The 54,395-nt window shown below is 63.4% G+C and carries 59 protein-coding genes (2 of these 59 cut by a window edge); 31 read left to right on the top strand and 28 right to left on the bottom strand.

Going from position 1 to position 54,395, the window contains the following annotated elements:
* From ACUY1T_RS06185 to ACUY1T_RS06170, 4 genes are all read right to left on the bottom strand, one after another.
* Positions 1-261, bottom strand: the start of a protein-coding gene (locus ACUY1T_RS06185; RefSeq protein ID WP_446021042.1) for an RES family NAD+ phosphorylase. 660 nt of this gene lie to the left of the window's left edge; 261 of the gene's 921 nt are visible here — the first part of the coding sequence; its start codon is at positions 259-261; its stop codon lies off the left edge, out of view.
* Between the two features lie 212 nt (positions 262-473).
* The gene (locus ACUY1T_RS06180; RefSeq protein ID WP_446021041.1) at positions 474-1,490 is read right to left on the bottom strand and encodes a DUF2235 domain-containing protein; all 1,017 of its coding nucleotides are present in this window, start codon (positions 1,488-1,490) and stop codon (positions 474-476) included.
* Positions 1,491-1,758: 268 nt separating this feature from the next.
* On the bottom strand, positions 1,759-2,028 hold the full coding sequence (locus ACUY1T_RS06175) for a hypothetical protein (protein WP_446021039.1): 270 nt from the start codon (positions 2,026-2,028) through the stop codon (positions 1,759-1,761).
* A gap of 203 nt (positions 2,029-2,231) precedes the next feature.
* Positions 2,232-2,633, bottom strand: coding sequence for a RidA family protein (locus tag ACUY1T_RS06170; RefSeq protein ID WP_446021037.1), 402 nt, complete (start codon positions 2,631-2,633; stop codon positions 2,232-2,234).
* Between the two features lie 126 nt (positions 2,634-2,759).
* Here ACUY1T_RS06170 and ACUY1T_RS06165 point away from each other — a divergent pair, with 126 nt between their 5' ends.
* Positions 2,760-3,353: a TetR/AcrR family transcriptional regulator gene (locus tag ACUY1T_RS06165; protein WP_446021035.1), complete on the top strand. Its 594-nt coding sequence runs from the start codon at positions 2,760-2,762 to the stop codon at positions 3,351-3,353.
* A 98-nt stretch (positions 3,354-3,451) separates the two neighbouring features.
* Here the strand turns inward: ACUY1T_RS06165 and ACUY1T_RS06160 are convergent, their stop codons facing one another.
* Positions 3,452-3,802, bottom strand: coding sequence for a VOC family protein (locus tag ACUY1T_RS06160; RefSeq protein WP_446021033.1), 351 nt, complete (start codon positions 3,800-3,802; stop codon positions 3,452-3,454).
* 136 nt (positions 3,803-3,938) lie between these two features.
* Here ACUY1T_RS06160 and ACUY1T_RS06155 point away from each other — a divergent pair, with 136 nt between their 5' ends.
* From ACUY1T_RS06155 to ACUY1T_RS06145, 3 genes are all read left to right on the top strand, one after another.
* Positions 3,939-4,622: a response regulator transcription factor gene (locus ACUY1T_RS06155; protein WP_446021031.1), complete on the top strand. Its 684-nt coding sequence runs from the start codon at positions 3,939-3,941 to the stop codon at positions 4,620-4,622.
* Complete coding sequence (locus ACUY1T_RS06150) at positions 4,612-5,862, top strand: sensor histidine kinase (RefSeq protein WP_446021029.1); 1,251 nt, start codon at positions 4,612-4,614, stop codon at positions 5,860-5,862. The genes ACUY1T_RS06155 and ACUY1T_RS06150 overlap by 11 nt, the downstream gene beginning before the upstream one ends.
* 72 nt (positions 5,863-5,934) lie before the next feature.
* Positions 5,935-6,666: a carbonic anhydrase gene (locus ACUY1T_RS06145; RefSeq protein WP_446021027.1), complete on the top strand. Its 732-nt coding sequence runs from the start codon at positions 5,935-5,937 to the stop codon at positions 6,664-6,666.
* 86 nt (positions 6,667-6,752) lie between these two features.
* Here the strand turns inward: ACUY1T_RS06145 and ACUY1T_RS06140 are convergent, their stop codons facing one another.
* On the bottom strand, positions 6,753-8,243 hold the full coding sequence (locus tag ACUY1T_RS06140; RefSeq protein WP_446021025.1) for an SLC13 family permease: 1,491 nt from the start codon (positions 8,241-8,243) through the stop codon (positions 6,753-6,755).
* A 263-nt stretch (positions 8,244-8,506) separates the two neighbouring features.
* On the opposite strand from ACUY1T_RS06140, the gene ACUY1T_RS06135 reads away from it, so the two are divergent.
* The gene (locus ACUY1T_RS06135) at positions 8,507-9,346 is read left to right on the top strand and encodes a PhzF family phenazine biosynthesis protein (RefSeq protein WP_446021023.1); all 840 of its coding nucleotides are present in this window, start codon (positions 8,507-8,509) and stop codon (positions 9,344-9,346) included.
* A gap of 26 nt (positions 9,347-9,372) precedes the next feature.
* On the opposite strand, the gene ACUY1T_RS06130 is transcribed toward ACUY1T_RS06135, so the two are convergent.
* Positions 9,373-10,470 carry a class I SAM-dependent methyltransferase gene (locus ACUY1T_RS06130; protein ID WP_446021021.1) on the bottom strand — a complete coding sequence of 366 codons (1,098 nt, stop codon included), beginning with the start codon at positions 10,468-10,470 and terminating at the stop codon, positions 9,373-9,375.
* A 115-nt stretch (positions 10,471-10,585) separates the two neighbouring features.
* Here ACUY1T_RS06130 and ACUY1T_RS06125 point away from each other — a divergent pair, with 115 nt between their 5' ends.
* A complete protein-coding gene (locus tag ACUY1T_RS06125) occupies positions 10,586-11,641 on the top strand; it encodes a GlxA family transcriptional regulator (RefSeq protein WP_446021020.1) in 1,056 nt (351 codons plus the stop codon).
* Here the strand turns inward: ACUY1T_RS06125 and ACUY1T_RS06120 are convergent.
* Positions 11,629-12,081: a carboxymuconolactone decarboxylase family protein gene (locus ACUY1T_RS06120; protein WP_446021018.1), complete on the bottom strand. Its 453-nt coding sequence runs from the start codon at positions 12,079-12,081 to the stop codon at positions 11,629-11,631. The genes ACUY1T_RS06125 and ACUY1T_RS06120 overlap by 13 nt on opposite strands.
* A gap of 79 nt (positions 12,082-12,160) precedes the next feature.
* Entirely contained in the window at positions 12,161-13,459 is a 1,299-nt protein-coding gene (locus ACUY1T_RS06115; protein ID WP_446021016.1) for an NAD(P)/FAD-dependent oxidoreductase, read from the bottom strand.
* A 237-nt stretch (positions 13,460-13,696) separates the two neighbouring features.
* On the opposite strand from ACUY1T_RS06115, the gene ACUY1T_RS06110 reads away from it, so the two are divergent.
* Positions 13,697-14,491: an AraC family transcriptional regulator gene (locus ACUY1T_RS06110; protein ID WP_446021014.1), complete on the top strand. Its 795-nt coding sequence runs from the start codon at positions 13,697-13,699 to the stop codon at positions 14,489-14,491.
* 7 nt (positions 14,492-14,498) lie between these two features.
* Here ACUY1T_RS06110 and ACUY1T_RS06105 read toward each other — a convergent pair whose 3' ends face one another.
* Positions 14,499-15,377, bottom strand: coding sequence for an EamA family transporter (locus ACUY1T_RS06105; RefSeq protein WP_446021012.1), 879 nt, complete (start codon positions 15,375-15,377; stop codon positions 14,499-14,501).
* 101 nt (positions 15,378-15,478) lie between these two features.
* Here ACUY1T_RS06105 and ACUY1T_RS06100 point away from each other — a divergent pair, with 101 nt between their 5' ends.
* Entirely contained in the window at positions 15,479-15,967 is a 489-nt protein-coding gene (locus ACUY1T_RS06100) for an Lrp/AsnC family transcriptional regulator (RefSeq protein ID WP_446021010.1), read from the top strand.
* On the opposite strand, the gene ACUY1T_RS06095 is transcribed toward ACUY1T_RS06100, so the two are convergent.
* Positions 15,964-16,695, bottom strand: a complete 732-nt coding sequence (locus tag ACUY1T_RS06095; protein WP_446021008.1) for a DUF899 domain-containing protein — start codon at positions 16,693-16,695, stop codon at positions 15,964-15,966. The genes ACUY1T_RS06100 and ACUY1T_RS06095 overlap by 4 nt on opposite strands.
* Positions 16,696-16,843: 148 nt before the next feature.
* Between ACUY1T_RS06095 and ACUY1T_RS06090 the strand changes: the two genes are divergently transcribed.
* The 4 genes from ACUY1T_RS06090 to arsH all read left to right on the top strand — a co-directional run bounded on the left by ACUY1T_RS06090 (position 16,844) and on the right by arsH (position 20,243).
* Positions 16,844-17,767, top strand: a complete 924-nt coding sequence (locus tag ACUY1T_RS06090; RefSeq protein WP_446021006.1) for a bifunctional helix-turn-helix transcriptional regulator/GNAT family N-acetyltransferase — start codon at positions 16,844-16,846, stop codon at positions 17,765-17,767.
* 100 nt (positions 17,768-17,867) lie between these two features.
* Positions 17,868-18,287, top strand: coding sequence for a PadR family transcriptional regulator (locus tag ACUY1T_RS06085; protein ID WP_446021004.1), 420 nt, complete (start codon positions 17,868-17,870; stop codon positions 18,285-18,287).
* 49 nt (positions 18,288-18,336) lie between these two features.
* Positions 18,337-19,500: an MFS transporter gene (locus tag ACUY1T_RS06080; RefSeq protein ID WP_446021002.1), complete on the top strand. Its 1,164-nt coding sequence runs from the start codon at positions 18,337-18,339 to the stop codon at positions 19,498-19,500.
* Positions 19,497-20,243 (top strand): arsenical resistance protein ArsH, encoded by a 747-nt coding sequence (gene arsH, locus ACUY1T_RS06075; protein ID WP_446021000.1) that lies wholly within the window; start codon positions 19,497-19,499, stop codon positions 20,241-20,243. The genes ACUY1T_RS06080 and arsH overlap by 4 nt, the downstream gene beginning before the upstream one ends.
* A 59-nt stretch (positions 20,244-20,302) precedes the next feature.
* On the opposite strand, the gene ACUY1T_RS06070 is transcribed toward arsH, so the two are convergent.
* Positions 20,303-21,022, bottom strand: a complete 720-nt coding sequence (locus tag ACUY1T_RS06070; protein WP_446020998.1) for an FMN-dependent NADH-azoreductase — start codon at positions 21,020-21,022, stop codon at positions 20,303-20,305.
* 140 nt (positions 21,023-21,162) lie between these two features.
* On the opposite strand from ACUY1T_RS06070, the gene gcvA reads away from it, so the two are divergent.
* Positions 21,163-22,083 (top strand): transcriptional regulator GcvA, encoded by a 921-nt coding sequence (gene gcvA, locus ACUY1T_RS06065; RefSeq protein WP_446020996.1) that lies wholly within the window; start codon positions 21,163-21,165, stop codon positions 22,081-22,083.
* On the opposite strand, the gene sigJ is transcribed toward gcvA, so the two are convergent.
* From sigJ to ACUY1T_RS06045, 4 genes are all read right to left on the bottom strand, one after another.
* Entirely contained in the window at positions 22,078-22,950 is an 873-nt protein-coding gene (gene sigJ / locus ACUY1T_RS06060) for an RNA polymerase sigma factor SigJ (RefSeq protein ID WP_446020994.1), read from the bottom strand. The two genes, gcvA and sigJ, sit on opposite strands and share 6 nt — an antisense overlap.
* Positions 22,950-23,282, bottom strand: a complete 333-nt coding sequence (locus tag ACUY1T_RS06055) for a putative quinol monooxygenase (protein ID WP_446020993.1) — start codon at positions 23,280-23,282, stop codon at positions 22,950-22,952. The genes sigJ and ACUY1T_RS06055 overlap by 1 nt, the downstream gene beginning before the upstream one ends.
* A gap of 492 nt (positions 23,283-23,774) precedes the next feature.
* On the bottom strand, positions 23,775-24,212 hold the full coding sequence (locus ACUY1T_RS06050) for a VOC family protein (protein ID WP_446020991.1): 438 nt from the start codon (positions 24,210-24,212) through the stop codon (positions 23,775-23,777).
* A 78-nt stretch (positions 24,213-24,290) separates the two neighbouring features.
* Complete coding sequence (locus ACUY1T_RS06045) at positions 24,291-25,244, bottom strand: helix-turn-helix transcriptional regulator (RefSeq protein WP_446020989.1); 954 nt, start codon at positions 25,242-25,244, stop codon at positions 24,291-24,293.
* 113 nt (positions 25,245-25,357) lie between these two features.
* On the opposite strand from ACUY1T_RS06045, the gene ACUY1T_RS06040 reads away from it, so the two are divergent.
* Positions 25,358-26,080 (top strand): glutathione S-transferase family protein, encoded by a 723-nt coding sequence (locus ACUY1T_RS06040; RefSeq protein ID WP_446020987.1) that lies wholly within the window; start codon positions 25,358-25,360, stop codon positions 26,078-26,080.
* Between the two features lie 101 nt (positions 26,081-26,181).
* Positions 26,182-26,640, top strand: a complete 459-nt coding sequence (locus ACUY1T_RS06035; RefSeq protein ID WP_446020985.1) for a cupin domain-containing protein — start codon at positions 26,182-26,184, stop codon at positions 26,638-26,640.
* A gap of 149 nt (positions 26,641-26,789) precedes the next feature.
* On the opposite strand, the gene ACUY1T_RS06030 is transcribed toward ACUY1T_RS06035, so the two are convergent.
* Positions 26,790-27,116, bottom strand: a complete 327-nt coding sequence (locus ACUY1T_RS06030; RefSeq protein ID WP_446020984.1) for a rhodanese-like domain-containing protein — start codon at positions 27,114-27,116, stop codon at positions 26,790-26,792.
* A gap of 124 nt (positions 27,117-27,240) precedes the next feature.
* On the opposite strand from ACUY1T_RS06030, the gene ACUY1T_RS06025 reads away from it, so the two are divergent.
* The 3 genes from ACUY1T_RS06025 (at position 27,241) to ACUY1T_RS06015 (ending at position 29,597) form a co-directional block, all read left to right on the top strand.
* Complete coding sequence (locus ACUY1T_RS06025; RefSeq protein WP_446020982.1) at positions 27,241-28,137, top strand: LysR family transcriptional regulator; 897 nt, start codon at positions 27,241-27,243, stop codon at positions 28,135-28,137.
* Positions 28,138-28,309: 172 nt separating this feature from the next.
* Entirely contained in the window at positions 28,310-28,486 is a 177-nt protein-coding gene (locus ACUY1T_RS06020; RefSeq protein ID WP_446020981.1) for a hypothetical protein, read from the top strand.
* Between the two features lie 238 nt (positions 28,487-28,724).
* Positions 28,725-29,597 (top strand): DMT family transporter, encoded by an 873-nt coding sequence (locus tag ACUY1T_RS06015; protein ID WP_446020979.1) that lies wholly within the window; start codon positions 28,725-28,727, stop codon positions 29,595-29,597.
* A 71-nt stretch (positions 29,598-29,668) separates the two neighbouring features.
* Here the strand turns inward: ACUY1T_RS06015 and ACUY1T_RS06010 are convergent, their stop codons facing one another.
* The gene (locus ACUY1T_RS06010) at positions 29,669-30,085 is read right to left on the bottom strand and encodes a VOC family protein (RefSeq protein WP_446020977.1); all 417 of its coding nucleotides are present in this window, start codon (positions 30,083-30,085) and stop codon (positions 29,669-29,671) included.
* A 165-nt stretch (positions 30,086-30,250) separates the two neighbouring features.
* Positions 30,251-31,021, bottom strand: a complete 771-nt coding sequence (locus ACUY1T_RS06005; protein ID WP_446020975.1) for an SDR family oxidoreductase — start codon at positions 31,019-31,021, stop codon at positions 30,251-30,253.
* A 242-nt stretch (positions 31,022-31,263) separates the two neighbouring features.
* Between ACUY1T_RS06005 and ada the strand changes: the two genes are divergently transcribed.
* Complete coding sequence (gene ada, locus ACUY1T_RS06000) at positions 31,264-32,373, top strand: bifunctional DNA-binding transcriptional regulator/O6-methylguanine-DNA methyltransferase Ada (protein WP_446020973.1); 1,110 nt, start codon at positions 31,264-31,266, stop codon at positions 32,371-32,373.
* A gap of 18 nt (positions 32,374-32,391) precedes the next feature.
* On the opposite strand, the gene ACUY1T_RS05995 is transcribed toward ada, so the two are convergent.
* Complete coding sequence (locus ACUY1T_RS05995) at positions 32,392-32,940, bottom strand: Lrp/AsnC family transcriptional regulator (protein ID WP_446020971.1); 549 nt, start codon at positions 32,938-32,940, stop codon at positions 32,392-32,394.
* Here ACUY1T_RS05995 and ACUY1T_RS05990 point away from each other — a divergent pair.
* Positions 32,912-34,162 (top strand): MFS transporter, encoded by a 1,251-nt coding sequence (locus ACUY1T_RS05990; RefSeq protein ID WP_446020970.1) that lies wholly within the window; start codon positions 32,912-32,914, stop codon positions 34,160-34,162. The genes ACUY1T_RS05995 and ACUY1T_RS05990 overlap by 29 nt on opposite strands.
* A 95-nt stretch (positions 34,163-34,257) precedes the next feature.
* Here ACUY1T_RS05990 and ACUY1T_RS05985 read toward each other — a convergent pair whose 3' ends face one another.
* From ACUY1T_RS05985 to ACUY1T_RS05975, 3 genes are all read right to left on the bottom strand, one after another.
* A complete protein-coding gene (locus ACUY1T_RS05985) occupies positions 34,258-36,228 on the bottom strand; it encodes a tripartite tricarboxylate transporter permease (RefSeq protein WP_446020968.1) in 1,971 nt (656 codons plus the stop codon).
* An 87-nt stretch (positions 36,229-36,315) separates the two neighbouring features.
* A complete protein-coding gene (locus ACUY1T_RS05980) occupies positions 36,316-37,440 on the bottom strand; it encodes a Bug family tripartite tricarboxylate transporter substrate binding protein (protein WP_446020966.1) in 1,125 nt (374 codons plus the stop codon).
* A gap of 56 nt (positions 37,441-37,496) precedes the next feature.
* Entirely contained in the window at positions 37,497-38,630 is a 1,134-nt protein-coding gene (locus ACUY1T_RS05975) for a 4-oxalomesaconate tautomerase (RefSeq protein ID WP_446020964.1), read from the bottom strand.
* Between the two features lie 143 nt (positions 38,631-38,773).
* Between ACUY1T_RS05975 and ACUY1T_RS05970 the strand changes: the two genes are divergently transcribed.
* Positions 38,774-39,682, top strand: a complete 909-nt coding sequence (locus ACUY1T_RS05970; RefSeq protein WP_102628396.1) for a LysR family transcriptional regulator — start codon at positions 38,774-38,776, stop codon at positions 39,680-39,682.
* On the opposite strand, the gene ACUY1T_RS05965 is transcribed toward ACUY1T_RS05970, so the two are convergent.
* On the bottom strand, positions 39,636-40,442 hold the full coding sequence (locus ACUY1T_RS05965; protein WP_446020962.1) for a helix-turn-helix transcriptional regulator: 807 nt from the start codon (positions 40,440-40,442) through the stop codon (positions 39,636-39,638). The two genes, ACUY1T_RS05970 and ACUY1T_RS05965, sit on opposite strands and share 47 nt — an antisense overlap.
* Positions 40,443-40,551: 109 nt before the next feature.
* Here ACUY1T_RS05965 and ACUY1T_RS05960 point away from each other — a divergent pair, with 109 nt between their 5' ends.
* On the top strand, positions 40,552-42,138 hold the full coding sequence (locus tag ACUY1T_RS05960) for an MFS transporter (RefSeq protein WP_446020961.1): 1,587 nt from the start codon (positions 40,552-40,554) through the stop codon (positions 42,136-42,138).
* A gap of 25 nt (positions 42,139-42,163) precedes the next feature.
* Here ACUY1T_RS05960 and ACUY1T_RS05955 read toward each other — a convergent pair whose 3' ends face one another.
* A complete protein-coding gene (locus ACUY1T_RS05955; RefSeq protein ID WP_446020959.1) occupies positions 42,164-43,117 on the bottom strand; it encodes an OmpA family protein in 954 nt (317 codons plus the stop codon).
* An 83-nt stretch (positions 43,118-43,200) separates the two neighbouring features.
* On the bottom strand, positions 43,201-43,896 hold the full coding sequence (locus tag ACUY1T_RS05950; RefSeq protein WP_446020957.1) for an FMN-dependent NADH-azoreductase: 696 nt from the start codon (positions 43,894-43,896) through the stop codon (positions 43,201-43,203).
* 154 nt (positions 43,897-44,050) lie between these two features.
* Here ACUY1T_RS05950 and ACUY1T_RS05945 point away from each other — a divergent pair, with 154 nt between their 5' ends.
* A complete protein-coding gene (locus ACUY1T_RS05945) occupies positions 44,051-44,980 on the top strand; it encodes a LysR substrate-binding domain-containing protein (RefSeq protein ID WP_446020955.1) in 930 nt (309 codons plus the stop codon).
* A 338-nt stretch (positions 44,981-45,318) separates the two neighbouring features.
* Here the strand turns inward: ACUY1T_RS05945 and trpA are convergent, their stop codons facing one another.
* Together trpA and trpB are read right to left on the bottom strand one after the other, a co-directional pair.
* On the bottom strand, positions 45,319-46,140 hold the full coding sequence (gene trpA, locus ACUY1T_RS05940) for a tryptophan synthase subunit alpha (RefSeq protein WP_446020953.1): 822 nt from the start codon (positions 46,138-46,140) through the stop codon (positions 45,319-45,321).
* Positions 46,141-46,160: 20 nt separating this feature from the next.
* Positions 46,161-47,366: a tryptophan synthase subunit beta gene (gene trpB, locus ACUY1T_RS05935; protein ID WP_446020951.1), complete on the bottom strand. Its 1,206-nt coding sequence runs from the start codon at positions 47,364-47,366 to the stop codon at positions 46,161-46,163.
* Positions 47,367-47,472: 106 nt separating this feature from the next.
* On the opposite strand from trpB, the gene ACUY1T_RS05930 reads away from it, so the two are divergent.
* The 8 genes from ACUY1T_RS05930 to ACUY1T_RS05895 form a co-directional block, all read left to right on the top strand.
* Positions 47,473-48,375, top strand: a complete 903-nt coding sequence (locus ACUY1T_RS05930) for a LysR family transcriptional regulator (protein WP_446020949.1) — start codon at positions 47,473-47,475, stop codon at positions 48,373-48,375.
* A 280-nt stretch (positions 48,376-48,655) separates the two neighbouring features.
* Positions 48,656-48,730, top strand: a complete 75-nt coding sequence (gene pqqA / locus ACUY1T_RS05925; protein ID WP_446021597.1) for a pyrroloquinoline quinone precursor peptide PqqA — start codon at positions 48,656-48,658, stop codon at positions 48,728-48,730.
* Positions 48,731-48,796: 66 nt separating this feature from the next.
* Positions 48,797-49,090: a pyrroloquinoline quinone biosynthesis peptide chaperone PqqD gene (gene pqqD / locus ACUY1T_RS05920; protein WP_446020947.1), complete on the top strand. Its 294-nt coding sequence runs from the start codon at positions 48,797-48,799 to the stop codon at positions 49,088-49,090.
* Positions 49,059-50,201: a pyrroloquinoline quinone biosynthesis protein PqqE gene (gene pqqE / locus ACUY1T_RS05915; protein ID WP_446020945.1), complete on the top strand. Its 1,143-nt coding sequence runs from the start codon at positions 49,059-49,061 to the stop codon at positions 50,199-50,201. Before pqqD ends, pqqE begins: the two co-directional genes overlap by 32 nt.
* A 100-nt stretch (positions 50,202-50,301) precedes the next feature.
* Positions 50,302-50,802, top strand: a complete 501-nt coding sequence (locus ACUY1T_RS05910) for a urate hydroxylase PuuD (RefSeq protein WP_446020943.1) — start codon at positions 50,302-50,304, stop codon at positions 50,800-50,802.
* Between the two features lie 47 nt (positions 50,803-50,849).
* Positions 50,850-51,974: a 3-phosphoserine/phosphohydroxythreonine transaminase gene (serC, locus tag ACUY1T_RS05905; protein ID WP_446020941.1), complete on the top strand. Its 1,125-nt coding sequence runs from the start codon at positions 50,850-50,852 to the stop codon at positions 51,972-51,974.
* 4 nt (positions 51,975-51,978) lie between these two features.
* Complete coding sequence (locus ACUY1T_RS05900; protein WP_446020939.1) at positions 51,979-52,971, top strand: hypothetical protein; 993 nt, start codon at positions 51,979-51,981, stop codon at positions 52,969-52,971.
* 72 nt (positions 52,972-53,043) lie between these two features.
* Positions 53,044-54,395 carry the 5' end (the start) of a DEAD/DEAH box helicase gene (locus ACUY1T_RS05895; protein ID WP_446020937.1) on the top strand. It continues 3,007 nt past the right edge of the window, so the window shows 1,352 of its 4,359 coding nt (coding positions 1-1,352); it begins with the start codon at positions 53,044-53,046; its stop codon lies off the right edge, out of view.

Genomic DNA, 54,395 nt, shown 5'->3' with positions numbered 1-54,395 from the left:
GGCGATGTAGAAACAAGGCGTACCGAAGTCATTGAGCCGTCCCTGCTTGGCAAGCTGCGGCGGTGGATAGTCAAGGTCAGAGATATTTGAATAGATTTCGTTCTCTATAGGCCTTGCACGCCAGAATATGCTGCCACGGCCGAACTCGAGTGACAGAATCTCATACTCTTTGAACAGTAGATCTATGGCATGACAGAACGCTGATTCACTCTCGGTAGAGAGCGCCTGATCAAAGATTTTTTCACAGTCGTCGAGAAGCATGGGTTCGTGCCTAACTGTTTAGCATTTGTTCAACAATGTTATACAGCATGCCTTTTCCCCTAACCCACTGAAAAAAACTTAATATTAAGTATGGCTTGGCCACATAACGCCAATCATCGCGCCTGCTTCATAACACGGGGAGAAATGGTGGCGACCATTGCCGACATGTCGCCTTTGGGTCGAAAGCCGCCACCTGTTTATCCAGCCACCCCTCACCCGACCAACTCCACCCGGCCCCAATCCCCACCCACTGAATCGAGCATTTGTTTCAACGCCGGGCTCTGGTAGGTCACGTGCGGGTCTTCCCAGCGCAGACGTACGCTCTGGTGTAGGCAGGGTTCCGGCGTGCGGTGCTGCGAGCGGCGCATGATCTTGTAGAAGCCCTTGTACTCGTCGTGTTGCCGGCCGCTATGGCGCGGGTTCATCGAGGCAACGAAGTGCGGCTCGAGGGCGAGGCCGCACCGTTCGGCTTCGGTGACCATCCATTGGCCAGCGTAGTCGCCGAGTTCGCGCTGTGGGTAGCCGCCGCCGATATCGGTGTGCACGCCGGCGAACCACACCTGCTTCAGGTCGATGCCGGGCTTGGCCGACCACAGCGTGGGCTCGAAGTCCTGGCGGTTTTCGTCGATGGAGACGGCATGCCGGGCATGGCAGATGATGCTGCTGGGCTCGGTGTCGTGGAACAGGTAGCGCTCGGTACCCAGGGTGCCAAGGAAGGGGGCGGGAATGCCGAGGGCGCCGACGGTATCCCACACGCCAAGGAACTCAATTGGGGTGATATCTGCGACGGCGTAGGCGCGGCGAAAATCGGTGGATCGTTCGGCACTGGGCGCCGAGCTTCTGGAGCGCTGCCGGTAGAGCTGATAGGCTTCGGGGATACGGTCGGCGTAGAGCCGGAGCAGCACACCGCAGTTGCGGATGAGCCCGGCCAGGGAGCGCACGGTGTAGGCGCCGCGGCTGAAGCCGAACAGGAAGAGCTGATCGCCAGGCTCGTAGTTGTGCACGATGAAGCGATAGCAATCCATGATGTTCTTGTCGATGCCAGCGCCGGTCGCACCGCCGCGAATTCGGTCGCCCTCGGTGCCCACGCCCCAGTCGTAGTAGACGACCTGCTTGATGCCGGTATCGCAGCATGGTGCGATACCGCGAGCCAGGCGCAGCACGTGCGTCGGGGCGTCACTTTCGGGGCATTGCCAGGTGCCATCGGCGCAGATGATGATGCGTTTCATCCCGCCATCTCTCCCTACGTTTTTTACTAAACGTAAACCCAATGTTTCGAATAAGCTACGTCATCTAACCCAAAAACGGCCCTCGCCGCCTTGATTGAGGTCATGGCTTACGCTCTGTAATACATGGCTTACAACGATGGGCTAAGGCGAGACATTTCGATGTTGGATGCGGCACTCTGCTGCTGGCCCGTAGCCTTTCGTGCAGGCATGAAGTTGGGATTTTCAACCGTTTCCATGGAGAGATTGCCGAGCAGGATGGAGCGAGGCTTCACTCCTCATAGGGCTCATCGGTACGCGGGGCGTTTGGCATCTGCTCATCTAGCGACTGGCGGTACTTGATGCAGCCTTTCATGAACTCCGGCCATTCCGGTACCACGGGAACCGGATCGGTCTTGTCGGGCAATAGCCCCCAAAGGGCCGGGTGATGCCAGCAGAGGTCATGTCGGCTGCAGTCTCGGTGCTCGCGAATCCCCTGGCGTAGGCGCTTGGCTTCTTCGATCAGTTCTTCGCGGGTCATCCTCTCGAGGTCTTCATCCATCGCTACCTCCTCGATATTGGCTTGGGTGTCTGGAGCAGGGGGCAGCCCAGTTCGGCTAGCTTGATCACACCGGGTCTCTCCAGTGCGAATACCCGTCGTGGGTGATGCCGCTCGCTGCAGTATTGGCTAGCGTGCCGAGGCCTGCAATTCGTAAAAGCACACCGCCGTTGCGCCAGCGGCGGTGTGCTCCGGGACGGGCGTCTTTACGGGACAGGGTGGGGAAGGCGGGCAATGACCTTGATTTCAAAGTCGAAGCCCGCCAGCCAGTTGACGCCGACAGCGGTCCAGTTGGGGTAGGGTGGCTCGCCAATCGCCTTCGTTCGAACCCTGTCGATCGCTTCCCACTGGGCGGCGGGGTCGGTGTGGAAGGTGGTCACGTCGACGATGTCGTCGAAGGTGCAGCCGGCGGCCTCGAGAACGGCTGCAAGGTTGTCGAAGGCAAGCTGCACCTGGTTTTCGAAATCCGGCTCGGGGGAGCCGTCCTCACGGCTGCCGACCTGGCCCGAGACGAACAGGAAGTCGCCCGAGCGGATCGCCGCTGAATAGCGGTTGATCTCATAGAGTGCCTGCCGACCGGCAGGGAAGACTGCATCGCGTTTAGCCATCGTGCTGCTCCGGTGGGATAAAATTGATATACGGTCCGTATGTGACTATGCTGGCACATACGCTTCGTATGTCAATGCGCATACGAGCCGTATGCGAAATTTTTTGAAGCGATGTCAGGAGAGGGTGTGGCGACGAAACGTGCGCAGATGATGGAGGAAACCCGGGCCAAGCTCATTCGAGCCGCTCGGGAGGCCTTCGCGGCCAAGGGCTATGCGGCGGCCTCGATGGACGATATCACCGCCGATGCCGGGCTGACGCGGGGGGCGCTCTACCATAACTTCGGCGGCAAGCAGGGATTGCTGCAGGCCGTAGTCGACCAGATCGACCGGGAGATGGTGGCGCGGATGCTGGCTGCTCAGGATCAGGCGGCAAGCCGATGGGACGGGCTGCTCGAGGAGGGAGTGGCCTATATCGAAATGGCGCTGGAGCCGGAAGTCCAGCGCATCATGCTGCTGGATGGCCCTGCCGTACTCGGCGACCCTTCGCAGTGGCCCAACCAGAATGCGTGCCTGCTGCGCACGACGCAGACCCTCCAGGCGCTCATCGATGAAGGCACGGTCAAGCCGGTGGACGCGGAGGCCGCTGCCCGGTTGATCAATGGCGCGGCGCTCAACGCTGCCCTGTGGATTGCCGCCGCCGACGATCCCCGCGCCGTTCTTCCGAAGGCCGTCGAGGCGTTCCGGCAGCTCGCGGCTGGCTTGCTGAAAACCGAGGGGTGACGCGTGAGACGTACGGGCTCATAGCCAAGCCCATGCTTTAGAAGAAGGGAGGCTTGGGCCTCCCTTGACTCATTGTGCGTTCCAAGAGACTCGTTCGTTCACTCATGCTGCAGGATATTGACGAGCTTGCCGAACGGGTCGCGGACATAGAATCGCCGCACGCCCCAGGGCTCGCTGGCAGGGCCGTACTCGATGGGTACGTTCGCCTTCTCGAAGCGTGCCAGCGCCGCTTCGATATCGTCGACTTCGATGGAAAGATCGGGCACGGGCGTGCCGGAACCGCCCTCTGTGCCGAAGCTCACCTGAACCGTCATGTTCTCGTCCGAGCCGTAGGTTCGGAACCAGCCGTGGTCCATGAGCAGCTCGAGGCCCAGGATTTCTCCATAGAAGGCTGCCGCCTTGTCGAGATCCGATGTCGCCGTGTTGGACATGATGCGTTTGACTTTCATCTGCCACCCCGATTCTCGTTTCGTGAACTCCTTAACGTAGTGGTATCGATGTAGATGCGCCATCTGGCATCCAGGTTGCTTTGCATCAACGCTGTTTCTTCGTAATCTTGATGCATTGAGGTCAGGCGGGTAGCTCATGCAGGTTCTTATTATCGAGGATAATTCGGATATCATCGCGAATCTGTACGGATATCTGGAACCGCTTGGCTATATGCTGGACGTGGCGCGTAATGGCACTGCAGGAATCTCCTGTGCTACGAGTTCCTTCCATGATGCGATCATCCTCGATCTATCGCTGCCGGGTATGGATGGCGTGGAGGTCTGCCGGAAGCTCCGGCAAGAGTATCGGCTGGCAACGCCGATCCTGATGCTGACGGCGCGCGACTCGGTGCATGACAAGCTGACCGGATTCGAGGTCGGCGCTGACGATTATCTGGTCAAGCCCTATTCCCTTCCCGAGCTGGATGCACGCTTGAAGGCGCTGGTACGTAGAGCGCGCAACGAACATGTGCAGTCGGTCCTGGTCTTCGGCGAGCTTCGGCTTGATACTGGTACCGGCCTTGCCACCCGTGCCGGTCAGCCGCTCGAGCTGACGCCGACGGGCTACAAGATTCTTGCGGCGCTGATGCGCGGCGCTCCGAAGTTGATAACGCGCGAAGCGATCGAGCACGAGATATGGGGCGACAATCCACCGGACAGTGACGCCCTGCGTACCCACATTCATACCTTGCGCCAAGCGCTCGACAAGCCTTTTCCCTACCCCATGCTGCTGACTTCGCCAGGCGTCGGTTATCGGTTGAAAGCGCCCAGTGAAGCCTAGACTTTCGCTCAAGAAGCGTATCGCGCTCACCTATATTCTGTTGACCGTTGCAGTGGCCGGCGCCTTCAGTGCGGTTTCCTATGTCGCGGTGAAAGTGATCGAAGAGCAGGTCATCGATGCTCGCCTCGCCAAGTTGGCGGAAAGATTGGTCGATCTTCATCAACTGGGCGATGTCCCGGATGCGCCACCGGACGTGCATTTCCATATCGATGCCGACATACCCGACGCGTTACGCGAATTGCCCATGGGTAGCCATGAACTGACGCTCGGGGAACGCCAGGTTCGTGCGCTGTTGACGGAGCATGGTGCTAGTCGATACGCAGTGGTGCAGGAAGTCGATGAAATCGAGCATACGGAAAGGGTCATCCTGCTTGCCTTGGCCATCGGCTTTGTCGTCAGCGTACTGCTCGCCGCCGTACTCGGTGTGCTGAGCGCCCGGCGCGTGATGGCGCCGGTAGCGGCGCTTGCCGAGGCGGTGGAGCGTAACGCAGGCCCGACTGAACTGCCCTCCCTTTCCGCGCAAGACGAAATTGGCTCGTTGGCGCGTGCCTTTGCCAAGCGAACCGACAAGTTGCAGCAGTTCCTGCAGCGTGAGCGGCTCTTCACCGGCGACGTCAGCCATGAATTGCGTACCCCTCTGACGATCATGCTGGGCGCGGCGGAAGTGCTGAAAACTCAGTTGCCGGAGCATTCCAGGCAATCCGAGGCCGCTGAGCGCATTCGGCGCGTGGCTGCGGAAACCTCGCAGCGGGTCAGCGCGCTGCTTTTGCTGTCGCGTGCCCCGGACTCCCTGGATTCGCCGCGTATCGTGCTGAATACGATCATCGAGTCGGAGATGGAGCGCTGCCGGCCCCTGCTGAGTGGAAGTGACGTTCAATGCAGGCTGGAGTGGATGGAACAAGTGTGGGCCGACGTACACCCCGATCTGGCCGGGATCATGATCGGCAATTTGCTGCGTAACGCCTGCCAGCATACCAGCCAGGGCGTGATCCTCGTGCAGCTCACTGCGGGTCGGCTAGTGATCGAGGATACTGGCCCTGGTATTCCCCAGGGGGTGCGCGAGCGGCTATTCGAGCGATTCGTCCATGGTGGCGATGGGGCGGGGCACGAAGGCATGGGGTTGGGCCTGGCCATCGCCAAACGGGTGGTCGAGCATATCGGTTGGGAGGTGCGCCTGGAGATTCCCGAAGCTGGGGGAACCCGCTTCGTCCTGACATTCCCTCCGGTTCCTGCCATTTAGCGTCTTAACGCCTTCTTCACGTCCGTCAGGTTACCTTATCGATTCCTTGACGAGACCTCCAAGAAGGCCACCATGAAAAGAACTGCAATTGTAGTAGCCATGTCGTTGCTTTCAGGCTTTGCCTATGCCGGCGATGGCCACTCCTGGAGCTATTCAGGCGACACCGGTCCTGAGAATTGGGCACAGCTGACCCCGGAGTATGGCGCCTGTGCGGGAAGTAACCAGTCGCCCATCGACCTGACAGGGTTCATTGATGCCGAACTCGAGCCAATCGAGTTACATTACGAAAATGGTGGTGCTGAAATCCTCAATAACGGCCATACCGTCCAGATAAACGTGCATCCAGGCGACACCATTACCGTTGACGGTATCGAGTTCGAGCTGAAGCAGTTCCATTTCCATGTGCCGAGTGAGAACCTCATCCATGGCGAGTCGTTTCCCATGGAAGGCCACCTCGTACATGCCGACAAGGATGGAGACTTGGCTGTTGTAGCGGTCATGGTAACGGAAGGCGAAGCCAACGAAGCCCTTGCAACAGCGTGGGCGCAAATGCCGAAAGAGGGCGAAACGCTGGCGCTGGCGTCAGATATCTCCCCGCTGGACATCCTGCCTACCGACCTTGATTACTATCGCTTCAACGGCTCGCTGACGACGCCCCCCTGCACCGAGGGCGTGCGCTGGCTGGTGCTGAAGCAGCCGATTACCGCCTCCAAGGCGCAGATCGACCAGTTCCTGGCGGCAATCGACCATCACCACAACAATCGTCCGGTGCAACCGGTCAACGCGCGCCCTGTGTTGCAGTAATCGGTGAGTCACCCTGAGCCCTGTCACCGCAGGGCTCAGGCCGTTCGGCTTGATCTTCTCGCGCAAAAAACTTCCGTGCCACACGGTCAGAACTGCAGCCCCAGCGCAAAGCCGCCGAGCATGTAGCAGAAGGCGGTGATCAGCACGATCCCGATCAGGTTGAGTACCACCCCACCACGCGCCATCTGGGCGATGGTGACCGCTCCGGTGCCGAAGACGATGGCGTTGGGTGGCGTGCCGACCGGTAGCATGAAGGCGCAGGTCGCAGCGAAGGCCGCCGGGATGAGTAGCGTCATCGAATCGGCGCCGATGCCCACCGCCACGCCCCCAAGCACGGGAATGAAGGTCGCAGCCGTCGCGGTGTTGCTGGTCACCTCGGTCAGGAACAGGATGATCGTGGCGACGGCGGCGACCAACAGGATGATCGGAAGCATGCCGAGCCCCGTGACCTGCTGGCCGAACCAATTGTCGAGGCCGGTCCCCGCGACCGCGCCGGCGAGGCTCAGGCCGCCGCCGAACAGTAGCAGCACGCCCCAGGGCAGCCCATCCTCGGCGTCCTGCCAATTCAGCACCATCTCGCTGCGCCCTCGCGCGGGCAGAATGAACAGCGCAATGCCGGCGGCAACAGCGATGGCAGTGTCATCGAGATTGCCCAGCGGCCCCAGCCACTGGCCCACCCCCGGGATGTTGCCGAGTACGCCGGGTACGACCCACAGGAACGCTGCCGAACCGAAGACGGCCAATACCATTTTCTCGCCCTGGCTGAGCGTACCGAGCTTGTGGATCTCGCCGTCGATCATCTCCTTGCCGCCGGGGATCTCCGCGACCTTGAACGGGTACAGCACTCGGGTCATCAGTACCCAGCCCACCAGGATGAAGGTGAAGGCCAGCGGCACGCCGAGCATCATCCATTCGAGAAAGCCGATGTTGCGGCCCAGTTCGTCGGCAGCATAGCCGGCAACGATGGCGTTCGGCGGGCTGCCGAGCAGGGTGCCGAGGCCGCCCATGCTCGCCGACCAGGCAATCGCCAGCAGCAGGCAGAGACCGAAGCGCTTGATGTTCTCGTCGAAAATGAAGTCGACGTGGCCGGCGCGGTGATGATCGTGGCCGGGGGTGGCCGTCTCGGCAGATTCGCCGCTGCGTTCCGCGACCAGGGCCAGCACGGAGAGCCCGATGGGCAGCATCATCAGCGTCGTCGCGGTGTTGGAGACCCACATCGACAGAAACCCGGTCGCCAGCATCATGCCGAGCACGATCCGGTGCGGTGAGACTCCAACCCGGGCCAGCGTCAAAAGGGCGATGCGGCGATGAAGGTTCCACTTCTCCATGGCGATGGCGATCAGGAAGCCACCAAGGAACAGGAAGACGATGGGGCTGGCGTAGGGCGCCGTGGCCTGGGCGACGGTTCGTTCCGTCAGCATCGGGATCAGCACGATCGGCAGCAGGGCGGTGGTCGAGAGCGGGATCGCTTCCGTCATCCACCACACCGCCATCAGGGTACCTATCGTCGCGACCCAGCGCGCATCCGATGACAGTTCCCCGGCATAGCCCATGGCGATCCAGACGAGCAGCGCCATGAGCAATCCGAAGGCGCGCAATCCCCATGTCAGCCTGGCTGAACGTCCACCAGGTCTCTGCTCACCGGGTGTATCATCGTTCCCATCGGTTGGTCGACGCTGATCAGCCATGCTAAGTCTCCTTTACTTTACTAATACAGCTCCCTCTATGGAGCGTAGCCCAAGTGTACTGGATGCGGCATCAAGGCAATGGCTTGCCCATTGTGTTCGCCACGGGTCGCCCCAAGATGGGAAAGACCGCATCGCACCCAAGGAGACTCCCCATGAGCGGCACCCTTTATCGCCTTGCTGCCTTTACCGACCACCCCAGCGGCGGCAACCCCGCCGGGGTGTGGCTGGGCGAGGCATTGCCCAAGTCGGCGGAAATGCAGCGTATCGCTGCCGAGGTGGGCTATTCCGAAACCGCCTTCATCGCACCGGCCACGGGTGAGCGGCGCACGGTGCGCTACTACAGCCCCGAGGCGGAGGTGAGCTTCTGCGGCCATGCCACGGTGGCCAGCGGCGTGCTGCTGGGGCAGCTGAGCGGAGCGGGGACCTACATGCTGGATACGGCGGTGGGCGAGGTGATGGTCACGGTCAACCAGGTGGAAGGGGAGTGGCAGGCATCGCTGGTGTCGGTAACGCCGGAGTTTCGCCCCGCCGAACCGGAGCTGGTCGAGGAGGTGCGTGAGCTGCTCGGCTGGCAGGCAAGGGAACTCGATCTCGAGATTGCGCCCGCACTGGCCTATGCCGGGGCCTGGCATTTGGTACTGGCCTGCAAGGAGAAGGCGCGCCTTGATCGGCTCGAATACGACTTCGAAGGGCTCAAGGCGCTGATGCTGCGCGAGGGCCTGACCACGCTGCAACTGGTGTGGCGTGAGAACGAAGAGTGCTTTCACGCCCGCGACCCGTTCCCGGTAGGCGGCGTGGTGGAAGACCCCGCCACCGGCGCGGCGGCCGCGGCGCTGGGCGGCTATCTGCGCGATGCCGGCCTGCTCCAGGCACCCGCTCAGCTGACGATCCGTCAGGGCGAAGCGATGGGGCGGCCCAGCCGCCTGCAGGTCGACATTCCGCTGTCAGGCGGCATCGTGGTGACCGGACAGGCGGTGAGCCTGGAGGGCTGAGTCGAGCCTGACCGTCGGCGGTCAGCTCAAGGCCTGAGCACCCAGTAGTCGTTCTGGATGTCGTGCGGCAGCTGATGGACCTCGATGCTGCCGAAGCCGGCCTTGCCGAAGTATTCCCGCGCCTTCTCGCGGCCCCACATCGTTCCCAACCCCTCGCCGCCCTGGGCAAGGGATACGCTCATGCAATGCATGATCGATACGGTATAGAGCAGCGTACCCATCGGGTGCTCGCGGTCGCCGTGGTGATAGCTCGAGGCGTGGATGTCCTGGGCCAGGTAGACGCCGTCTTCACGCAGGGTGCGGCGGATGCCCTTGAGCAGATTCAGCGGCTGGGCCTGGTCGTGAATGGCATCGAAGGTGGTGACCAGGTCGTAGCGCTGGGCCGGTGCCGTGCGGTCGAAGTCGCTCAGGTCACGCTGCTCGAAGCGCAGATTACCCAATCCCAGGCGCGCGGCACGCTGCGTCGCCCAGCCGATGGCCTCCTTGGAGAGGTCGTAGCCGGTAAAGCGGCTGGCAGGGAAGCGCTCGGCAAGCTTCATCAATGCCAGGCCGCGACCGCAGCCCAGATCGAGCACGTCGATGCCCTGAACCAGCCGTTGCGGGAGTTCCGGCGCCAGGGGCAGGATGGCATCGAACAGCACGGGCAGCACGGTCTGGCCGCTATCCTCGGCCATGACCTCGTGGAAACGGGCGTAGCGTGTGTACGGTACGCCACCGCCGTGGCGGAAGCATTCCAGCACATCGTCTTCCACCTGACCCATCAGCGGCAGGTATTGGGAGAAGACGGCAAGATTGGCCTCGCCGCCGTCGGTCAACAGCGCGGCGTGCTCGGGCGGCAGCCGGTAGGTCATGGTTCGCGGATCATGCTCGACCAGTGCAGCGACCGTCGCGCCGCCCAGCCACTCGCGTACGTAGCGCTCGTTGAGTCCTGTCTTGGCGGCAAGCTCACCGCTGGTTACCGGCTCGCCATCGGCTAGATGACCGAGCAGGCCGCTGCGGTGGGCCAGCGAGATCAGTTGCAACATGGCACCTTCATTGAGCGCATGCACGAAGCGGTTCTCGAAGTCGGCCACGCGGGCAGTGTCGAAGGTGGAGGGAGCGGCGGTGTGGGCTTGGGCTGTCATGGGGTGTCTCCTGAGTTGTTATGGGTGCGTCGTTGGGCGCTTCGGAGACTGCATTGTGGCGCTCCCGGCTGGGTTACACTGAAGTCCCTACGGACAAAAACCAGCGGTTTCCGCCATGTCGATGCACAAACCCACCATCGCATTGTTGGCGATTCCCGAAGTGGCGGCATCCACCCTGTATGGGGTTTACGACGTCTTCGCCGCGGCGGGGCGTGACTGGCCTGCGCTGATCGAAGGAAAGGCCGGCGATCCGCTATTCGTGCCCAAGGTGGTCGCTCGTAGCGGCACGCGTGAATTGACCATCGCCAATGGCGTGCGCATCGTTCCCGATGCCGGCTTGGATTGGGTGCCCGATGTGGTGTGCATTCCCGAGATCATGCTGCCGCCCGATGCGGTGCTCGAGGGCCGCTATAGCGAGGAAATTGCATGGATCAAGCGCTGCCATGCCGCCGGCGCCATCCTGGCGACCGCCTGCTCGGGCGCCCTGTTGCTGGCTGAGTCGGGGCTGCTACGGGGCGAAGATGCCACGACGCATTGGGCCTACTGCGATGTGCTGGGCCGTTATCCGGACGTTAGGGTGTATCCGCATCGTGCGCTGGTGATCGGCGGCATCGGGAGTCGCCTGGTCATGGCGGGGGGCGGTACCTCCTGGAACGACCTAGCGTTGTATCTCGTCGCACGGCTGGCGAGTGTCGACGAGGCGATGCATCTCGCCAAGCTGTTCCTGATCGACTGGCATGCGGCAGGCCAGCTTCCGTTCGCCATGCTTGCGCGTACCCGCCAGGCCGAGGATGCGGTCATCGCCCGCTGCCAGACGTGGATCGCCGAGCATTACGACGAGCCGTCGCCCGTGGCCACCTTGATCGAGGTCTCGGGGCTAAGCGAGCGCAGCTTCCACCGCCGATTCAGGAAAGCCACCGGCCTGACGCCCATGGAGTACGTGCATACCCTACGCCTGGAAGAGGCCAAGCAGATGCTGGAGACCGGGAACACGCCCGTGGATGCCATTGCCGAGGCAGTGGGCTATGAAGACGGCGCCTTCTTCGGCCGGCTGTTCCGGCGCAAGGTTGGCCTGACGCCGGCCCAGTACCGGCGTCGCTTTGGGGGGCTGCGAAGCGCCCTGCGGGTTGAGGGTCCGCCCGGCCAGCTACGAAGCGCTCATGCGGGCTGATAGCTTCCCACCTCGGCGGCGAAGCTGATCGACAGGCGATTCCAGGCGTTGATGGTGCAGATCGCCAGGGTGAGGTCGGTCAGCCCCTTCTCCGAGAAGTGCTCGCGGGTGGCCTCGTACAAGGCGTCGTCGATGCCGTTCCCGGCAATCAGGGTGTTGGCCTCGGCCCAGGCCAGGGCGGCGCGTTCGCGCTTGGTGTAGAAGGGCGTTTCGCGCCAGGCGCTCAGGGCGTACAGCCGCTGCTCGGTTTCACCGGCCTTGCGTGCGTCCTTGGTGTGCATGTCGATGCAGTAGGCACAGCCGTTGATCTGCGAAACGCGGGTGTAGACCAGCGCCAGCAGGCCGCCGCTCAGCTCGCCCTCTTGTGCTGCCTTGTGAACGTGGTTCTGCAGGTCGAGCATGGCCTTGAGGCCGGCGGGGCTGGCGGAATAGTAGTTCATGCGCATGGGTGGGGCTCCGTAAGGGTTGGAAGCCCCACCCTAGCGCGGCGGTTATCGCCTCGATTGTAGATTTTCGACCTCAGTGCAGCTTCATGCGGGGGCGGATGAAGCGGTTGAGTCCGTCCGAGAGCAGGATGAGCGCGGTCTTGGCGGTGCCGTGAATGGCGCGCTGGTGCATGCGATAGAGCGAGGCGTAGAAGAACTTGGCCAGGCGCCCCTCGATGAACAGGCTGCGCGCCGAGGCGCCGCGCATCAGGCTGCCGATCGCCTCGAAGTGAGCCAGCGAGATGAGCGAGCCGCGGTCGCGGTAGCGGAACGGCTTGAGCGTACCGTTGTCGATCCGGGCGAGCAGGTTCTTGTAGAGCCGCTGGGCCTGCTGATGGGCGGCCTGCGCTCGTGGCGGTACCACGCTGCCGTCCGGCTGCGGGCAGCTGGCGCAGTCGCCGAGCACGAAGATGTTGGGGTCGTCGACACTCTGCAGTGTCGGCTCCACCTTGATGCGCTGGTTGCGGTCCAGGGTCAGGCCCAGGTCGCGCAGCACCTCGGGGGCCTTGATGCCGGCTGCCCAGACGTTGAGGTCCGTGTCGATGCGCTCCTCGTCGGCGGTGACGATGGCACCCTCCTCGACGCACACCACCCGGGTGCCGGTATGGACCCGTACGCCGAGGCGTTCCAGCTCGCTGCGCACGGCACTGCGAATGCGCTCGGGTAGGGCTGGCAGCACGTCTGGTGCCGCTTCGATCAGGTGAACTTCCAGGTGGCGGCTGTCCATCTCGGTGAAGCCGTAGCTGTGCAGCATGCGTGAGGCGTCGTAGAGCTCCGCCGCCAGCTCCACCCCGGTGGCGCCGGCACCGACGATGCCCACCGTGAGGTGCGGATGCTCTCGCCGCTCGGGGTCGCTATAGCGCAGGAAGGTGTTGAGCATGTCGCGCCTGAAGGCCTCGGCCTGGGCCGGGCTGTCGAGAAAATGGCAGTGCTCGGCGACGCCGGGCGTGCCGAAGTCGTTGCTCACGCTGCCCAATGCCAGTACCAGCAGGTCGTAATCCAGGGAGCGCGCCGGCAGCACTTCCTCGCCATAGTCGTCGAGTACCGGCGCCAGGCGCAGTTGGCGGGCGTCGCGGTCGAGGCCTTGGAGCGTACCGCGCTGGAAGCGGTAGCCGTTTAGCTGGGCATGGCTCTGGTAGGAGATTTCGTCGATGCTGGAGTCGAGCGCCCCGGTGGCGACCTCGTGCAGCAGCGGTTTCCAGATGTGGGTCGAATTGCGGTCTATCAGGGTGATCTCGGCCTTGCCGCGTCGCCCCAGGCGCCGGCCGAGGCGGGTGACCAGCTCCAGCCCGCCGGCACCACCGCCGACCACCACGATTCGTGTTCCGTCCATGTATGGCTCCGTTAAGATGAGGAATGTTCAATTGAGAAAAGGGTGTCCCTACTGTAGCGCTGGAATCTGAGCATCGTTGTACTTTTTCAGGACCGGGTTCGCTGCGCTTGGCCTGTCCGGATGGTTTTTCCTGATCGCTGAAAGGCTTCGAATATGAGTGAAGCTCCCCGGCCACGCCTGGCTGGCAAAACCGGTATTGGGAATCTTCGGTCTGCACCGCAGGCGTCGAGCGGCCTTGTGCTTCAGCAAGTCGCGCCCAGTGTGAAGCTGCGCCCCTACGTGCAGTGCTACTGGCAGGCGAGGGGGCAGAGTGCTGGCGAACCGGCGGGGGTGGAGCTGTTGCATCCGGATGGCGGCATGGGGCTGCTGTTCAACTTCGGCGGCGCGCTGGAACGCGACGGCGAGCGACTGTGGGGCACCTGCTGGGCCGATGGCCCCAAACGCCGCACGGCACGACTGGCGGTAGACGGCACGCTCGATCTGCTCGGGGTGCACTTTCAGCCGGGTATGGCGTATCCGTTCATTGGCGAGGCGCTATCGAGCCTGGCGGGTGAGGCGCTGACGCCTGCCGATTCCCTGCGCCGGCTCGAACTCGAAGCGCTGCACGAGCAACTGCATGAGACGCCCGATTTGCCGGGTCGCATCGCGCTGCTGGAGGGCTACCTGCTTGAGCGTCTACGGCGGCACGAAGCACCGGAGGTGCCGGCCCTGGTGGCTTCGCTTGGCTGGCTTCAGCGTCGTCATGGCCAGGGCCGCATCGCTGAGCTGGTGACCGAACTGCCGTTTGGCCAGCGTCGCCTGGAGCAGCTGTTTCAGCACCACGTGGGGCTCTCGCCCAAGCGTTACGCCCGGCTGCTGCGCGTCGCTCACAGCCGTGAGCTGATCAAGCAGGGCGGTGCCGCCGCCTCGCTGACCGATACCGCCCTCGCTGCGGGCTACTTCGACCAGTCGCACTTCATCCACGACTTCAAGGCCGTCACCGGCTTCACCCCGGGCGGCTATCTCGACCATGTGCGGCGGCGGTATGGGTAGGGTCTGGTCAAACTGACGTTCTGGCGGGCATGTGCAGGGCTACGCCGACCATCACCAAGACAATGCCGAATATATCCTGGTATGTCGGGATCTGGGCGAGCATGATCGCCGCAATCACGGTGGCTGTAGCGGGCAGGATGGCGAGGTAAAGCGCGAAGGTGGCTCGCGGCAAACGAGACATGGCGAGCTGGTCGGAGACGTAGGGAATGACGGAGGAGCATATGCCGACGGCGATGCCCGCCAGCACCAGCTCGACTGCGCCGAAGGCTCTGGCAGCCTCGGCAATGCCAATGGGAACAAGGATGACGAAAGCGATCGCCATGGCAGCACCGAGCCGCTCGACGCCACCACTGGCGCCTTCCCGGGCCGCCTTGTGCCCCAATATCAAGTAACCCACGAACAGAGCCCCGTTCAGGCTGGCCCAGAACAGCCCCAATGGGTCGGTAGACCATTTGACATCGATCAGAAGCAAGACACCGAGCACCGCCAGGCCGAGTGCCAGCAGGTTGCGGCATGTGCGCAGGCCATAGAGAGCAACGGCGATGGTGCCGACGAACTCCATGGCCGCCACCAGGCTCATCGGCAGGCGATCGAGAGCGAGGTAGAACGAGGTATTCATTACTGCGAGGCATGCACCGAGCCCCAACAGCAGCAGCCGTGTCCTGGCATCGGCTTGTCGAATCGTTCGCCATGGCCGGGTGAGAGGTGCGAAGAAGACGGCCGCTGTGGCGATGCGGAACCAGGCCACGCCGAGCACGCCGACGGCAGGAAAGAGCAGAACGGCGAAGGACGGACCGAGATAGTGAAAAACGGCACTCACGCCGAACCAGGCGTGAGGCGGGACGGCCTCGGCGACCCGGTTGAGGGTGGTATTCGGCAACGGCATATCGTCTCCTTTTTTCTTATTATGTAAAAGTGGAGATCAATAATGGCATGCATGAAATAAGAGAAAGGTGATCTAATTCCTGTGAATAAAAGGGAGGTTTAATGAAGCGCCTTCGATATGAAAACGGAGTGCCGGACGCGACGGATCGGCGATTGTTGCAGGCGCTCGTCGCCGATGCGCGCATCAGCATTGCGGAGCTGGCGCGTCTCGTCGGACTCTCGCCGCCCAGCGTGTCGGAGCGGATCAAGCGCCTGGAGGAGGCGGGGGTAATCGAGGGCTATACCGTCAAGGTCAATGCTCGGGCGCTTGGCTTGCCGCTCACCGCGTGGCTGCGCATCCGACCGATACCGGGCCAGCTACAACGGGTCGCCGAACTCCTGAAGGGGCTTCCGGAAATAACCGAGTGCGACCGTATCACGGGCGATGACTGCTTCATCGCCCGAGCGCATCTGGCATCGGTCGAGCACCTGGAGCGATTGATCGACGAAATCATTCCCTATGCGATGACCAACACCGCAATCGTCCAGTCCTCCCCGGTCGAGCATCGCTTACCGCCGTGGAGCGGCTCCGAGGCGGGCGGCACTCTCTAAGTTGCCGATTCGTATTCGTCGTGGCGCTTCACCCAGTCCATCAGGTTGTGATGGGGGCCCGTCTCGTTGCGGCCCTTGGGCGTCATGTCGAGCAGCATGTAGGTGCTGTCGACGAGTTCGTCGCCGCGCCCGTAGGTCGAGTAGGTATGGAAGATTTCGCCATCGGTGTTTCGGTAGAACACGCTGAGGCCGGACAGATCCTCGATCGAGATGTTGGCCGTGGCGTAGTTGTAGGTGACCGTTCCCTGGGCGATCGCTTCGGGGGTAAACGAAACCTGGTAGTCGTAGTTGAAGTCGCTGCCGTGCGAGGAGACCCACTGCACCTGCCAGCCCATGCGCCGCCGGTAAGCCTCGATCTCGTCGAGCGGGGCGCGGGAGACCCGAACCAGGCTCACGTCATGATGCTCGAGGTGCACCCGCGTGCCTTCGATGTGGTCGGCCGTGAAGGAGCAGCCGATACATCCCGCTCCCCAGCCGGGGCCGAACATGAAGTGATGGACGATGAGCTGGCTGCGCCCGTCGAACAGCTCGGCGAGCGTCTTGCGGCCTTCGGGCGTATCGAAGACATATTCCTTATCGACCTTCACCCACGGCATGGCACGGCGCTTGGTGTTCAGATCGTCGCGCAGGCGGGTGAGCTCCTTTTCCCTTGCCAGAAGCTCCTTGCGGGCGGTTAGCCATTTTTCACGGGATACGACGGGGTGGGACATTTTATCGTGCGCTGACATGAGGAGTTCTCCTGTTGCAGTCGTTGCACGGGGTAGTCGTCCTGGAGGGGGCGGATTCGACAGGAGGGCAAGTGCTGCGCACGGGCTATTGACATATTTGCCTAAAGCAACTAATTATTTGCTTTAGGCAAGTTTAAGGGCTTTTTCCATGAGAACAGATCAGCTTCTTGAAGAGCGCGCCGGGGTCGTACGAAGCTTCAATCGCTTCTACACGCGGCAGATCGGGGTACTCCATGAGCACCTCCTGGAAAGTCAGTTTTCGCTGACGGAAGTTCGCATCCTGTATGAACTGGCGAACCGGTCATCGCTTACCAGCACCGACCTTTGCCGGGAGTTGGGCCTCAACGCTGGCTATGTGAGCCGAGTGCTGAAGGGCTTCGAAAAGAAGGGGCTCATTACCAAGACCCGCTCGTCCTCCGACAGGCGGGCGGCGCAACTGCAACTGACGAATCAGGGCCGAGCGACTTTCAAGCCGCTGGACGAAGCCTCGCAGAGCGAAGTCATTACCATGTTGAAGCGGCTGTCGGAGCCTGGACAGCGCCAACTGATCGAGGCGATGAACCAGATCCGGCGGCTGCTCGGCGAAGTCGGCACGAGCTATGTGCTGCGTGATCCGCAGCCGGGCGACATGGGGTGGATCGTTCATCGGCAGGCGGTGCTGTACGCGCAGGAGTACGGCTGGAACGCAGAGTATGAAGCGTTGATCGCGGAGATCGTCGCCAAGTACCTGCGCGATTTCGATCCACGCTGGGAGCGGTGCTGGATCGCCGAGAAGGATGGCAGCGTCGTTGGGTCGGTGTTCGTCGTCCGGGAAGACGACACGACTGCAAAGCTGCGGCTGCTTTACGTCGATCCCTGCGCCCGAGGCCTTGGGGTAGGCAGCCGCCTCGTGGAGGAGTGCCTCAGGTTCGCCCGCCAGGTCGGCTACCGCAAGATGGTCCTGTGGACCAATAGCGTACTGACCGATGCGCGCAGGCTTTACGAAAGAGCGGGATTCGAACTGGTGGAGGAGGAGCCCCATCACAGCTTCGGCAAGGACCTGGTAGGCCAGGTTTGGAGTCGTGAGCTGTAAGCTCTTTTCAGGCCATCTGACACAAAGCAGGCTGACGAGTCGACGCGGAGGATAGCGTACTTCGCTTGACGCCTCGATCATCGAGGTATAGGTTTCCCTCATGACCAAAGTGAAATCCGAAGCGGCCACCGGTCGCCGGATCCCCGACTACAGCGACCCTTCCTACTGGCGCGGCACGATCAAGATGTCGCTGTCGAAGTTCTTCGTGCTCAGCGTGCTGCACCGCAAGCCGATGCACGGCTACGAGGTGGTGCAGGCGGTGGAGAAAAGCACCAACGGCTGTTGCAGCCCTTCGGAGGGCACGGTCTATCCGGTGCTCAACGAGTTCGAGGCGGGGGGGTATCTCTGCTCGACGAACGAGGTGGTGCAGGGGCGCTCGCGCAAGGTGTATGCGCTGACGGAGAAGGGGCGGGATGCCTTTCAGGTGGCGGTGGATGCCTGGCTGGAGGCCACGGACTGCATCGTCGAGAGCCGTCGCATGGCCGCTGGGGCAGTGAAACGGGAGGAGCGGGAAGAATGAGCGCGGAGCGTTTTTTCAGGTCCGGATACCTCGATGATCGAGGTAAAAGGTGAGCTCGCGTAGCGGTGTGGTCGTCGCCCTGGGCGTTTCCCAGACGCTTGCCTGGGGCTCGACCTACTATCTTCCAGCCATCCTCGCCGTGCCAATGGCGCGAGACCTTGGCCTTGCCACGGGTACGGTATTCGCGGCCTTCTCCTCGGCGTTGGTGGTATCGGCCGTGCTAGGGCCGTCGGTGGGGCGGCGCATCGACCGATTTGGCGGACGCGATGTGCTGGCAGCCTCGAGCCTGGTGTTTGCCCTGGGTCTGGTGCTGCTGGGTCTGGCGGATGGAGCCAAGCTGCTGTGGGTGGGATGGCTGGTGATCGGCGTCGGCATGGGCATGGGGCTGTACGAATCGGCTTTCTCGACCCTGGCCGGGCTCTACGGCCGAGAAGCGCGTGGCCCCATTACCGGTATTACGCTACTGGCGGGCTTTGCCAGCACCGTGTGTTGGCCGATCACCGGCTGGCTCAACGCCGAATTCGGTTGGCAGAACGCCTGCTTTACCTGGGCGGCGGTACACCTGTTGCTGGGTTTGCCGCTCAACCGGCTGTTGATTCCCTTCGGCATTCAGCCGCCCGTACCCCGTGGCGAAGCGGCCGCCGCCGAGGTGAACTCGACCTGGCTGCCCATGGCGCTGCTGGCTTTCGTCTTCGCCGTGACCTGGTTCGTCAGTACCGCTATGGCGGCACACTTGCCGTGGCTGCTGCAGATCGCAGGCCTCTCGCCTGCTGCTGCCATCGCCGCCGCAGCGCTGGTGGGGCCGGCCCAGGTGGCGGCGCGACTGCTTGAGTTCTCGCTGCTGCAGCGCTTTCATCCCTTGCTCTCGGCCAAGCTGGCGGTGGTGGCGCATCCCATTGGCGCGCTCGGCGTGATGACGCTGGGGGCACCGCTGGCCACGCTGTTCGTGCTGCTGCACGGCGCCGGCAACGGCATTCTCACCATCGCCAAGGGCACGTTGCCGCTGGCCATTTTCGGCCCGCACGGCTATGGCCTGCGCCAGGGCGTGCTGATGGTGCCGGCACGCTTCGGCCAGGCGCTGGCGCCGCTGGCCTTCGCCCTGCTGATCGAGCGCTTCGGCACCCAAGCGCTGCTGTTCTCCTCAGCCCTGGGGCTTGCTGCCCTGGTGGTGCTGCTCGTCCTGCAAACCCACGCCATGAAGGAGGCGACATGAGGCTTCGCACGCTCAACGACCCCGATTATCTTCCGGCCCTCGACGAGCGCTTCGCTCACCGGCAGCCCGGCCAGGGCTTGCCCGATCCGCTGGGCCATCCGCCACGCATCCTGCTGCTCTACGGCTCGCTGCGCGAACGCTCCTATTCGCGCCTGGCGGTGGAGGAAGCCGCGCGGCTGCTGCGCTATTTCGGCGCCGAGACGCGGATCTTCGATCCTTCCGATCTGCCGCTGCCGGACCAGGTGCCGGGCGACGATCACCCGGCGGTGCGGGAACTGCGCGAGCTGGCGCTGTGGTCCGAAGGGCAGGTGTGGTGCAGCCCCGAGCGCCACGGCCAGATTAGCGGCGTGATGAAAACCCAGATCGACCATCTGCCGCTGAGCATGGGGGCGGTGCGGCCCACCCAGGGGCGCACCCTGGCGGTGATGCAGGTCAGCGGCGGCTCGCAGTCGTTCAATGCGGTGAACACCCTGCGCCTGCTGGGGCGCTGGATGCGCATGTTCACCATTCCCAACCAGTCCAGCGTGCCCAAGGCGTACCAGGAGTTCGATGAGGTCGGGCGTATGCGACCCTCGCCGCTCTACGACCGCATCGCCGACGTGATGGAGGAACTGGTGCGCTTCACCCTACTGCTGAGGCCCCATGCCGAAACGCTGGTGGACCGCTACTCGGAGCGCCGTGAAGCGGCCGGTGCCAAAGCCGATCCGGTAACGGACAGGGCGGCGGTCAGCCAGGCCTCCTAGCGGAAAAGTGAGGCGGGGCGTCATGCGCCCCGGTGTTCAGCCACCTCGAAGGGCAGTCATCAGGCCGGCTGCGCCAGGCGTGGTGTTGCCAACTCACGATGCAAGCTCTCGACGAGCTGGTCGATACGCGCCAGGGCGCTTTCGGTCGAGGCCGCCAGCGCCTCGCCACCTTCCTCCTGATGCTCGATGGCAATACTGTGAAAGCCACCGACACCGATAAACTGCAGGGCGGTGCGAACGCTGGGCTCCAGGTGGTTGAGCGTGGCCAGGGGGCGCCCCGGGTCGAAGTCGAAACCGCCGCGGGAAGAGAGCAATACCGCGTGGCGTGAACGGTCGGCCAGCAACGGTACGTAGCCCTCCAGAGGCAGGTGGGGGTGGGCGCCATACTGTGGGTCGAAGTCGACGGTGCGATTTATGCGGATGATGTTGTCGATCCAGGCCTTGAAGGCGGCCGGCGGGCCGAAGTTGTACATGGGTACGCCGAGCACCAGGATATTGGCCCGTATGACCTCATCCGCCAGGGCATCGCTCTCGCTGAGCAGTTCTCTCATCGGTTCGGTTTGCTGCTCTATGGGCGTGAAGGCGGCCTCGATCCATTCGACGCTGGTCAGCTGTGGCGGGTTGGCGCCGATATCGCGATAGACGATCTCGGCATCCGGCTCCAGAGTGCGCCAGCGGGAAACGAAGTGATGGGTCAGCCGGCGGGTGTGCGAGCCGTGGTCTTGGCTGCCGGCACGACCGGGGCGTGGGCTGGCATCGAGGTGAAGTAAACGCGTCATGGGTTTTCTCCGTCACTGGGTGTAGGATCTATTGAATGAATTGTTCTCAGCCTTGCTTGTGGCTCGTTTCATATAAGCCTGAAGTCAGATGGGGCGACAAACGACGATTCTTTTTCGATTTTGGAAAATAAAACTCAGCCATGATGCCGCGACGACTGCCTTCGCTCTCCGCCCTGCGCGCCTTCGAGGCGGCGGCGCGCCACCTCAGCGCCAAGCGCGCCGCCGAGGAGCTCTCGGTCACGCCGACGGCGATCAGCCATCAGATACGCCAGCTCGAGGAGAGCCTGGGCGTGGCCCTGTTCGTGCGGCGGCCGCGGCAGCTGGTGCTGACGACTCAGGGCCAGTCGCTGCTCACCGTGCTGAGCGGCTCCTTCGACGCCATCGCCGAGACGGTGGCCAAGCTGCGCCGTCCGCCGGCGCGACAGGCGGTGACGCTTTCCACCACTCCGGCCGTTGCCGCACGCTGGCTGCTGCCCTGGGTCTGCCTGCTGCGCGATGCCCACCCGCAGATCGACCTGAGCATTCAGGTTTCCCACCAAGCGGTTGCTCTGGACGGGGTCGTTGCCGACATGGCGATTCGCTATGGCGAGGGCCCCTGGCCCGGGCTGGCCGCGGAGAAGCTGTTCGACAATGTCTTCGTGCCCGTCTGCAGCCCCTTGCTGAAGCTGCGTGAACCGGCCGAGCTGGTGCGTCATACACTGCTCCACTTTTCTTCGCCCGCGCCGTTGGACTGGGCGGCCTGGCAGCGCCAGGTTCAGGTCCCGGGGCTCGACGTCAGCGCCGGGCTGATGTTCTCCGACGAAACCCACGGCATCACCGCTGCATTGGATGGCCAGGGCGTGGCCCTGATGAGCCGATACCTGATCGAGGAGGAGTTGCGTCAAGGGCGCCTGGTACAGCCATTCGGCCCCGAGGTTAAGGCCGCTCCCTTCCAGCTCGTCTACCCGCCCGAGCGGCTCGAGGAGCCGGCCATCGCCGCCGTGCGCGAGTGGGTCATCGGGTTGCTGGATACCCAAGCCAGAGAGAGCGGCTGCCGTGCGATAGTCGAGCACCAGTCATGACGTCAGCCGTGTCAGCTTGTCGGGATTGCGCACGATGAAGATATCCATGGCCTGGCCTGAGCGGTCGTAGCCGAAGGTCACCGTCGCGACGACGTTTCCTTCTCGATGCATCACGAAGCCGCAGCCCCCGTTGATGTCGGCTTCACGCCATTCATAGCTGGCCCAGTACTGGCTCAACCGGCTGGCCAGGAAGTCGAGTACAGTCGACTTGCCGTGCAGCGGTTCGAGCAGGGTGGGCACCTTGCCGCCGCCGTCGGCACTCAGGCGAATATCGGCCGAGAGCAGGTTCGCGAGCCGTGCCGTGGCACCTTCGGTGATGGCGAGCCGGAAGGCCTCCAGCAGCGCCTGCTGGCGTTCCCGCGGTGGGGTGTGCCGTTCCTCGGCGGTTTGGAGGTTGCTTCGTGCCCGGGAAACCAACTTGCGACAGGCCGGCTCCTTGAGCTCGAGCATGGCGGCGATCTCGGCGTAGGACGTGTCGAAGATCTCATGCAGCAGATAGGCGGCCCGCTCCTTGGGCGAGAGGCGTTCCAGCAGCAGCAGGAAGGCGGTGGAGAGTGAGTCGGCCAGCTGCATGCTGCGTTCCGCATCGGAGACGACGGCGGTCGGGATGGGCTCGGGCAGCCAGGCGCCGACGTACTCGACCCGAGCCCGGTGGGCGTTGCCCAGCAGATCGAGGCAGCGTCGCGTGCAGGCCGTGGTCAGCCAGGCGTGGGGCGTATCGATAGCCTCACGATCCGCTGCCTGCCACTTGAGAAAGGTGTCCTGCACCGCATCCTCGGCGTCGGCGCGCGAGCCGAGGATGCGATAGGCCAGCCCCAGCAGCATGGGGCGGGCCTCCTCGAAGTGAAGCAAATCGGCGGAAGGCATCAGGCTGTCTCGGAAATCGGAGCCGCCTTGTCCTTGGCCCAGGCCACGGTAGCAGCATGAATCTCGGGCGGATGAGCCAGCAGGGGCGTTACCGCGGCGACATAGGCTTCGTATGCCGGCCCCTGCATGAAGGCCTGTGCATCCGCACCGTCGGCGTAGCGCTGGAAGACGCGGATCGTGTTGGGATCGCCATCATCGTAGCAGTAGAAGTAGGCGTCGTGGACCTGGCGCTCCTGGATGCTCGGCATCAGGTGAGTCTCCCACACGCGCCGTACCTCTTCGCGCTTGCCGGGGAGTGCCTTGTGGGTGATGAAAAGCGTGCTCTGGTTCATGCATGACTCCTGAATCGCTGAGGTGAGGTAGAGAGATGAAGGCCGAGTGGCCGTCACTGTCATGACGATTCAGGAGTGGGACTTGTGACAGGGCAGACTAATCCATCGTTTCCTGCTGCTGCGGATGGAGAGGCCTGAGGCGGCCACGCTCACGGTATAGCCCGATGTCGCGCAGCATTCGCGGGTCGCACTCTTTCAATTCGGCATGGTCCCGATAGCTGGCAATGCCTCGGCGGCCTCGCTTCAGCCATGACGCGAGTCTGTACAGAATCATGCTTCCTCCTTCTGAAAGCGCTGTCTTTCTGCCACTTTCTCGCTCCAGGTGAGAGGCCACACTCCGTTTATTGCTGTCAAAGGCGTTCGCTGGTGAAGGAGAGATGGACAGCCGAATATATGCACCGGGAAGGGAGCCGCTCGGTAGTAAAGTCTGCGCTTTCGACCGGTTCACCGAGCGGCTAGGGGGAGTTGGTGCCCCGACTTGAGGGCAAAGCCTTAGGCGGCGGCCTGCTCCTCCTTGTCGTAGTTGATCATCCAGGCAACGCCGAAACGGTCCACCAACATGCCGAAGCGATGCGCCCAGAAGGTCTCCTCGAGCGGCATCTGCACGGTGCCGTTGTCGGCCAGGGCATTGAAGATCCGCTCGGCCTCCTGCACCGAGTCGACGCCGATCGCAATGCTCGCGCCCTTGATGCCTTCATAGGGCGCAGGGCTGCAGGGGGAATTGTCCGAGGCCATCAGCAACTGATCGCCGATGCGCAGCCGGGCGTGCATGATCTGGTTGCGCGCTTCCTCGGGTATCTCCATGCCCTCTCTATCGGGCATTTCGCCGTAGGCGGCCATGGCCTCGAGCTTGGCGTCGAAACAGCGCTGATAGAACTCGAAGGCCTCGCGGCAGTTGCCGTCGAACATCAGGTAGGTGGAAAGCTGCATGGTGGGTCTCCAGGAGAGTTGTTGTCGGTTCTACTTCCCTTCGTCGATTCAACGTAGACGATTTCGACACCCATCCATTTATTTTCTTGCTGCCAACCGTTGCAAGCGGGCGGCCTGCGCCGAGAGGGCATCGCACAACTCGGGCGGTTCGAGGATCTCGAAGTCATAGGGCTGTCGAGCAAGTTGCCGGGCGAACCAAGCCAGGCTGTCGGTGCGGGCATGCAGCATCACGCCGCTTTCGTCGGGGGTAAACACGCCGATATTGCGCCCCAGCTCTTCAACGGCATGGGTAAGATCGGTGTGCAAGCGCACGCGTACAGCGGTTGCACGGGGCAGGCTGGCGATGCTGCGGACCAGATGCTCGGCCGGGTCGAAGTCGTCCGGCCTGTCGAAGCTGGCCTCGAGCGGTGTGGCCTCGGCGATGCGGTCCAAGCGGAAGCTGCGCAGGTCGCGACGCAGATGGCACCAGCCGCTGACGTACCAGCGCCCGCCGCGGAAGACCAGGCCGTAGGGGTTGAGCACGCGCCGGGTGGCTTGGTTGCGGTCGTCCCGGTAGTCGAGCCGGACCCGCTGGCGTGCCTGGGTGGCGGTGGCGAACAATAGCAGCAGGCGCTCGTCGCCCGGCGCCCTGGCCGAGGGCAATTCCAGCCGCGCGCTCTCGCTTAGCGCCTGCGCCTGTTGCTTCAACCTGGCGGGCATGACCCGCTCCAGCTTGGCGCGCGCAGTGTCCAGTGCCGGGGCCGTTTCAGCGATGCCCAGCCCCTGGGCGGCGAGCAGCCCCAGTGAGACGGCCAGCGCCTCTTCGCTGTTGAACATCAACGGAGGCAGCTTGAAGCCCGGCATCAGGCGGTATCCACCATGCCGCCCCCGCTCGGTGGTAACGGGGATGCCGAGTTCTTCCAGGGCCTGGATGTAGCGCCGCAGCGTCCGGCGATCGATATTCAGCCGCTCGGCCAGCTCCCGGCCGCTCATGTGGCGGTGGGCCTGCAGCAGTTCCAACAGCGTCAGTACGCGAACGGTGGGGTTGGCCACGCTGAATTTTCCCGTTTTAAATAGGGCGTGATATGTCCTATTTAGCCATTACCTTGCTGACAAGGCCAGGCGCAGAGGGCGCTGGCTTTTCCAACTGAGCAAGGAGCAAGACAATGGAACCCGTTCTCTTCTATGGCGTACCGCAAGGCTGTTCGTTCGGCGCTATCGTGGCACTCGAGTGGCAGGGCCATCCCTACCGGCTGTGCCGCATCGAGATGATGGAGCAGCCCTGGGACCCGCTCTATGCCAAGGTCAATCCACTGTTCCAGACCCCGGCGCTGCTGCTGGAGGACGGCGAGCCTCTGACCGAGAGCCTGGCGATCCTGCAGCATTTAACGGCACGCGATCTTGGCACGCGGTTGGGCTTCGAGCAGGGCAGTCGGAAGTTTGATCGCCTGAACCAGATGCTGGCCTACCTCAACACCGATTTCTTCTCGGCCTTCAATCCGCTGTGGGTGCTCTATGAGATCCAGGGGTTGAACGGCGTCGAGCAGGAACTGCTGCGCCGGTTGGGCCGCGAGCGAGTGGCTGAAGGCTGCGCCTACCTCGACGGACTGCTGGCCAAGCGCGAGTGGCTGCTGGGAGATGCGCGCAGCATGGCGGATGCCTATCTCATGGGTATCGCTCGCTGGGCCGAGTATCACCGGCTATTCGATCTTGGAAGTGACTATCCGAACCTGGCCCGGCACCTGGCGAAGCTCAGGGACGATCCGGCCGTGCGCTTCGCCGAGGCCATCGAGCGCGGCGAGCAGCCGAAAGGGAAGGGGCACTTCAGGGGGCATGTCACCCTGAAAGAACTCGAGTCGCGCTTGGCCCCTGAAGCACTCTCTGCCTGAGTATTGTTACGGGCTGGCTCGAGCCAAGGCAGTCGAGCGCCGCCGCGCACGCTATGATCAGGCGATGCCCTGGCGGCGACTCAACACCAAGGAGAACCGGCATGTACCTATCGGCGCAGGATATCGAAGCCCTTGAGGGCGTGAGGAAGGTGCACCTTCTCAACGCCAAGGCCGTACGCATCGACAAGTCGCTGGGGGATGCCGTGGGCATGACCCAGCTCGGGATCCACCAGATCAGCGTGCCCCCCGGCCATTACTCGACCGAGTACCACTGCCATCGCTACGAGGAGGAGGCCATCTACGTGTTGTCGGGACGTGGCGTGGCCACCCTGGGCGAGCGGAAACAGCCGATCGGCCCCGGCGACTTCATCGGCTGCCCTACCAACGGCGTAGCCCACGAGATGTACAACGACGGCGACGAGCCGCTGGTATGCCTGGTGGTGGGCCAGCGGCTGGCCCAGGACGTTTGCGACTACCCGCGGCAGGGCAAGCGGCTGTATCGCAACAGTGGCGAATGGAATCTGGTCGATCACGATGCCATCGAGCATGTGCCACGGTAGCCGCGTGGCTGATGTATTTCGAAGCTTCCCGGTAAGTAAGGGCTTACCGGGGGGGCGAACATTATTTCGCTGAGATGGAGCCCACGTCATCACGAAAGGGACCCGCTGGTCCGAAGAACGGCAGGCCCCTAGCGGAGTCCACAGCCCCGTCAGGCCGTGGCGACGGGCAACTGGGCATCCTCCCACTCCGCCTTGCCGCCCTCGTAGACGGCAACATCGGTATAGCCCATGGCCTCGAGCTGGTTGGCCACCATGTGTGAGTTTTGGCAGGTCGCGCTGGCACAGTACACCACTATCGTAGCCTGCTTGTCAGGCAGCAGCTCGGGCGCCCGCTGCCTGACCTGGTCATGATTGATGTTGATGGCATTCGGCAGGTGCCATTGTCGGAAAAATTTCTCCGGCAGCGCCTCGACCAGGATCGGGCGCTCCCGATTTTCGAGGCGGACGGCAAGGTCTTCGCGGTTGATGGTCTTCATGTTGGTGCTCCAGGTGTCGGCGATTGTGAATCCGTTGCCTCGGCAACGAGAGATCAGCGTAGTCTTTGCGAATCAGCAATGAAATCGACGAAAATTGCATAAAGCCATTGCAGAGGTGCAAGGCGTGAACTTCGATTGGGACGATCTTCGCCTTTTCCTGGCGATTGCCCGTGCCGGCACCCTGGCGGGGGCGGCGAGAGCGCTTGGCGTCAACCACTCGACGGTGTTCCGGCGGCTCAAGGCGCTGGAGGCCGGCCTGGAGGTGCGCCTTTTCGACCGCTTGCCGCAGGGTTATGTGCCCACAGCGGCGGGTGAGACGCTGCGCAAGCACGCGGAGCGAGTGGAGGAGGAGGCACAGGCCATCGAGCGTGAGCTCGGGGGGCACGACGTGAGGCTGTCCGGGCGGGTCGTCGTCACCACCACCGATACCCTGGCCAATGCGTTTCTCGCGCCCGTATTTCAGGGCTTCGTCGAGCGCTACCCGGGCATTGAGCTGGAACTCTTGATAGTCAGTGCTTTCCTCGATCTGTCCCGGCGTGAGGCGGATATCGCCATTCGCCCGACGCAGGCTCCGCCGGAGAACCTGATCGGCCGACGGCTGGGCACCATTCGTTGGGGGATGTACGGTGCGCGCGAGTACTTGAGAGAACGTCCGGCGATCGAGGATCCGGCACGTCTGGAGGGACACCGCTTCGTTGGCGGTAACGAGATGATTCGCCATCTTGCCAGCAGCCGATGGCTCGACGAACGAGTGCCGCCGGAGGCCTTCGCGCTACGCACGAACAGTGTCGTCGCGGCGCTGGGGGCCGCCCGGGCCGGCGTGGGGCTCGCCGTAGTGCCGCATTACATGGCTCGCCAGGAGAGCGAGCTGGAGTGCGTGCTGGCGATCGGCCCGGAGGTAGCGACCGACCTGTGGCTGCTGGTCCATCCGGACTTGCGTCATAGCGCCCGTATTCGCGCCTTCATGTCCTTCGCGGTCAAGGCGGTCAGGCAGCGACAGGACGAACTGGAAGGCCGCTAACGCCGGGGGGAGGCGCGCCGAGCGCCAGGCCCAAGGCGGCGTGGCAACCGAGGAACGAGCCCCGCTTCCGGGTAGGCAACGGCCTGGCCAGGCGTCACGACGCGATGTGGATTGACGCCGCGGTTGGGCATGCTATTTTCTAATACGTAGTCGCATCCAGGCGGAATCATTCATGACCCCTTCTGCACGCTCTCCTCTTTCCACGCTGGTGGCCACGCCGGTCGCCGTCGTGGTGCGTGCCGCGATTGCTCCCCCCCTGCCACCTGTCGCTCCGCCGCTCGGCGTTTCGCCGCCAGCGGGGCTCGACATGGCCGGCGTTTCACCGCCGCCCATGTGCACTCTGGGCTGACCTCGAGCCCACCAAGCTGCCTCAGCTTTCCATCGTTCGGCATTGGTTCCAGTGCCGGCTGAGGCCTGTGCGTCCCTAAGCTTTGTCCGAAAAGTCGTCGAGCGATGGTCAGACAAGGCAAAAATCGGCGAAAAGACGCAGTTTACGCGGTGTAAATGAGTACTTTGAGCCGAGTTTTAACGCCGTATGACCGAGCGTAGACAGTTTTCAGACGAAGCGTAGACAGGTGAAAGTCACCATGACAAACCATTCCGTTGCCTGGGCCGCTCATGCGTCCACGGCGCTCTTCGTGCTGCTGTGGGGCAGTGGCGCCATCTTCACCAAATGGGGGCTGGACCATGCCCCGGCCTTTGCATTTCTGCTGCTGCGCTTTGGCCTGGCGCTGGCCGTGCTGATGGCCATCGGGCGTTACCGGCGCCGCTGGCTGCCCGCGCCTGGCACACGCCTGCGCGTCGCCGGAACTGGCCTGCTGCTGATAGGTGCCTACTCGATCTGCTATTTCCTGGCCATGGAGCAAGGCATCACGCCCGGGGTGTTGGCTACCTTGCTGGGAATACAGCCGATTCTGACCCTGATGCTGCTGGAGCGACGCTTCGCGCCGATGAGAATGGCGGGGCTCTGCGTGGCGCTGATGGGGTTGGTCCTGGTGGTATATCAGAGCGTCATCCTGGTGCGCTTTTCCTTGGCAGGCGTAGGCTTCGCCCTGGGCGCGCTGGGGTGCATGACGGTAGGCGCCATCATGCAGAAGCGCATCCGGCAATCGCCCGCCGAGGTCCTGCCGCTGCAGTACGTGGCTAGCCTGGCGCTCTGCCTGCCCTTCGCCGCGGTCCAGCCGGTGGCGTTCGAGCCGACCTGGGAATTCCTGGTGCCGCTGCTCTGGCTGGCATTGGTCATCTCGGTAGTGGCGCAGCTGCTGCTGTATCGATTGATTCAGGCCGGTAATCTGGTCAACGTAACCAGCCTGTTCTATCTGGTGCCGGCGGCCACTGCCGTGATGGACTATCTATTCCTCGGCAATGCCTTGCCCATGCTCAGCCTGGTGGGGATGGCGCTCATCCTGCTGGGCCTGGCATTGGTATTCCGTCAGCCGGTAATGGCATCTCGACGATAGGGAGAAAAAGCGGCGCCTGTTGGCCGCGAGTGTTCACGGAGCATCGTGGCGCTCGCGGCTGTCGGCAGGCTTCAGGTCGCGATCTCGTCGTAGCCGCGATTCAGGAATTGCACGAAACAAAAGCCGTGGCCGAAGGGGTCGGCCATCAGCGCCAGCTTGCCCCAGCGATCGGTAACGATGGGCTGCTCCTGGGTGGCGCCGGCGGCGATGGCGTGCTCCACTGCAGCCTCGATATCCTCCACCACCACGTCCAGATGTACCGGTGTCCAGTGACGAGTGTAGTGGCGCTGCGCGCCGGGTACGGGCTCTCCTGCAGCATAGGCCGCTGAGCCGGTGGCCTTGACCAGCAGGTAGATCGGCGCCGGGCCGCCGATCAATTCGACGCCGTCGTTGCCGAAGCGACGCCCGATCTCGAGGCCGAATGCCTGTACGTAGAAGTCGATACCACGTTCGAGGTCGTCCACGTCCAGGTTGACGAGAAAATCCATGCCGCCTCCTGTCTAGGATTCACACAAATACCGAACACTAGCGAAATAACCAGGCGCTACCCGGTAAGTAAGTGCTTACCGGGGCGCCATTTCTTGGGAGGGTAGCAGGGCCTTTGGGTGATTGCTGAACAGGAAACGGTACTGCGAGGCACCATTTCCTGACAGTCAGGTTCGGTTGATCGAGACACCGCCGTCGGCCAGCATCGCCGTGCCGGTGACGAAGCTGGCATCGTCGCAAGCCAGATAGAGCGCCGCCCGGGCGATCTCTTCCGGTACGGCCATGCGCTTGAGCGCATGCAGGTTCTCGACGAAGGCCAGGACTTCCGGCCCGGCGTCGGGGGCGTTGGTGATGCTGGCCGGCGTATCGGTGCCTCCCGGCAGCAGCGCGTTGACCCGAATGCCGTTGGGCCCCAGCTCCGCAGCCAGGCACTTCATCAGGCCCAGGATGCCGGCCTTGCTGGCGCCGTAGGCCGCCATGCCGGGCATGCCGGCGGTATAGCCGACGAAGCTCGAAGTGAACAGCAGGCTTCCGCCGCCTCGCTGCAGCAGCGCCGGGATCTGGTACTTGGCACCCAGAAAGGCGCCGTTCAGGTTGGTATGCATGACGTCGTGCCAGTCACTCGGCTTCATGTCCTGAAGCGGCCCCATCGGCCCGACTATGCCAGCGTTGTTGAAGGCAATATCGAGCCCTCCGAAGCGCTCCAGGGCGGTAGCGACAAGGCGCTGGGCCAAGTGCGCGTCGCATACGTCCCCGGCGACGGCAACGGCGCTGCCGCCGTCGCGAGCGATGGTTTCGACCAGAGCATCGAGTTCGTCCCGGCGGCGTGCGCTCACGATCACGCTGGCGCCTTCGCTGGCGAACAACCGGGCGGCGGCATGACCGATTCCTGAGCTGGCCCCGGTGACGATGGCGATCTTTCCGGCAAGTCGGTTCATAGCGGTATTCTCCATGGATGGTAGGTATGGGTTACTGGCGATCCCATGCTTACCTTGCCGGCCTCGGGGCAAGCCCTCACTCCGCTTCTTGCCGTCAAAAATATGGCGGTTCAATGATGCTATGCTGCGAAATGCTGTGAAGAGACGGGCTTACTTTGAAAGCAAGGGACGGAGTGTGTCAGGCGGGCTCGGGACTCATCCTGAATTCACGGAGAACGCTCAACCCACAGCGGAGGCCCGCCATGAACGAGACATCCACCCATTCACTTGCCACCTTCGATTCCGATGAGGCGAAGTGGGCAGCGGTACTGGCCCGCGACGCCGCGGCGGACGACGCCTTCGTCTATGCGGTGCGTACCACCGGGGTCTATTGCCGCCCGACGTGCCCATCGCGTCGGCCGCGCCGCGAGAACGCCGAGTTCCATGCCGATGCGGCCACGGCCGAGCGGGCCGGCTACCGGCCGTGCCAGCGCTGCCGCCCCAAGGAGCTACCGTTGGCCCAGCGACATGCCCAAAGCGTCGCCAGGGCCTGCCGTCTCATCGAAACATCCGACGAGCTCCCTTCACTCGACGAATTGGCACAAGTCGCCGGGCTGAGCCGCTTCCATTTTCATCGCGTCTTCAAGTCGGTCACGGGGCTTACGCCCAAGGCGTATGCGGTCGCCTGCCGGGCGGAACGCGCTCGCCAGGCGCTGGGGCAGCGAGAAACCGTCACCGAGGCGATCTATGAGGCGGGCTTCAATTCCAGCGGGCGCTTCTATGCCGGTTCCGATCGCATGCTCGGCATGACGCCGAAACGTTACCGCTCGGGAGGAAAGGACACGGAGATTTGCTTCGCCCTGGGGGAGTGTTCATTGGGCACCATACTGGTGGCGAGCAGCGAGAAGGGCATTTGTGCCATTTCCCTGGGCAGCGATCCGGAGCAGCTGCTGCAGGAGTTCCAGGATCGTTTCGCCAATGCCACTCTTATTCCCGGAGGGAAGGATTTCGATGCCTGGGTGGCCCAAGTGGTGGGCTTCGTCGAAGCGCCTGGCGTCGGGCTGTCGCTGCCGCTGGACATTCGCGGCACTGCCTTCCAGCAGCGGGTCTGGCAGGCGCTGACCGAGATTCCCGTGGGCACCACGATCAGCTATGCGGAGTTGGCGCAGCGGATCGGTTCACCCAAGTCGGTGCGTGCCGTGGCCAGGGCCTGCGCCTCCAATACTATTGCGCTTGCCATACCCTGCCACCGGGTTGTGCGTAGCGACGGGGCGCTCTCGGGTTACCGGTGGGGCGTAGAGCGAAAGCGGGCGCTGCTCGAGCGTGAAGCGACACGGCGAGATGTGGCGGTGGTGGAGAACGAGCATGGGTGAACGATATGAGGTAGCGCTTCACTCTGTAGCGGTACCGAGCGGGTTCATCGTTTCTTCCAGGGCTTCGGTGATTCCCGCTTGCGGGGTGCGCTCGAGAAAGGTCGACAGCACTACATAGCTGCGCGTGGCCTTGACGCTCGGCAGGGCATAGAGCCGGGCGAGCAGTCCTTCCAAGGCGCGGCTGCTGGCGCAGCGCACCTTGAGCAGCATGCAGGTGTCGCCGGCCACGGAGTGGATCTCCTCGACTTCGGGCAGCGCCGAGAGTGCCAGCAGATCCTGGGTCTTGCCCCAACCGGTGGAATCGACATGCACGAAGGCGAGGAAGGGCTTGCCGGTGGCAGGGCCGTCCAGCATCGCCACCGTGCCACGTATACGCCCCGTGGCACGCAGCCGTTTCACCCGTTCATGCACGGCCGGTGCCGAGAGCCCGGCGCGATTACCCAGCTCGGCATAGCTGAGCCCGGCATCCACGGCCAGCTCGCCTAATATTTTTCGGTCGAAGGCGTCCAGGGGTCGTGCCTCCTGAGCCTTGTTCCGAATGGCTTCTGTTTTTTCTGAGTTCGGCATTATCGCAATTGCTCCGAATGACATTCCTTTCTTCAATGTTAGTGTCGAACTGCATTTGGAGCGAGCCGTGATTACTCGTCATCTTCTCCTGTTGACTGCTGCCATTGCCGTGATCGGTGCCAATTCGCTGGCGCTGAGCCCCATTGCTGCTGCGGTGGCGGCATCGCTCCCGGGGCGAAGCGCTGCCGATGTGATGACGGCCGCGGCCTTCTATGGCCTGGCCACGGCAGGTAGTGCGCTACTGTTGGCTCCGATGGCCGATCGCATCGGTTCCGAGCGCGCACTGGTGCGGGCGCTATTGGTGCTGTGCGTGTCGCTGGGCCTCGCGGCGCTCTCTCCCGCGCTGTGGTTGCTGGTTGCCGCCCAGGCGCTTGCCGGCCTGGCGGCGGGCATGGCGCTGCCGGCGATCTATACCCTCACCGCTCAGGTGGCCGAAAAGGGACGCGAGAGTGAAACCCTGAGCTTCGTACTGATCGGGTGGACGTTGAGCCTGGTGGTTGGGGTCGGTTTCGCAGCGCTCTTGGCCGACTTGCTGCATTGGCGCGCTGTTTTTGTGGTGCTGGCAATGGTTGCAGCAGGATTGGCGCTGGGTGTTTCCCGCTGCAGCGATTGGGGCACAAGGACGGGCGGTGAAAAACCGAGTTCCGCGCTGATGGCATTGCGTATCCCCGGCATCCATGCGGTGCTGCTGAACGTTGGTGCCTTCATGACGGCGTTCTATGGTCTGTACACCTATCTTGGCCCGCATCTGGGCGAGGTTTTGCAGCTTCCCGCTTCCTTTGCGGGACTGACGATCGCCGTCTATGGCCTGGGCTTCGGCGTTGCCGCACCGCTGGGCCGACTGGTCGACCGGCATGGCGCGACGGCTGCCGCCTGCGTCACGTTTGCCGGCTTGATGCTCGTGTATTTGGGAATGATGGCGACCGCGGCACTGCCTCTGGTACTGCTGGCGCTCTGCCTGGGCTGGGGCGTGGGCAACCACATTGGCCTGAACCTGCTCATGCGCCAGTTGGCCGAGCTGGACCCGACGCAGCGCGGTGCCATCATGGGGCTCTATAGCGCCATTACCTACCTGTGCGTTTTCGCCGGCGCACTGCTCTACCGGCCGATCTTTACGCACTATGGATTTGCCGCCTGCGCCTGGGCGTCGGCGATGCTCGTACTGCCGGCCCTGGGCTGGGCGCTGGGGCAGCGGCGCAGGAAACAGGCCGCGCTGGAGTAGCGGTGGGGAGTCCTTTGCTCTCTCAGAAGCCTACGCTCCATGCCAAAGAACGAACCGCCGCTCCTGGAGCGGCGGTTCGTTCGTGTACAGGTCCCTCAGCCGAACAGCAAGGGATCGACCAGTCCACTCGGGTAGGTCAGGGTCAGCAATTTCGCCATGCTGACCAGGAAGACCGTCACTCCGGCAGCCATGGTGATGGTCACCCAGGGCTTGAGTCGTGCGATGAACATCAGGAAGCCCAGGCAGAACAGCGTTGCGGTGGTGATGAGGCCGAACGTCAGGATTGTGCCAACCAGGGTGAAGAAGCCTACCAACCAGACGACTTGCTGAACCAGAGGCTGGTGTTGCCAGCTTGGCTTGCGGACCAGGCTGCGCACAATTTCCAGCAGACAGGCGATGCCCATGATCGCCAGCGCCAGGCGGGGCATGAGGCCACCGAGCAGGCTGAGATCGGCAAGGTGGAACCAGCCATAGATGGCCATGCCCAGCAGAGCGGCAAAGATCACCAGGTCGATGCCACCAATGGCGATGGGCCTGCTGCCAGCCGCAGGGGCTTCTCCGGCACCAGCCGCAGGCGCTTGCTCCGTATCGGTCGACCGGAGCTTGCGCCACAGCTGCCGAAACATGGGCAAGAACAGGGCGGCGAGGATCATGGCGCCGATGATCAGCACACCCGGGCGCATGAAGGCAGCGCTACCTTGGAACTGTACGGCCTGATAGAAGTAGGCTTCAGCACCAGGGGCCAGCACGAAGCCAATCAGGAAAGCGGGACGTGACCAGCCGGCTTGCTTGAACAGCACGCCGAGGACCCCGATCGCGCCGAGGGCCAGCAGGTCTCCCGGGGAGCGTGTGGCCTGGAAGGCCGCGAACATGATCAGCACCGTGATCAGGGGCGCCAGGATGACGAAGGGCACGCGGGTCAGGCTGGCGACTGGCCGGGCCAGGCCCAGGCAGAGCGCCGCACCGATGATGTTGGCCAGGGCCAGCGACCAGATGATGGTGTAGGTCAGGTCGAGATTGGTCTCGATCATGCTCACGCCGGGCTGCAGGCCGAGCAGTAGCAGGCCGCCGAGGAAGACGGCAGCGGTGCCCGAGCCGGGCACGCCGAACAGCAGGGTGGGCACCATGGCGCCACAGGCGCAGGCATTGTTGGCGGATTCCGGTGCGATGACGCCGCGGATGTCGCCTTGGCCAAACTGGGACTTGTCCTTGGCGCTCTGCACGGCATGGCCATAGGTCATCCAATCCACCACCGAGCCGGCGAGGCCGGGAATCGTGCCCAGCAGGCTACCGATGCCCGCGCAGCGCGCCACGAGTCCACGATTCTTGCCGACATCCTGGATGCCCTGCCGCCAGCCCTTGCCGAGCCGAGCGGGCTCTCCGGCGATGGCGCCGCGCTTGACCAGCAGATCGATGATCTCAGGCAGCGCGAAGATCCCCAGGCCGATGACCACCAGCGGTATGCCGTCGTAGAGATAGTCGATCTCGAAGTTGAGACGGAACTCCCCGGTGGCGGGCGCCATGCCGATGGTGCCGACCAGCAGGCCCAGGCCGCAGGCAGCGAGTCCCTTGAGCAGGTCGCGTCCGGAGAGTACCGCCACCATCGACAGCCCGAGCAGGGTCAGCATGAAGAGCTCGGAGGAGGAGAACGACAGCACCACCGGCCGGGCGATCAGAATGAACCCTGTCAGCACGGCGGCACCGATCAGACCGCCGATCATCGAGGCGAGGAAGGCACTGGACAGGGCCCGTGCGGCCTGCCCGCGCTTGGCCAGTGAGAAGCCGTCGATGACGGTGGCCTGGGAGGCGCTGGAGCCGGGAATGCCCAGCAGCACCGAGGCGAAGGTATCGCCGGTGGGGATCACGGCGACCAGGCCCATCAGCATGCCGAGGGCGACGCTCGGTTCCATGCCATAGAGGAAGGGCAGCAGCAACGCCATTCCCGCGATGCCACCGAGGCCGGGAATGATCCCGACCACCAGACCGACCAGCACGCCAACGACCATGTAGAGCAGGTGGTGCAGGGTGAACAGCTGCCCCAGGCTGGAAAGAAGGATATCGAACATGGAATTGGCTCTCGTGTTATTCGATGAGGGGAGCCCGGGCATTGGCTCTGGACCTTGGGGCCAAGGGCCAATGCCCGATGTCACGCGTCAGATACTGGCGCCGTGCTTCGTTTTCAGCCAGTCCGAGAGCCACTCGCGGGTAGCGTCATCCAGGGACATGGCGTCCTCGAGATGTTGCCGGACGATGTTGCCAACGATTGGGGCGTAGGGCCCCAACTGGGCATCGGCCTCCTGCTTGAACTCCTCGGTGTCGATGAACTCGAGGGCCGCTTCCCGGTAGGTCTCGATGAGTGCCTCGGGGGTATCCTTGGGCACCATGATCAGCTTCTGCAGGGTGAAGCCCGAAGCGAAGAACTTCTCGTAGGCGTCGTTGGCGGTACCGCTCGGGGCCTCGCCATGCACCTCTTCATAAACCTCGCTGAAGGTGGGAAGGTCGGGGAAGGCCGGGTCGCGCACGATCTCCCCGGCGTCATTCATCACGCCGAGAGAGAAGAGCGGGACGGCGCGGCCCGACTCCACCAGGGGGGCCACACTGCTCAGGTAGGCGGAGGTGGTCTGGAAATCGATGTCCGCTTCGCCGCGCTCGAAGGCCAGGCGGCCTTCGCCACGGCTCTGCATGCCGGAGACGGCCTGAACATCGACACCCAGCATGTCGAGGGCGATCAGTACCGGCAGCTCGAGTCCGGTGTGACTTTGCACGGCCAGCTTGACCTGCTTTTCCAGCAGGGCGGCAAGTGCGCTCTCGCTGTTCTCACCCAGGCTGGCCTGGGCGTAGACGACACCACCGGTTGGAGTCGCCAGGATCGGTGTCCAGGCGGAGTAGTCGTAGCGTACCCGCTTGTCTCCCAGCATCGCGGGATACTGAGTCGACGCGGAGGCGCCCAGCCAATCGCTACCGTCGCTCTTGGCACGCATGGCAAAGAGGTTGGAGCCGTTGATGGAGCCACCGCCCGGCACGTTGTCGATCATGATGGTGGGCTGGCCGGGAATGTGCTCGCTGAGCCAGGGCGCGAAGAAGCGGGCCCAGACATCGGTGCCGCCGCCGACGCCGAAGGGAATGGTCCACTTGATGGTTCCTGGCACATCCACGTTCTGTGCTTGTACGGATGCTGAGGCCGTCAGACCGAGCCCGGCGATTGCCAAGCCAAGGGCGGCGACTTTTTTCAGGCGACCGAGCGAAGTGCGAGCTGTCGTGGTCTTGTGGAGGGTCATGGCATGCTCCTGGTTGTTGTCGTTAGCGGGTGGCAAGACACCCGGGGGCGCGATGATCAATTGGCCTGCATGGCAGGGATTGTCTCACCGGGTGGCGTGGAAGCGGTGTAGAAGATCGTGCCACTCATGATCTTTCTGGCGGTACGAATCAGTGACACGCGTGCGATATCGCTGGCATTGCCTTGGCGGTGCTCGACGTCGAGGTCGATGAAGCCGGAGGGATGTTCCAGTCGCACCCGTGCCAGACACTCTCCCTCGGACATCCGCCTGCTTTCGACTGCGATGCGGTGGGCGATGGTGCCGGGAACGCTGACCGCCGAGGCGACGGCAATGGCACCGGTGACGGCGATGGCCTTGTGACAGCGGTGGGGTACGAAGTATCGCGTGCGCAGGGTGCTGGCGCTGTCACGCGCTGCACAGACCAGCACCGGCTTGGGCAAGACACTCTGGCTGACGTCGCCCAGACCCATGCTCCGTCCTGCCTTGCGGCGAATGCTTTCGAGGCGCTCGAGCAGGGCGCCATTGCCATCCAGTTCGGCGGGGGACTCATCGCCATTCAGGCCGAGGTCCGCAGCGTCGAGCATGATGATCGGCGTGGCCGCGTCGAGGCAGGTAACGTCGACACCTTCGATCGAGTCGCACGCCTTTCCGGTCGGCAGCAACGCGCCGGTCTTGGCGCCAACGATATCCAGGAAGCTGAGTTGAATGCCGGCGGCACTCCCGGGCACGCCGCTGATGGACGTCTTGCCCTCATAGCAGACCTGACGGCCCGGCGTTGGCACGTGACACTCAATCAGGCGCTGGGTGTTGAGGTTGCGCACCCGCACGACGGTCTTGCCGTCCTGGGGCTCCACCAGGCCCGTCTCGATCGCGTAGGGGCCGACCGCCGAGAGCATGTTGCCGCAGTTCGGGGTGAAGTCGACGCGGCGATTGAGGATATCGACCTGGGCAAACAGGTAGTCGACATCGACGCCGGCATGGGAGGAGCGCTCCACGATGGCGATCTTGCTGGTCAGGGGGTCCCCGCCGCCGATGCCGTCGATCTGCAGGGCGTGGCCCGATCCCATCAGGCTAAGCAGGATCTCGGCTTGGGCGTCCTGGCCGCTGGGAAGGTCGCTCATGCGCAGGAAAGGGCCTCGGGAGGTGCCGCCGCGCATGATCATGCAGGGAATGCTGTTTATCATCGTCATGCCACATCGCGTTGGGAAGTCGTGATGCGAGCATGTCAGTGGCCAACTGATGCTTCAAATGCAAATAAATGCAGTGATTGATGCGTATGTCGTATTAATGCGCTATGCTTATCAATGCCTACGTGTCATGCAAGAGTGCATAAATGCTACATCGCCTGGAATTCCTTGATCTTCAAGCGTTTATACTGGTCGCAGAGCTGGGTTCTTTCCATGAGGCGGCGCAACGTCTGCATCTTTCTCAGCCGGCTCTATCGCGACGCATTCAGAAGCTCGAGGAGCTTTTGGAAGTCGAGTTGCTTGAACGAACCACGCGAAGAACGCAGCTGACGCCTATCGGGGCGGACTTCCTGCCACGCGCCAGGCGCATGATCGAAGAATACGAGTCGTCGATTCTGAACATACGAGAACTGGCGACGCACCAGAAGGGTACGGTCACGATCGCCTGCCTGCCCACCGCCGCCTTTTACTTCCTGCCAAGCGTGATTCGTGGTTTCAGCGAGGCTTGGCCGGGTATCCGCATCCGCATCCTCGACGTCAGCGCCAACGAGGGACTGCAGCGGGTCATCAATGGCGAGGCCGACTTCGGCATCAACATGTTCAGCGCACAAAGCCCCGAGGTCTCCTTTACACCACTATTACGAGATCCCTTCGTACTGGCCCTGAGGTCGGACCATCCGTTGGCGGCAAAGGAGAGTATCGAATGGGCGGATCTCGAACAGGTCAGGCTGATCACCGTCAGTCGCGATAGCGGCAATCGCACCTTGCTGGACAATGCCCTCTCTGCCGAAGGCATCCGGCTGAACAGCTTCTACGAAGTTCAACACCTTTCCACCTCACTTGGCCTGGTCGAATCCGGGTTGGGCGTGGCGATCTTGCCCAAGATGACGATGCCCGGCCCGGACCATGACACGCTCTGCTCACGTGAGCTTCCCGAACCGCGCATTCAGCGAACCATCGGTCTGGTCAGAAGCAGTTCGCACAGTATCTCCAGCACGGCCCAACTGTTCATCGACATGCTGCTCGAGCACTGGGGAAGTACACCACCATCCTGAGATGCCGATGCTCGTCCACCAGCAGTGTGGCGTGTTCGTACTTTCTCGGGTTCGATTCGGCGTCGAGAAGCGTGCCGATGCCGTAGCGGTAGGCTTCATGATTGGGTTGCTCCCACCAGCGGCGAAAATCCGGCGACAGCTTGGTGAGCGCTTCGATCAACTCGCCCATTGCCGGGTCCTCGGGCGCGGCGGCCAGGTCGCAGCGGAACTGGGCCAGCAGGCGGGGGGCGTCCTGCTGCCAGCCGGGAAGGCGTCTGCGCAGCGCCGGGTCGGCGAACAGCAGGCGCATCATGTTGCGCTCGCCGGGCTCCCTGGCGCTGAAGCCAAGCAGGGCATCGGCCGCGGCGTTCCAGGCGATGACGTCCCAGCGCAGGTTCATCACGTAGGCGGGCCTGGGCATGTCGTCCATCAGCCTCTGCACCAGGGGCGGAATTTCCTGCCACTGGTAGGCCTCCACTGGCGGCGGGCGGCGGTGGGCGAGCAGGAACAGGTGGCAGCATTCGGCGTCGTCGAGCTTGAGGGCCTTGGAAACGCTGAGCAGGAAGCTCTCCGAGACGTTGATGTCGCGTCCCTGCTCGAACCAGGTGTACCAGGTCAACCCCACGCCAGCGAGGGTGGCCACCTCCTCGCGGCGAAGCCCTGGCGTGCGCCGGCGGCCGGTGCTGGGCAGGCCGACGTCGGCCGGCGTCAGCTTGTTGCGGTGATGGAGCAGGAAGTCGGTGAGTTCGCTGCGGGTTCTGTCGAGGCTGCGTCCGGCCATGGCTTCGTTCCAGGTAGTACCGCTGGTAATAGGATAATTGGCTATATTGTAACCCTATCAGGATGAGCCAAGACTACCATGCCAACCCATATGGAACAGGAGGCGTGGCATGGTTTCCCTCAATGAAGCGTCAGGCTCGCGGCTCACCCGGCAGCGGGCGGGTATCAAGGAGTGGGCCGGCCTGGCGGTATTGGCATTGCCCACGGCACTGCTCGGCCTCGACGTCACCATTCTCTATCTGGCACTGCCCGCCCTGGCGGCGGATCTGCAACCGAGCAGCACTCAGGCGCTGTGGATCATGGATGCCTACGGCTTCATGATCGCGGGCTTTCTGATCACCATGGGTACGCTGGGTGACCGCATCGGCCGCCGCCGGCTGCTGATGATCGGTGCCGCGGCCTTTGGCATCACCTCGGTGATCGCGGCCTATGCCACCAGTGCGGGCATGCTGATTGCCGCCCGCGCGGTGCTCGGTGTGGCCGGTGCGACGCTGATGCCATCGACCCTGGCGCTGATCAGCAACATGTTCGGCAATGTGCGTCAGCGCGCCCTGGCTATCGGTGTGTGGGCCACCATGTTCGCCCTGGGCATGGCGCTGGGGCCGGTAGTGGGTGGTGTGCTGCTGGAACGCTTCTGGTGGGGCTCGGCCTTTCTGGTGGCGGTGCCCGTAGTGGCCGTGCTGCTGATTGCGGCTCCGCTATTGCTGCCCGAGTATCGCGCACCTCGCAGTGGCCCGCTGGATCTCGCCAGCGTAGCGCTCTCGCTGGCAGCCGTGCTGCCGGCGGTCTATGGCGTGAAGGAGATCGCCAAGCTGGGGCTCGAACCCGTTCCGTTGCTGGCGTTGGCGCTGGGTGCGCTGATGGCGCTTGTCTTCGTGCGCCGGCAGCAGCGCTTGGCCGATCCATTGCTCGATATGCGTCTGTTCGGTAGCCGCACGTTCAGTGCCGCTCTGATCGTATTGTTGGTTGGCCTAGTGGGCGTTTCCGGCGTGATGCTGCTGGTGACCCAGTACCTGCAGCTGGTGGCAGGGCTCACGCCGCTGGCGGCGGGGCTGTGGATGGGGCCGGCGGCGCTGATGATGGTGCTGGCGGGCATCATGGCGCCACTGGTGGCTCGCCGCATTCGTCCCGGTTACGTGGTGGGCGCGGCCCTGGTGCTCTCCACGCTGGGCTACTGGCTGCTGGCCGCCGTCGAAGTGAACGCCAACGGGGTGGGCATGGTGATCGCCGGGTTCTCGCTGGTCTATCTCGGCCTGGGCACCATTGCCGCCCTGGGGACCGATCTGGTGGTAGGCGCGGCGCCGGCCGAGAAGGCCGGTTCGGCCTCGGCCATGTCGGAGATGGTGCAGGAGCTGGGAGTGGCGCTAGGCGTGGCCCTGCTCGGCAGCCTGGCCACCTTCGTCTATCGCGCCCAGGTCAGCGCGACGATGGCCGATGGCGAAGCCGTCGAGGTGGCGGGCGTCGTGGAAGACAGCCTGTGGGCCACCGTCTCGGCCGGCGAACGGCTTCCTGCGGGGCTGCTGCTGGAAGCCCAGCAGGCCTTCACCGCGGGGCTGAATGTGACCGCCACCGTGGGCGGCATCGCTATCCTGGCGCTGGCGGTGATCTCCATCGTCAGCCTGCGCCATGTCGGCGCCATCGGCGAAGAGGCTCAGGAGCGATTGGGCGAGGAAGGCGAGCCCTGCTCGCTCTGCTAGGGCTGGACCAATATCCCGTTTTTCCTCACTGCAAGACCAATTCGACCCGGCGGTTTTGCGCGCGGCCCGCTTCACCGGCATTACTGGCAATCGGGGCCAGAGATGCCACACCGCGAGCATCCAGCCGGGCGGCGTCGATGCCGTCGAGAGCGCCCAGGGCTTCGACGACGGCATTGGCGCGCCGTTGTGAGAGCTCGAGGTTGTAGTCGAGGCTGCCCTGGTTGTCGGTGTGGCCGACGATATAGACGGCGAGTTCCGGTGCGCTGCGCAGCAGCTCGGCCATCTGTTCGAGGGCTTCGGCCGATTCCGCCTCGATGGTGGCGCTGTCGGTGGCGAAGAAGATGCCATCGACGATCACGCTGCCATCGGTATCGAGGGCAGCCTGCAGGGCGCTGGCATCTTTTATGCTCACTTGGCCGAGCTGTAGCGGTTCGCCTTCGACCACGATCTGACGCACTAGCGTCCTGTTATTGGCGCGGTCTTCCATCATGAACAGGAAAATATGCACCCGGCTTTCATGGTCGTCGCGGGTCGCTAGTATGGCGCGGAAATTGTCGTTGACGGCGGCACGATCGAATGCTTTGGCGAAGACATTTCCGGAGCGTATGACATAGTTTCTGAAACCGGCGCCGCACTCGCTGCGCCCAGCGCAGGAAAGTAAAATGTCGAATTCGCTGCCGATTAGTGCAGCCTCGTAGTTGCGAGCAATTTCAAGGGCTGTGTTCTCCACAGGAAGCCGATAACCGATTCTGGTAATCCGACCTTCGAGTTCGAGCAGTTGGCTGGCTTCTTCCTCGCTCTCTATGGGGCCGCCGGGCAGCGTTACGGCATCGTAGTTGGAGGCTTGATAGGCGCTGATGGTGGCATTACCGAAGCGGCCGAGTAGGGGATGGTCGGCGGAGCCCTCGATATCGGCCATGGCGGGGATGGAGCAGGCAAGCAGCAGTGCGGCGAGATTGGTCAGTCGTTTCAGTTCCATCTGACGATTCCTGATTGTCGTTATTGTTGCGTACAAGGCCTAGGGTGTTTTTTATCGCCGTATCCGCTGCCCATGTCCAGTGCTTAGGCGTCGACCAGCTCCTCCTCGAGATTCTTCACCCATGCCATGACCAATGTGTCGATCTCTTGCTCGGCCTGGGCCAGCGAGGCGTGCAGACGTTCGTCACCGAACTCGTCGTACTCCACCGCGATGCCGTGTACGTCCTCGATACCCAGGTAGCCGAATACGGTGCGGATATGCGGCTCGACGTGGTTGGTATGGGCCATGCGTTTGCCTGGCGCGTAGCCGTAATCACCGCGAGAGCCCAGCACCACCAGGCGCTTGTGCATCTCGGTCAGCATCGGCCAGTAAGGCAGCCCTTGGCGCGAGCGATCGAAGCCGAAGGTGCGTCCGACCCGCACGATGTTATCGATATAGGCCTTGAAGCCTGCCGGGACACCGAAGTTGTACATCGGCACGCCGGCAACGATCACATCGGCCTCCAGCAGTTCGTCGACCAGCGCGTCACTCTCGGCCAGGACGTCGTGCATCCAGGGCTCGCGCGCCTCCGGCTTGGTGAAGGCGGCATGGATCCACTCGCCACTGACGGGGTGAGGCGGGTGCTGGCCCACGTCGCGATAGAGAATGCGATCGCCGGGACGGGCCTTTTGCCATTGCTCGACGAAACGAGCGCTGAGGCGACGGGAGTGGGAGCCGTGGGGATCGATCCCGGAACGGCCGGGACGGGCACTGGCATCGATGTGGAGTAGCGTGGTCATGAGTCTCTCCTGACAAGTAGAATTCAACTAGGTGGGTGCGTGAGAGACAGCATCAATCCATCATGCATGGCTGACAAACGACCATTTCTTGTGGGATGGGATAGCTGAACTTGTCTATAGTGGCCATGGCTGAGTGCTCAACGAGGAGACGCCAGTGAATCGACGCACGCTGCCACTATCGCAACTGCGCGCCTTCGAGGCGGCGGCGCGCCACCGCAGCTTCAAGCAGGCCGCCGAGGAGCTGGCCGTGACCCCGGCGGCCATCAGCCACCAGGTGCGCGAGTTGGAAGCGTTGCTGGGCGTGGTACTGTTCGAGCGGCGCATTCGCCAGGTGGTGCCGACGGCAGCCGCGGAGCATCTGTTCCCGGTACTGCGCCGTGGTTTCGATGCCTTCGCAGAGGCGTTGGAAGCGCTGCGTGAGCAGGGCCACGGCGGCAGCGTCACGCTCTCCTGCACGCCGGCGTTCGCCAGCCAGTGGCTGCTGCCGCGGCTGGCCGATTTCCATGCCCGGTATCCCGATATCGACTTGCGCATTCACGCCAGCGAAGCGCCCCTGGACCTGTCACGCGGTGCCTCGCTGGCGATTCGCTACGGCATGGGGCCCTACCCGGAGCACGAGGCCGAGGTGCTGGCCAGTGACACCTTCGCCCTGGTGGCTAGCCCGCAGCTGGGGCTGAGCGGGTATGAGGATCTGAAGAGAGTTCGGCATATCGTCTTCGACTGGTACAGCCCGGCGCTGGGGCTGCCCTCATGGCATCACTGGTGCCAAGCGGCAGGAGGCACCACTGCCGACCTGGGTGCGAGCCTGACCTTCTCCGAGGAGAGCCATGCGATCCAGGCCGCCATCGCCGGCCAGGGCGTGGCGCTGCTGAGTCTTACCCTGGTGAGGGATGAGCTCGAGCGCGGCGTGTTGCAGGTGCCTTTCGGTCCGAGGTTGCCGGGGCTTCGTTACCACCTGATCCGACACAGCCGCTTTGCCGGCCATGCTGCCCTTGAGCGGGTGGCCGAGTGGCTGCGAGGGGCCTTTACAGGAGATGTCGGCGGGAAGAGCGATACGGCAAAGATGGGACCTGCCGATCATTGATTTTTCTTGTCGGTTACCGAGGTGCGGCGCATCCTGACATGAGCCGATGACAAGAGATGACGAGGAGAAAACCGTGCTGCCGTCGTCCGATCTGCTGCTTTTCGCCATGGCCGCCCTGATCGTGGTACTGACCCCGGGGCCGAACATGATCTACCTGATCTCGCGCTAGATATGGCTGGCCGTGCAGCGCTACGTCATGGGCGGCGTGCTGGCCGGCATGGCGGCCAAGCTCGCCGCTGAGCCGCGACACGGCGTCTAGGGGCTGGGTAGTCCATTGCCGGTGCTGCTCACTTGCATTTGCCGGCCAGAGTTCGAGCGCTTTATTCCCACCAGGCCTGCTACGCCTTGCCTGCCCGATGTACACCTGCGGCCAGCTCACGAACCAGGCCATGCACTGCCTCGACGGCGCCGCGCCGTGTTTCGGCGCTCTCGATGCCTTCCACCAGGGCCGAGCCGACCACCACGGCATCGCTGAATCGGCCAATCGCTTGCGCCTGTGCGGCAGTGCGAATGCCGAAACCGACGGCAATCGGCAGGCGGCTATGCTCGCGCAGCCGGCCCACCATGCGTTCGACATCCTGTAGCGCCGGGGCGCTACCACCCGTAATGCCGTTCACCGAGACGCAATACAGAAAGCCCGAGGCATTATCCAGAACCCGGGGCAGCCGTTGGGTGTCGGTGGTCGGGGTGGCGAGGCGGATGAAGGCAATGCCGTGCTCCTTGGCTGGCAGGCACAGCTCGTCGTCATGCTCGGGCGGCAGGTCGACCACGATCAAGCCATCGACACCGGCACGGGCCGCATCCTCCAGGAATCGCGCCACACCGTAGCGGTGTATGGGGTTGTAATAGCCCATCAGCACCAGCGGCGTTTGTGTATCCTGCTGGCGGAAGGCGTGCACCATCTCGAGCGTCCGGGGCATGGTTTGTCCGCCCTCGAGGGCGCGTAGCGCTGCCTTCTGGATCGTGGGTCCGTCGGCCATGGGGTCGCTGAATGGCATGCCGAGCTCGATCACGTCGGCGCCTGCTGCAGGTAGCCCCTTCAGGATTTCCAGCGAGGTCTCGAAGTCGGGATCGCCGGCGGTGACGTAGGTCACCAGGGCCGGCCTTTGCTCCGCCTTGAGCGCGGCAAAGCACTGGTCGAGGCGAGTGGCATCGTTCATGGGGCTCTCCTTGGCGGCGTTCATTGGAATTTCTCGCCGAGATGGTGGGCTACGCTCATCATGTCCTTGTCGCCTCGCCCACTCAGGTTGACCACCATGATGTGGTCGCGGGGCAGTGTCGGTGCACGTTTGGCGACCTCGGCCAGGGCGTGGGCCGATTCGAGCGCTGGAATGATTCCCTCCTGACGGCAGCAGCTCTGAAACGCCTCGAGCGCTTCGTCGTCGGTGATCGAGACGTAGTCGATGCGCCCCCGTTCATGCAGCCAGGCATGCTCCGGGCCGATACCGGGGTAGTCGAGCCCGGCGGATATGGAGTGGGCGTCGATGATCTGGCCGTCCTCATCCTGCAGCAGGTAGGTGCGGTTGCCGTGCAGTACGCCAGGCGTGCCGCCGATGAGGCTCGCCGCGTGCATGCCGGTCTCGACGCCCTTGCCGCCGGCCTCGACGCCGATCATCTCGACCGTCTCGTCGTCGAGAAAAGGATGGAACAACCCCATGGCGTTCGAGCCGCCGCCGATGCAGGCGATGAGGGAGTCGGGTAGACGCCCCTCCTTCTCGAGGATCTGCGCGCGGGTCTCGCGCCCGATCACCGCCTGGAAGTCACGCACCATGGCGGGGTAGGGGTGCGGCCCGGCCACGGTGCCGATGATGTAGAAGGTGTCATCGACGTTGGTGACCCAGTCGCGCAGCGCCTCGTTCATCGCGTCCTTGAGCGTGCCCGTACCCGTTGTCACCGGAATGACCTCGGCGCCGAGCAGCTTCATGCGAAACACGTTGGGCTGCTGGCGTTCGATATCGGTCGAGCCCATGTAGACGACGCAGGGCATGCCGAAACGTGCCGCTACGGTGGCGGTGGCGACGCCATGCATGCCGGCGCCCGTTTCGGCAATGATGCGTGTCTTGCCCATGCGCTTGGCGAGCAGGATCTGGCCGATGCAATTGTTGATCTTGTGCGCGCCGGTATGGTTGAGCTCTTCGCGCTTGAGGTAGATTTTTGCGCCGCCGAAGTGCTCGGTAAGACGCTCGGCAAAGTAGAGCGGGCTGGGCCGGCCAACGTAGTCGCGCTGGAAGTAGGCGAGCTGGTGCTGGAACTCGGTATCCTGCCGGGCCGCATCGTATTCGGCCTGAAGCTCGGCAATCAGCGGCATCAACGTCTCGGGCACGAAGCGACCGCCGAAGCGGCCGAACAAGCCATTGGCGTCAGGCTGCATCGAGTATTCGTTCATGGGTTGCCTCGAAGGTCATGGGAGAACATTCAACGAAGCTAGCGCAGACAGAGGCGGCGAAAAATCGATAAGATGGCCGCTACATGTGAGCCTGGATCACAGATCGATGCTTAATTCCATGCCTTCCCTCAGCGCGCTGCGCGCTTTCGAGGCTACCGCGCGGCTGGGTAGCGTCACGGCTGCTGCCCATGAGCTCAGCGTGACTCACGGTGCGGTCAGCCGTCAGCTGCGTAGCCTGGAAGAACACTTCGGCGTAGCGCTGTTTGAGAAGGCGGGTCGAGGCCTGCAGCTCACGAGTCACGGGGAGCGGCTACAGCGCGGCGTTGGCCAGGCATTCGTCCGCCTGCGCGAGAGCTGTGCGCAGTTGAAGCGTGACGTCGAGGGGGCGCCGTTCATCGTCGCCTGTTCGGGCAGCCTCCTGGCGCGCTGGCTCATTCCCCGGCTCGATCATCTTCATGGTGAGCTGCCCGAACTCAAGCTGCATGTCGTATCGGGCGAGGGTGAGTTCACGCCTGGGCAGGATGAGATTAGCGCGACGCTGACTTTTTCCGCACCGCCGTGGCCCACTGAGGTAGAGGTGCATGAGCTTGCCGCAGAGCACATCTGCGCGGTAGCGAGCCCGCAGTTGGCCACTCAATTCGATCCGGCGCAGCCGGCAACGCTGTTCAACGCCAAGCTGCTGCATACCGCCTCGCGGCCGCAGGCCTGGCCGCAGTGGGCACACGCACAGGCGCTCGACCCGGCACGCCTCGACCGGGCGCTGGCCGAGGGGCAGGGCTTCGATCATCTCTATTATCTGATAGAAGCGGCGGTGGCGGGATTGGGCGTGGCGATAGCGCCCCGGCTGCTGGTCGAGGACGACCTGCGTAAGGGACGCCTCGTGGCACCGTGGGGATTCGTCGAGACACCCGCTCGGCTATGCCTGTGGCTTTCACCCAGCGGCAATCAGCGGAGCAGCATTCGGCTCATCGAGTGGCTCAAGCGTGAATTGAACGACATGCTCCTCTAGTGACCGGTGCCTGCTCTGGTGCGAACACCGCGCAGGTGATCGATGGCTGTGAGAGGTCATTACGGTAGCGGTCTTCGCATCGTCAGATGAAAAAATTGACGTCCATCAATCACTAAACGGTATGTGTCTGCTTGTCCATAGAGTGGCTGAAAACCTGCTACCTATGGATGGCTGTTTTCCTCCCAAAGTTTCATACATGCATCTCATATGCCTCTCTAGTATCAGTGATGCAACACTGCTCGTTGCGATTGCTACATCATAAGAAATAGGAGGGTTAAATATGAAATGGGTCGATCCAGAATTTTGTGATATTCGCTTGGGTTTCGAAGTCACGGCTTATGTCTATGTTCGCTGATTGAAGGAGCCGGGGTGGCTAACAGCCATCCTCGGTTACATCGATAATAATAACAAGGAGGTGGGTATGTTAACGAGTCAAAGAGTTGAATTGGCCGCTAGTTATGTCATCAATCCTACCTTCCTGTTTCGCTGGGAGGAGTCGCAAGATGCTCATGTCCTGCTCTATCCCGAGGGGATCGTAAAGCTGAATGACACGAGCGCCAGCATTCTGGCTCTCTGCGATGGCAGCGCCACCGTGAACGATCTCATCGCTGAGCTCGAGACCCGCTACGATGCCGAGCGTGAAGTCATCGCCCAAGGCGTCATCCAATTCCTGGAGGTGTCCCATGCCAAAGGCTGGATCCGCGTTGCGTCTTGATGGCGATGGCAAGCCCATATGGGTATTGCTGGAGCTGACTTACCAATGTCCGCTTAAGTGCGTCTTCTGCAGCAATCCGGTCGATTTCGATCGCTTTCGAAACGACGAACTGAGCACCGAGGAGTGGAGGCGAGTCATTCAGGATGCCCGCAAGTTGGGTGCCATGCAGATAGGTTTTTCCGGTGGCGAACCTACCTTGAGAAAGGATCTCGAGGAGTTGGTCGAGGAAGCTGATGGGCTAGGCTATTACACTAACCTGATTACCTCCGGGATCGGACTCACCGCGAAGCGTCTGAGAGCGCTAAAGGAGGCGGGGCTGAAGCATATCCAGTTGGGCTTCCAGTCCAGCGACCCTGCGACGGCTAACAGGCTGGCGGGAGCGGAGTGCTTCGACAAGAAGCTGGCGATAGCCAAGGAGATCAAGACCCAGGGATTTCCCATGGTGCTCAACGTCCCGATTACCCGGCACAACATCAGGCAGGTTCCGGAGATCATCGAGCTGGCCAGTGAACTCGGCGTGGAGTACTTGGAGCTGGCCAACGTGCAGTATTACAACTGGGCGTTGCTCAATCGGGACGAGCTGTTGCCGACCCGAGAGGAGCTGGAGCAGGCCGAAGAGGAGGTCAAATGTGCCCGTCGTCGCCTTGGCGATGCCATGACCATCTTCTTCGTCATTCCCGACTATTACGAGGGTCGCCCCAAGGCCTGCATGAACGGCTGGGGATCGATTCATCTGACCATCGCGCCGGATGGCACCGCGCTGCCCTGTTCCCAGGCACGTACCATCGAAGGCATGGATTTTCCCAATGTCCGCCGGCATGACCTCGGATGGCTGTGGCGGGAATCCCCAGCTTTCCAGAGATTCCGGGGCAACGAGTGGATGAAGGAGCCGTGCCGCAGCTGCGACGAGCGAGACAAAGACTTCGGCGGCTGCCGCTGCCAGGCCTTGCTGCTGACCGGTGATGCCGCCAATGCCGACCCTGCCTGCAGCAAGTCTCCGCACCATCATGTGATCCAGCAGGCTATCCGGCAGGCGGCGACGGCCGAGCGCCATGCCGCCACCTTGATCGCTCGCCAAGGCGGTTACGAGCTGGGGAGGGAGGCGACATGAGACTGCCGCACGATTCCCTCGGTGGCACTCTGGCCGCCGGGCTGACGTTGACCGGGGTGCTCTATCTCCTCGTGCGTACTCTGATGTAGGAGGCCGGATCATGGCACTGCTCGATTTCGCTTTTCGCTGGGCGCATATCCTCTTCGCGCTGGTTTGGATTGGGCACAATTACGCCAATGTCGTGAAACACCCCTCCTTCGTGCCCCTGAATGGCGAGGCCAGCGAGACAGAGCGTAGCGCGGCGTTGGAGGCCAGGATGCAGCGCGAGCATGGCACCTTCCGCTACGCCTCCATCGTGGTCTGGGTATCCGGCATGGCCATGCTGTGGTACCGGGGCTGGCTGGTCGATGCGCTGCGGCTCGAGGGGCCTTATGCGGTCATCGGCATGGGCGCCTGGATTGGCACGCTGATGCTGCTCAACCTGTGGCTGGTGCTGTGGCCCCACCAGAAAAAAGTATTGGGCTTCGTGCCGGCGCCAATGGAAGAGCGGGTGCGCTGTTCGCGCATCACCTTCCTGTCGTCGCGCACCAATACGATCCTGTCGATCCCCCTGCTGTTCTTCATGGCGGCCAGTGGGCACGGCTTGCATCTCTTTGTCTGAATGCTGTTTCTGAACGCCTTTTTCTGAGCGTGGTGCGAAGGGGGTGCATGGCTACCGTTTCTGTATACAACTTTGCTGCCGGTCCCGGTACGATGCCTCGAGAGGTACTAAGCCAGGCACGGCAAGAGCTGCTCGACTGGGAGCAAAGCGGCTTGCCGGTCATGGAGATGCCCTTCACCGGCGAGGAGTTCCAGGCTATTCAGCAGCAGGCCCAGCAGGATCTGCGCGAACTCCTTGGTGTGCCTTCCGACTATCGCATTCTGTTTCTGCAGGGCGGCGCCTCGGCGCAGTTCGCGCTGCTGCCGATGAATCTGCTGCCCCACGGTGGCCGGGCGGATTATCTCGATACCGGGTACTGGTCGCGCAAGGCCATGGCGGAGGGAGGCCGCTATGCCCGGATCCGCATTGCCGCCAGCGGTGCGGCACACGGCTACCGCTACATTCCCTCTCAGGACGAGTGGAAGCTGGACCCCGAGGCGGGTTATTGCCATATCACCAGCAACGAAACGGCCGACGGCCTGGAATACCATTGGCTGCCGGACACCGGCAGTGTGCCCCTGGTGGCCGACATGACCTCCGATTTCCTGTCGCGCCCCATCGACATTGAACGCTTCGGCGTGATCTATGCTGGCGCACAGAAGAACATTGGGCCGGCCGGGCTGACGATCGTCATCGTTCGCGAGAACCTGCTGAATTCGGCGCGACCGGAAACGCCCTCGGCCTTCAACTACCGTGTGCAGGCCGAGAGCGAAGGGCGGTTCAATACGCCGCTTACCTACGCGATCTATATCGCCGGCCTGGTGTTTCGCTGGCTGAAGCGCCAGGGCGACCTGGGTGCCATTGCCCTCCGCAACCGGCGCAAGAGCGACAGGCTGTACGAGGCCATCGACGCCAGCGAACTCTACGCCTGCCGGATTCGGAAAGAGGACCGATCCCTCATGAACGTCTGCTTCGATCTGGCGGACGCCTCGCTAACGGCTGAGTTTCTGCTCCAAGCGCAGCGGCGCGGCTTGCTGCACCTGCAGGGGCATCCCTCTCGCGGCGGGGTGCGGGCGAGCCTCTACAATGCCATGCCCGAACCGGGAGTCGAGGCGCTGATCGATTTCATGCAAGACTTCGCCTCTCGCCATGTCGGGCTGCACGCCGTCAACTGTCTTTCTCACCCGAGGTAGGTGCATGTCCCGCTATCTCATGGCGGCACTAATGCGGGGCAAGCCATCGCTCGCTCGCCGGCTCGCCTTCGCCCGGGCCAGGTGGAGCGCATGGTGCCAAGCCCGCTTGGCGACGTCGGCTGATCAGGAGGCGGGCATTGACTGCTTGGCCCCGCTGCGTGTCATGGGGCTGGAGTTCCCCAATCCGCTTGGTATCGCCGCTGGATTCGATAGGTGGGGGCAACTGGGACGGAAGGCGGGTGCCTTGGGGTTCGGCTGCATCGAAATCGGCACCCTGACGCCGCAGGACATGGCCGTACTTGTGAACAGCGAACCGACACGCGATGGTAGCGGGACGATGCTGGGGGTCAATATCGGCATGAACCCAGGGACCGGGGCTTCCCAGGCCCTGCAGGACTATCTCGCCTGCCTGGGTGCGGTGTGGAACCGGGCCGACTACATCACGGTCAATCTGTGCAGTCCCCAGGCAGGCGCGCTGCTGCACCCCAACTTCAAGGCGGGACTGGATGAGCTGCTGGCCGCCTTGAAGCAGGAGCAGCGAGTCCTTACCGTCGTGTCCGGCCGCTACGTGCCCTTGGCGGTGAAGATCAGGCTGACCCCGGGGAGCAGTGAGCTGCCCGAGATCGTAAGCCGCCTGGCAGCGCTGCGCTTCGATGCCGTAGTGGCGGCGATCGACGAGGGCCCGCCGGCCACACCTCGGCGCTACGCCATGTGGCAGACGCCGTTGTGGCAGCGTCAGGCCTGTGAACAGGTCGGTAGGCTCGCCACCCTGCTCTCGGGGGGGATGCCGATCATCGCGGTGGGCGGGGTCGGCTCGGCGGGCCATGTCGCCGGGCGGCTGTGCGCCGGTGCCGCGCTGGTGCAGATGCACGATGCCCTGGTCTATCAGGGGCCCGGCGTCGCTCATGCCATTCGGCGGGAGATGGTACGTACCCTCCGGAGCGCCGGCTGTGAGGCATCGGGACCTCGTCATTCTTCGTCGACTCGGCTAGCGTGAGAAGGGTAGCCGCGAGAGGCTAGCCACTCGCCATAGAGCCTGATGTAGCAGTTCAAGCTTTCCGGAGCGCCCATGCCGCTCGATGTCTTTCACCCCGCCGTCAGCCAGTGGTTCGAACGCGATCTCGGTGTGCCCACCGAGGTGCAGGCGCGTGCCTGGCCGGCCATCGGCGCGGGCGGCCATGTGCTGATCGCCGCACCCACCGGTTCGGGCAAGACGCTGGCGGCATTCCTCGCCGCCATCGATGCCCTGGTGCGCCGCGGGCTCGAGAATGAGCTGCCCGACGAGACCGTGGTGCTCTACGTCTCGCCGCTGCGTGCGCTCTCCAACGACATCCAGCGCAACCTGCAACTGCCCATCGCCGGCATTGGCGAGGTGTTGACGGCTGCGGGGCAGCAGGCGCCGGAGCTTCGCGCCTGGGTGCGTACCGGCGATACCACCTCGTCGGAGCGCGAGCGCATGCGCAAGCGCCCGCCGCATATCGTGGTGACCACGCCGGAATCGCTCTACGTGCTGCTTACTTCCGAGTCGGGGCGGCGCATGCTGTCGACCGTACGCTCGGTGATCGTCGACGAGATCCATGCGGTAGCCGGCACCAAGCGCGGCTCGCACCTGGCGCTGTCGCTGGAGCGTCTGGCGGGGCTGACCTCGCAGCCGCCGCAGCGCATCGGGCTCTCGGCCACGCAGAAGCCGGTCGAGGCGGTGGCGGCATTTCTCACCGGCGGCGCCGACTGCACTATCATCGACACCGGCCACGTGCGCGAGCGCGACCTGGCCATCGAAGTATCCGGCTCGCCGCTTACCGCGATCATGGCCAACGAAGTGTGGGAAGAGGTCTACGACCGCCTGGCGACGCTGGTGCGCGAGCATCGCACCACGCTGATCTTCGCCAATACCCGGCGGGTGTGCGAGCGGGTGGCGCGCCATCTCGCCGACCGCTTGGGCGAGGAGTGGGTGACGTCGCACCACGGCAGCCTAGCCCGCGAGCACCGCCTGGACGCCGAGCAGCGCTTGAAGCAGGGCGAACTACGCGCGCTGGTGGCCACCGCCTCGCTGGAACTGGGCATCGATATCGGCGAGGTGGACCTGGTCTGCCAGCTCGGCTCGCCGCGCTCCATGTCGGCCTTCCTGCAGCGGGTAGGACGTTCCGGTCACGGCGTGGGGCGCGTGCCCAAGGGGCGGCTGTTCCCGCTGACCCGTGACGACCTGGTGGAAAGCACGGCACTGATGGGCGCGGTTCAGGCCGGCGAGCTCGATCGGCTGCACATCCCCGAGGGGCCGCTCGACGTGCTGGCCCAGCAGATCGTCGCCGAGGTCGCCGGGGCGGGGGAGACCGACGAGGCGGAACTGCTCGAATGCATCCGTCAAGCCTGGCCTTACCAGGCGCTGAGCGAGGAGAGCTTCGAGGCGGTGGTGCAGATGCT

The sequence above is a fragment of the Billgrantia sp. Q4P2 genome (assembly GCF_052806135.1).
The sequence above is the reverse complement of the archived record's forward strand: the minus strand, read 5'-3'. Positions and strand labels throughout refer to the sequence as shown.

Bases quoted from the DNA above. Each gene is read 5' to 3' on its own strand.
- ACUY1T_RS06180 (WP_446021041.1), bottom strand. From the start codon at position 1,490: ATGAAACGCATCATCATCTGCGCCGATGGCACCTGGCAATGCCCCGAA.
- ACUY1T_RS06175 (WP_446021039.1), bottom strand. From the start codon at position 2,028: ATGGATGAAGACCTCGAGAGGATGACCCGCGAAGAACTGATCGAAGAA.
- ACUY1T_RS06170 (WP_446021037.1), bottom strand. From the start codon at position 2,633: ATGGCTAAACGCGATGCAGTCTTCCCTGCCGGTCGGCAGGCACTCTAT.
- ACUY1T_RS06160 (WP_446021033.1), bottom strand. From the start codon at position 3,802: ATGAAAGTCAAACGCATCATGTCCAACACGGCGACATCGGATCTCGAC.
- ACUY1T_RS06155 (WP_446021031.1), top strand. From the start codon at position 3,939: ATGCAGGTTCTTATTATCGAGGATAATTCGGATATCATCGCGAATCTG.
- ACUY1T_RS06145 (WP_446021027.1), top strand. From the start codon at position 5,935: ATGAAAAGAACTGCAATTGTAGTAGCCATGTCGTTGCTTTCAGGCTTT.
- ACUY1T_RS06140 (WP_446021025.1), bottom strand. From the start codon at position 8,243: ATGGCGCTGCTCGTCTGGATCGCCATGGGCTATGCCGGGGAACTGTCA.
- ACUY1T_RS06135 (WP_446021023.1), top strand. From the start codon at position 8,507: ATGAGCGGCACCCTTTATCGCCTTGCTGCCTTTACCGACCACCCCAGC.
- ACUY1T_RS06130 (WP_446021021.1), bottom strand. From the start codon at position 10,470: ATGACAGCCCAAGCCCACACCGCCGCTCCCTCCACCTTCGACACTGCC.
- ACUY1T_RS06125 (WP_446021020.1), top strand. From the start codon at position 10,586: ATGTCGATGCACAAACCCACCATCGCATTGTTGGCGATTCCCGAAGTG.
- ACUY1T_RS06120 (WP_446021018.1), bottom strand. From the start codon at position 12,081: ATGAACTACTATTCCGCCAGCCCCGCCGGCCTCAAGGCCATGCTCGAC.
- ACUY1T_RS06115 (WP_446021016.1), bottom strand. From the start codon at position 13,459: ATGGACGGAACACGAATCGTGGTGGTCGGCGGTGGTGCCGGCGGGCTG.
- ACUY1T_RS06105 (WP_446021012.1), bottom strand. From the start codon at position 15,377: ATGCCGTTGCCGAATACCACCCTCAACCGGGTCGCCGAGGCCGTCCCG.
- ACUY1T_RS06100 (WP_446021010.1), top strand. From the start codon at position 15,479: ATGAAGCGCCTTCGATATGAAAACGGAGTGCCGGACGCGACGGATCGG.
- ACUY1T_RS06095 (WP_446021008.1), bottom strand. From the start codon at position 16,695: ATGTCAGCGCACGATAAAATGTCCCACCCCGTCGTATCCCGTGAAAAA.
- ACUY1T_RS06090 (WP_446021006.1), top strand. From the start codon at position 16,844: ATGAGAACAGATCAGCTTCTTGAAGAGCGCGCCGGGGTCGTACGAAGC.
- ACUY1T_RS06085 (WP_446021004.1), top strand. From the start codon at position 17,868: ATGACCAAAGTGAAATCCGAAGCGGCCACCGGTCGCCGGATCCCCGAC.
- arsH (WP_446021000.1), top strand. From the start codon at position 19,497: ATGAGGCTTCGCACGCTCAACGACCCCGATTATCTTCCGGCCCTCGAC.
- ACUY1T_RS06070 (WP_446020998.1), bottom strand. From the start codon at position 21,022: ATGACGCGTTTACTTCACCTCGATGCCAGCCCACGCCCCGGTCGTGCC.
- gcvA (WP_446020996.1), top strand. From the start codon at position 21,163: ATGATGCCGCGACGACTGCCTTCGCTCTCCGCCCTGCGCGCCTTCGAG.
- sigJ (WP_446020994.1), bottom strand. From the start codon at position 22,950: ATGCCTTCCGCCGATTTGCTTCACTTCGAGGAGGCCCGCCCCATGCTG.
- ACUY1T_RS06055 (WP_446020993.1), bottom strand. From the start codon at position 23,282: ATGAACCAGAGCACGCTTTTCATCACCCACAAGGCACTCCCCGGCAAG.
- ACUY1T_RS06050 (WP_446020991.1), bottom strand. From the start codon at position 24,212: ATGCAGCTTTCCACCTACCTGATGTTCGACGGCAACTGCCGCGAGGCC.
- ACUY1T_RS06040 (WP_446020987.1), top strand. From the start codon at position 25,358: ATGGAACCCGTTCTCTTCTATGGCGTACCGCAAGGCTGTTCGTTCGGC.
- ACUY1T_RS06035 (WP_446020985.1), top strand. From the start codon at position 26,182: ATGTACCTATCGGCGCAGGATATCGAAGCCCTTGAGGGCGTGAGGAAG.
- ACUY1T_RS06030 (WP_446020984.1), bottom strand. From the start codon at position 27,116: ATGAAGACCATCAACCGCGAAGACCTTGCCGTCCGCCTCGAAAATCGG.
- ACUY1T_RS06020 (WP_446020981.1), top strand. From the start codon at position 28,310: ATGACCCCTTCTGCACGCTCTCCTCTTTCCACGCTGGTGGCCACGCCG.
- ACUY1T_RS06015 (WP_446020979.1), top strand. From the start codon at position 28,725: ATGACAAACCATTCCGTTGCCTGGGCCGCTCATGCGTCCACGGCGCTC.
- ACUY1T_RS06010 (WP_446020977.1), bottom strand. From the start codon at position 30,085: ATGGATTTTCTCGTCAACCTGGACGTGGACGACCTCGAACGTGGTATC.
- ACUY1T_RS06005 (WP_446020975.1), bottom strand. From the start codon at position 31,021: ATGAACCGACTTGCCGGAAAGATCGCCATCGTCACCGGGGCCAGCTCA.
- ada (WP_446020973.1), top strand. From the start codon at position 31,264: ATGAACGAGACATCCACCCATTCACTTGCCACCTTCGATTCCGATGAG.
- ACUY1T_RS05990 (WP_446020970.1), top strand. From the start codon at position 32,912: ATGGCTTCTGTTTTTTCTGAGTTCGGCATTATCGCAATTGCTCCGAAT.
- ACUY1T_RS05995 (WP_446020971.1), bottom strand. From the start codon at position 32,940: ATGCCGAACTCAGAAAAAACAGAAGCCATTCGGAACAAGGCTCAGGAG.
- ACUY1T_RS05985 (WP_446020968.1), bottom strand. From the start codon at position 36,228: ATGTTCGATATCCTTCTTTCCAGCCTGGGGCAGCTGTTCACCCTGCAC.
- ACUY1T_RS05980 (WP_446020966.1), bottom strand. From the start codon at position 37,440: ATGACCCTCCACAAGACCACGACAGCTCGCACTTCGCTCGGTCGCCTG.
- ACUY1T_RS05975 (WP_446020964.1), bottom strand. From the start codon at position 38,630: ATGACGATGATAAACAGCATTCCCTGCATGATCATGCGCGGCGGCACC.
- ACUY1T_RS05970 (WP_102628396.1), top strand. From the start codon at position 38,774: ATGCTACATCGCCTGGAATTCCTTGATCTTCAAGCGTTTATACTGGTC.
- ACUY1T_RS05965 (WP_446020962.1), bottom strand. From the start codon at position 40,442: ATGGCCGGACGCAGCCTCGACAGAACCCGCAGCGAACTCACCGACTTC.
- ACUY1T_RS05960 (WP_446020961.1), top strand. From the start codon at position 40,552: ATGGTTTCCCTCAATGAAGCGTCAGGCTCGCGGCTCACCCGGCAGCGG.
- ACUY1T_RS05955 (WP_446020959.1), bottom strand. From the start codon at position 43,117: ATGGAACTGAAACGACTGACCAATCTCGCCGCACTGCTGCTTGCCTGC.
- ACUY1T_RS05950 (WP_446020957.1), bottom strand. From the start codon at position 43,896: ATGACCACGCTACTCCACATCGATGCCAGTGCCCGTCCCGGCCGTTCC.
- trpA (WP_446020953.1), bottom strand. From the start codon at position 46,140: ATGAACGATGCCACTCGCCTCGACCAGTGCTTTGCCGCGCTCAAGGCG.
- trpB (WP_446020951.1), bottom strand. From the start codon at position 47,366: ATGAACGAATACTCGATGCAGCCTGACGCCAATGGCTTGTTCGGCCGC.
- ACUY1T_RS05930 (WP_446020949.1), top strand. From the start codon at position 47,473: ATGCTTAATTCCATGCCTTCCCTCAGCGCGCTGCGCGCTTTCGAGGCT.
- pqqD (WP_446020947.1), top strand. From the start codon at position 48,797: ATGTTAACGAGTCAAAGAGTTGAATTGGCCGCTAGTTATGTCATCAAT.
- pqqE (WP_446020945.1), top strand. From the start codon at position 49,059: ATGCCAAAGGCTGGATCCGCGTTGCGTCTTGATGGCGATGGCAAGCCC.
- ACUY1T_RS05910 (WP_446020943.1), top strand. From the start codon at position 50,302: ATGGCACTGCTCGATTTCGCTTTTCGCTGGGCGCATATCCTCTTCGCG.
- serC (WP_446020941.1), top strand. From the start codon at position 50,850: ATGGCTACCGTTTCTGTATACAACTTTGCTGCCGGTCCCGGTACGATG.
- ACUY1T_RS05900 (WP_446020939.1), top strand. From the start codon at position 51,979: ATGTCCCGCTATCTCATGGCGGCACTAATGCGGGGCAAGCCATCGCTC.